At 39.1% G+C, this 46,572-nt stretch carries 40 protein-coding genes and 1 tRNA gene; 31 read left to right on the top strand and 10 right to left on the bottom strand.

Annotated features, from left to right (window positions below):
• On the top strand, positions 1–2,016 hold a 2,016-nt coding region (locus tag C4S54_RS15080; RefSeq protein ID WP_200821084.1), incomplete at its 5' end, for an InlB B-repeat-containing protein.
• A 92-nt stretch (positions 2,017–2,108) separates the two neighbouring features.
• Here C4S54_RS15080 and C4S54_RS16045 read toward each other — a convergent pair.
• Positions 2,109–2,309 (bottom strand): hypothetical protein, encoded by a 201-nt coding sequence (locus C4S54_RS16045; RefSeq protein WP_160110781.1) that lies wholly within the window; start codon positions 2,307–2,309, stop codon positions 2,109–2,111.
• 426 nt (positions 2,310–2,735) lie between these two features.
• Here C4S54_RS16045 and C4S54_RS15070 point away from each other — a divergent pair, with 426 nt between their 5' ends.
• The 4 genes from C4S54_RS15070 (at position 2,736) to C4S54_RS15055 (ending at position 6,307) form a co-directional block, all read left to right on the top strand.
• Entirely contained in the window at positions 2,736–3,770 is a 1,035-nt protein-coding gene (locus C4S54_RS15070) for an acyltransferase (protein ID WP_103870215.1), read from the top strand.
• Positions 3,771–3,951: 181 nt separating this feature from the next.
• On the top strand, positions 3,952–4,167 hold the full coding sequence (locus tag C4S54_RS15065; RefSeq protein ID WP_103870214.1) for a hypothetical protein: 216 nt from the start codon (positions 3,952–3,954) through the stop codon (positions 4,165–4,167).
• Positions 4,168–4,176: 9 nt separating this feature from the next.
• Complete coding sequence (locus C4S54_RS15060; RefSeq protein ID WP_103870213.1) at positions 4,177–5,412, top strand: bacterial transcriptional activator domain-containing protein; 1,236 nt, start codon at positions 4,177–4,179, stop codon at positions 5,410–5,412.
• 283 nt (positions 5,413–5,695) lie between these two features.
• On the top strand, positions 5,696–6,307 hold the full coding sequence (locus C4S54_RS15055; RefSeq protein WP_442861135.1) for a GTP pyrophosphokinase: 612 nt from the start codon (positions 5,696–5,698) through the stop codon (positions 6,305–6,307).
• Between the two features lie 61 nt (positions 6,308–6,368).
• On the opposite strand, the gene C4S54_RS15050 is transcribed toward C4S54_RS15055, so the two are convergent.
• Complete coding sequence (locus C4S54_RS15050) at positions 6,369–6,890, bottom strand: peptidylprolyl isomerase (RefSeq protein WP_103870211.1); 522 nt, start codon at positions 6,888–6,890, stop codon at positions 6,369–6,371.
• 146 nt (positions 6,891–7,036) lie between these two features.
• On the opposite strand from C4S54_RS15050, the gene C4S54_RS15045 reads away from it, so the two are divergent.
• Positions 7,037–8,644 carry an alpha-amylase family glycosyl hydrolase gene (locus C4S54_RS15045; protein WP_103870210.1) on the top strand — a complete coding sequence of 536 codons (1,608 nt, stop codon included), beginning with the start codon at positions 7,037–7,039 and terminating at the stop codon, positions 8,642–8,644.
• A 238-nt stretch (positions 8,645–8,882) separates the two neighbouring features.
• Here C4S54_RS15045 and C4S54_RS15040 read toward each other — a convergent pair whose 3' ends face one another.
• Genes C4S54_RS15040 through C4S54_RS15030 form a run of 3 tightly spaced genes read right to left on the bottom strand, consistent with a single transcriptional unit; the run spans position 8,883 to position 9,951 of the window.
• Entirely contained in the window at positions 8,883–9,263 is a 381-nt protein-coding gene (locus tag C4S54_RS15040; protein WP_103870209.1) for a type II toxin-antitoxin system VapC family toxin, read from the bottom strand.
• Positions 9,263–9,460: a DUF2281 domain-containing protein gene (locus tag C4S54_RS15035; RefSeq protein WP_103870208.1), complete on the bottom strand. Its 198-nt coding sequence runs from the start codon at positions 9,458–9,460 to the stop codon at positions 9,263–9,265. Before C4S54_RS15035 ends, C4S54_RS15040 begins: the two co-directional genes overlap by 1 nt.
• Positions 9,461–9,519: 59 nt before the next feature.
• Positions 9,520–9,951: a helix-turn-helix transcriptional regulator gene (locus tag C4S54_RS15030; protein ID WP_034443615.1), complete on the bottom strand. Its 432-nt coding sequence runs from the start codon at positions 9,949–9,951 to the stop codon at positions 9,520–9,522.
• A 154-nt stretch (positions 9,952–10,105) separates the two neighbouring features.
• On the opposite strand from C4S54_RS15030, the gene C4S54_RS16345 reads away from it, so the two are divergent.
• The 3 genes from C4S54_RS16345 (at position 10,106) to C4S54_RS15010 (ending at position 14,084) form a co-directional block, all read left to right on the top strand.
• Complete coding sequence (locus C4S54_RS16345; RefSeq protein WP_278308927.1) at positions 10,106–12,706, top strand: flagellin N-terminal helical domain-containing protein; 2,601 nt, start codon at positions 10,106–10,108, stop codon at positions 12,704–12,706.
• A gap of 138 nt (positions 12,707–12,844) precedes the next feature.
• On the top strand, positions 12,845–13,405 hold the full coding sequence (locus tag C4S54_RS15015) for a hypothetical protein (RefSeq protein WP_103870207.1): 561 nt from the start codon (positions 12,845–12,847) through the stop codon (positions 13,403–13,405).
• Positions 13,406–13,697: 292 nt separating this feature from the next.
• Positions 13,698–14,084 (top strand): nucleotidyltransferase domain-containing protein, encoded by a 387-nt coding sequence (locus C4S54_RS15010; protein WP_160110780.1) that lies wholly within the window; start codon positions 13,698–13,700, stop codon positions 14,082–14,084.
• A gap of 165 nt (positions 14,085–14,249) precedes the next feature.
• Here C4S54_RS15010 and C4S54_RS15005 read toward each other — a convergent pair.
• Positions 14,250–14,321 (bottom strand) — tRNA-Trp (locus tag C4S54_RS15005).
• Between the two features lie 126 nt (positions 14,322–14,447).
• Here C4S54_RS15005 and C4S54_RS15000 point away from each other — a divergent pair.
• The 12 genes from C4S54_RS15000 (at position 14,448) to C4S54_RS14945 (ending at position 25,462) form a co-directional block, all read left to right on the top strand.
• On the top strand, positions 14,448–15,113 hold the full coding sequence (locus tag C4S54_RS15000) for an HAD family hydrolase (RefSeq protein WP_103870205.1): 666 nt from the start codon (positions 14,448–14,450) through the stop codon (positions 15,111–15,113).
• Positions 15,114–15,126: 13 nt separating this feature from the next.
• On the top strand, positions 15,127–16,923 hold the full coding sequence (gene pepF / locus C4S54_RS14995) for an oligoendopeptidase F (RefSeq protein ID WP_103870204.1): 1,797 nt from the start codon (positions 15,127–15,129) through the stop codon (positions 16,921–16,923).
• Positions 16,924–16,950: 27 nt separating this feature from the next.
• Positions 16,951–17,544 (top strand): flavin reductase family protein, encoded by a 594-nt coding sequence (locus C4S54_RS14990; RefSeq protein ID WP_103870222.1) that lies wholly within the window; start codon positions 16,951–16,953, stop codon positions 17,542–17,544.
• Positions 17,541–18,086: a VanZ family protein gene (locus C4S54_RS14985; RefSeq protein WP_103870203.1), complete on the top strand. Its 546-nt coding sequence runs from the start codon at positions 17,541–17,543 to the stop codon at positions 18,084–18,086. The genes C4S54_RS14990 and C4S54_RS14985 overlap by 4 nt, the downstream gene beginning before the upstream one ends.
• Before the next feature lie 172 nt (positions 18,087–18,258).
• The gene (gene infC / locus C4S54_RS14980) at positions 18,259–18,783 is read left to right on the top strand and encodes a translation initiation factor IF-3 (RefSeq protein WP_022773738.1); all 525 of its coding nucleotides are present in this window, start codon (positions 18,259–18,261) and stop codon (positions 18,781–18,783) included.
• A 68-nt stretch (positions 18,784–18,851) separates the two neighbouring features.
• Complete coding sequence (rpmI, locus tag C4S54_RS14975) at positions 18,852–19,052, top strand: 50S ribosomal protein L35 (protein ID WP_013280183.1); 201 nt, start codon at positions 18,852–18,854, stop codon at positions 19,050–19,052.
• A 59-nt stretch (positions 19,053–19,111) separates the two neighbouring features.
• Positions 19,112–19,468 (top strand): 50S ribosomal protein L20, encoded by a 357-nt coding sequence (gene rplT, locus C4S54_RS14970; RefSeq protein WP_022773739.1) that lies wholly within the window; start codon positions 19,112–19,114, stop codon positions 19,466–19,468.
• A gap of 141 nt (positions 19,469–19,609) precedes the next feature.
• Entirely contained in the window at positions 19,610–21,049 is a 1,440-nt protein-coding gene (locus tag C4S54_RS14965; protein WP_103870221.1) for an aminoacyl-histidine dipeptidase, read from the top strand.
• Positions 21,050–21,074: 25 nt separating this feature from the next.
• Positions 21,075–21,653 (top strand): TetR/AcrR family transcriptional regulator, encoded by a 579-nt coding sequence (locus C4S54_RS14960; protein ID WP_103870202.1) that lies wholly within the window; start codon positions 21,075–21,077, stop codon positions 21,651–21,653.
• Positions 21,650–24,022 carry an alpha-galactosidase gene (locus C4S54_RS14955; RefSeq protein ID WP_103870201.1) on the top strand — a complete coding sequence of 791 codons (2,373 nt, stop codon included), beginning with the start codon at positions 21,650–21,652 and terminating at the stop codon, positions 24,020–24,022. The genes C4S54_RS14960 and C4S54_RS14955 overlap by 4 nt, the downstream gene beginning before the upstream one ends.
• An 89-nt stretch (positions 24,023–24,111) precedes the next feature.
• Complete coding sequence (locus C4S54_RS14950) at positions 24,112–25,146, top strand: aldo/keto reductase (RefSeq protein ID WP_103870200.1); 1,035 nt, start codon at positions 24,112–24,114, stop codon at positions 25,144–25,146.
• A gap of 46 nt (positions 25,147–25,192) precedes the next feature.
• A complete protein-coding gene (locus tag C4S54_RS14945) occupies positions 25,193–25,462 on the top strand; it encodes a DUF1858 domain-containing protein (RefSeq protein ID WP_022773746.1) in 270 nt (89 codons plus the stop codon).
• A 466-nt stretch (positions 25,463–25,928) separates the two neighbouring features.
• Here C4S54_RS14945 and C4S54_RS14940 read toward each other — a convergent pair whose 3' ends face one another.
• From C4S54_RS14940 to C4S54_RS14925, 4 genes are all read right to left on the bottom strand, one after another.
• The gene (locus C4S54_RS14940) at positions 25,929–26,798 is read right to left on the bottom strand and encodes a carbohydrate ABC transporter permease (RefSeq protein ID WP_022773748.1); all 870 of its coding nucleotides are present in this window, start codon (positions 26,796–26,798) and stop codon (positions 25,929–25,931) included.
• Positions 26,798–27,847, bottom strand: coding sequence for a carbohydrate ABC transporter permease (locus C4S54_RS14935; protein ID WP_103870199.1), 1,050 nt, complete (start codon positions 27,845–27,847; stop codon positions 26,798–26,800). Before C4S54_RS14935 ends, C4S54_RS14940 begins: the two co-directional genes overlap by 1 nt.
• Positions 27,848–27,931: 84 nt before the next feature.
• Positions 27,932–29,269, bottom strand: coding sequence for an ABC transporter substrate-binding protein (locus tag C4S54_RS14930; RefSeq protein ID WP_103870198.1), 1,338 nt, complete (start codon positions 29,267–29,269; stop codon positions 27,932–27,934).
• Positions 29,270–29,702: 433 nt separating this feature from the next.
• Positions 29,703–30,713, bottom strand: coding sequence for a LacI family DNA-binding transcriptional regulator (locus C4S54_RS14925; protein WP_103870197.1), 1,011 nt, complete (start codon positions 30,711–30,713; stop codon positions 29,703–29,705).
• A gap of 204 nt (positions 30,714–30,917) precedes the next feature.
• Here C4S54_RS14925 and C4S54_RS14920 point away from each other — a divergent pair, with 204 nt between their 5' ends.
• The 10 genes from C4S54_RS14920 to C4S54_RS16035 all read left to right on the top strand — a co-directional run.
• The gene (locus C4S54_RS14920) at positions 30,918–31,892 is read left to right on the top strand and encodes an adenylyl-sulfate kinase (RefSeq protein ID WP_242973838.1); all 975 of its coding nucleotides are present in this window, start codon (positions 30,918–30,920) and stop codon (positions 31,890–31,892) included.
• Positions 31,893–31,936: 44 nt separating this feature from the next.
• On the top strand, positions 31,937–33,592 hold the full coding sequence (locus C4S54_RS14915; RefSeq protein ID WP_103870196.1) for an alpha-amylase family glycosyl hydrolase: 1,656 nt from the start codon (positions 31,937–31,939) through the stop codon (positions 33,590–33,592).
• 142 nt (positions 33,593–33,734) lie between these two features.
• Positions 33,735–35,354: a LuxR family transcriptional regulator gene (locus tag C4S54_RS14910; protein WP_242973837.1), complete on the top strand. Its 1,620-nt coding sequence runs from the start codon at positions 33,735–33,737 to the stop codon at positions 35,352–35,354.
• Positions 35,355–35,638: 284 nt separating this feature from the next.
• Positions 35,639–37,090 (top strand): hypothetical protein, encoded by a 1,452-nt coding sequence (locus tag C4S54_RS14905; RefSeq protein ID WP_103870195.1) that lies wholly within the window; start codon positions 35,639–35,641, stop codon positions 37,088–37,090.
• 1,392 nt (positions 37,091–38,482) lie between these two features.
• Positions 38,483–42,130: a DEAD/DEAH box helicase gene (locus C4S54_RS14900; RefSeq protein WP_103870194.1), complete on the top strand. Its 3,648-nt coding sequence runs from the start codon at positions 38,483–38,485 to the stop codon at positions 42,128–42,130.
• Positions 42,131–42,784: 654 nt separating this feature from the next.
• Complete coding sequence (locus tag C4S54_RS16410; RefSeq protein ID WP_330405706.1) at positions 42,785–42,967, top strand: aldo/keto reductase; 183 nt, start codon at positions 42,785–42,787, stop codon at positions 42,965–42,967.
• Positions 42,946–43,800, top strand: a complete 855-nt coding sequence (locus C4S54_RS14895; RefSeq protein ID WP_330405705.1) for an aldo/keto reductase — start codon at positions 42,946–42,948, stop codon at positions 43,798–43,800. The genes C4S54_RS16410 and C4S54_RS14895 overlap by 22 nt, the downstream gene beginning before the upstream one ends.
• Before the next feature lie 67 nt (positions 43,801–43,867).
• Complete coding sequence (locus C4S54_RS14890; protein ID WP_022776448.1) at positions 43,868–44,776, top strand: S1 RNA-binding domain-containing protein; 909 nt, start codon at positions 43,868–43,870, stop codon at positions 44,774–44,776.
• Between the two features lie 4 nt (positions 44,777–44,780).
• Complete coding sequence (locus tag C4S54_RS14885) at positions 44,781–46,124, top strand: MATE family efflux transporter (protein ID WP_103870193.1); 1,344 nt, start codon at positions 44,781–44,783, stop codon at positions 46,122–46,124.
• Positions 46,125–46,244: 120 nt separating this feature from the next.
• On the top strand, positions 46,245–46,572 hold a 328-nt coding region (locus tag C4S54_RS16035), incomplete at its 3' end, for a hypothetical protein (protein WP_330405704.1).

Genomic DNA, 46,572 nt, shown 5'->3' with positions numbered 1-46,572 from the left:
CTTGAGACGGATGAAGATGACCTTTATGTAGACATAACCTTCACAGCAAAGTTCAAGGCAGATCCTGAAGCAAAGTACACAGTAACTTATAAGTCAGAAAGTGCAGCAAAGGGAAGCGTAAATCCTACAGAGAATGCAGATATCCAGAAGCTTGGAACTACAGGAATCACAGGCTCAACAGCCCAGCCGGCAACAGGATATAAGTTTGCAGGATGGTATAAGGATAATGAACTCGTAAGTTCAGAAGCAGCACTTGCTGCAACAACAGTAATAGGGAAACTTAATACTGATGAAGATGACCTTTATGCAGACACAGAGTTTGAGGCAAGATTTGAAATTGATGAAACCAAGACTTATAAGGCAAAATACGTATCAGAAAATGAAACATATGGTACCGTAAGCCCAACAGAGGATGCAGAAGAAAGCCAGGTACTTGGAACAGCGAATGTAAAGGGCTCAACAGCAACAGCAAAGACAGGCTATAAGTTCACAGGCTGGTATAACGGAACAGAGCTTGCAAGTGAGGACGCAGAGCTTACAGCAGCAGAAGCTATCGCAAAACTTAATAAGGAAGGTGCAGTTTATAAGAATACAACCTTCACAGCACACTTTGATGTTGATAATGGCCAAACTAAGACGCTTTCTTATAAAGTACAGCACTCTGTTGCAGGAACTGTTCAGACAGCAGATACACAGGAATACAAAGCAACTGTATGGGTGAATGATCCTGATACAATTGAAGTTAAGACTGGAAGCCTTGCTAAGAAAGAGTACACAGGCTATAAGTATGACAGCCAGGACCCGGCAGAGGTAACAGAAGGATCACTTGTAAACAAAGGTCAGGTAATCACGCTCAATTACATAAAAGATGATTCTGTAACTAAGACTGTTGGATATGTTGTACAGTATGAGATCGATGGCGTTGTAGATGCTAATAACAGCAAGGCATACAGTAAGAAAGTATGGGTAAATGATCCTGATACTATTACAGTTGAAGCTGGTTCACTTGAACAAAAGACATTTGAGGGTTACAAGTTTATAGGTCAGAATCCTGCAAATATCAAAGAGGGAGATGAAGTTAAGAATGAGACGGTAATCACTCTGAGATATCAGAAGGATGAGGATCAGACAAAAGATGTAGCTTATACAGTTAATCATGTTGTTGATGGAACTGTAAGAGATACAGCAAATTACCCGACTAAGGTTTGGGTGAATGATCCTAGTGAGATTGAAGTAACCAAGGATAGTCTTGCAGCAAAGGATTATGTTGGATATGAAGTGCAGGACATTGAAGTTGTAGGTTCAGACGTTGTCATTTCCGAGGATGTTGTAAGTAAAGTTACAGATGGAACAGTGATCAACCTGATCTATGGACCAAGGACATACACTATCCGCTATGAATACAGGTTTGCAACTGATGATAGACCTGATACTTTACCAGCACTTCCTGCAAGCTTTGAAGTTAAGTATGGTCAGGAATTTGATGTCATTGATGTTCCTACTATTGAAGGATATACATTGACATTCTGGAGCATGGAAGAGGACAAAGAGAATACATCTGTAATTAGCAAGATGATAGATGCATTCCAGAAGTTCCTGGATATAATTACTGGTAAGATTAAAGCAAGTGCAGCAGGTACAACCATGAAGGCTCCTGCATACAATGCAGTAATTTACACAGTAATATCCGCAAATCCAGCACCTACACCAACACCTACACCTACACCTACTCCAACTCCTGATCCTACACCAGCAGGCGGAGATGATCCTACACCTGCAGCACCTACACCGGTTACACCTGCACCTGTAGCAGCAGGACCGGCACCAGCACCAGCCGCAGCAGTACTTGGAGCTACAAGAGAAGGAACAGCCGCAAATGGCGCAGCAGTTCTTGGATCAAGAAGAGCGAAAACTGATGACCAGACAGATGACACATCAAGAGCATTTTCAATTGTCATCGCAGCTGCAGTAGCAATTTCACTTTTCGTTACAAGAAAGAAAAAAGAAGAAGAGTAATTAAACTCTAAGAAATCCCAAAAAGAGCTATCGGTCGCAAGGCCGGTAGCTCTTTTATAGTATATGTCGAACCAGCGAGAAAAATGCATAGTTTAATTGACAATCTCTTTTATGATCTTTTTTACTTCATCAACAGACCAGTCGCATAAATTCGCAATTTCTTCGGGAGACATACCTTTAGAAGACATTGATTCTATGATTCGGGTTCGCTCTATATCACGCCCTTCCTCAAGAGCTTCCTCTCGAACGACGCGCATATGTCCCTTTTTATTGTATTCAAATAAACTATACATATAAACTGCCTTCCTTTGTCATAATGCGAGTGATTGATAGCATTGTACAGCTCCAGGAGAGCAACCTTATCATTTCCAAACAATAACCTGAAAACTGTATCCTTGAATTTTCTGTTTGTCCAAGGCCACTTAAATTTCCTGAAAAAATATTTGTTCTTTTTAATTCCCATTAATTCCTTTCCGTATCAATGCAGAAAGGCATAAGAATGCGCTGTAACTACATTAATACTAACACACTTTTTTGATTATAGTTGGGAAATGTGAAAACGATAGTATTCACATTTATGCGGCAGAAAGCCGACTCGAGTAATCTACTACAAATGCGAAGATATTACAAGCGCTTAGAGCCAATCTTAAGAAAGTCTTAAGAAATTAACTGTTTTATGATATGCTGTAAAAAGCAAACGGGGAGGAAGTTGTGTTGTTATGGGGAAAAAGAAAATTGATTACATTGTATTTGTTAGCGTGATAGCGGCATTTTCTGTGCTGGTGCTTCATACTAACAAATGCTTTTGGGACTTTAGTGCGACTGAGAAATACTGGATTTCGGCAAACATTATTGAGTGCATTTTTTATCCGGGAGTACCCCTATTTTTTATGATAAGCGGGATAACTCTTATGGATTTCTATGAGAGATATTCGTTAAAAGAGTTCTTTATAAAAAGATGGAATAAGGCAGTTGTGCCGTTCCTTGCCTGGAGTCTTATCATTATGTTTGGTAAGGTTATGAGCCACAAGATACCTAGGGAGCAGGTGAATCCACACTTCATTTATCAGAGCGTCACCGGAACGACCATTGTTGATTATTACTGGTTCTTTTCTTCACTTTTTGTTCTGTATCTTAGCATGCCCTTGTATGCAGCAGTGGAAAAAGAAAAGAGAAGACTTGTTTTTTCTTACCTTGTCGCAGCGGGCTTTGCCCTGAATATCCTGGCGCCATTTATTACCGGCGTTTTTCAACTGGATATGAATACACCTTATGCGGTTACAAGTGTAATGGGCGTACTTATCTGGGTACCGATCGGGTGGCTGCTTCATGATACGGAGTTCAGTAAACCTCAGAAGTTTACCATATATGGACTTGCTATTGCAGGTCTTTTGCTCCATATAATTGGTACCTATTCGCTGTCGATGCGCATCGGAATGATCGATGGGACCTTTAAGGGATATGAGAACGTTCCAAGCGTCCTTTATTCTGTCGGAGTTTTTGTCCTGTTAAAAGACATTGGAAGAAAGGTTATGGAGAGTAAGGCCAGGGGATTTATTTCTTTTCTTGGTGGATACACTTATCCCATTTACCTTATGCAATTTATTTTCATAAAGACGATTCCGCTTCTTCCATTTGTTGATACCAGGTCGTTATTATATCGACTTGGGGCGCCATTTGTTATCATTCCTATGATAATTGTGGTGGCGGCAGTCATGAGGAAGATTCCTGTTGTAAGGCGCATAGTTCCTTAAATATACGGCATTTTCAAGAGCTTCTGATCTGGTAAAAAAATCAGGAGCTCTTTTCTATATCATAATATGAACATTAGACGACAAAAAAAATACAAGTTGCGACAATCTTTGTTAGTGCAATTTTATTTCATGTTAATCTAAAATCAGAGAAATAAAAGTGTAGTTGTATAGGAGATGGAATATGAGTAATCCTATTTACAATGATGAGGGGTTAAGAGTTGTCCGGGAAGACTACTGCTGCGAGCATTGGGAGCCAGATAAAGGGGTCTTGGTTCCTTTGAGGGAGTGCTGGTGTTGCAAGTGGTCTAACTTCAGGATTGAAGGGACAGGTACCGAAGTCGAGAGTTTAAGTGTCTGCAATTATGAGGGAAATGTAGAAACGGCAATCAATAGTTGAGGTGAAACTATGAACGAGGGGTTAGGAATCAGATTAGATGTTCAAATGTTCGGTGGGCTTGCGATTTCTTATGAGGGAAGAAACGTATCCGTTGGAAAGAACAAAGGAGCTAAGTACATTCAGCTCCTTGAACTTGTGTGGCTTGCTGGTGAAAACGGCATCACCAAAGAGCAGCTTATAAACACGCTTTACGAGCGAGAAGAGCAGTCTAATCTTAATAACAGTTTTAATAATCTGATCTATCAGATGCACAAACAGCTTAAGAGTTCAACACTTCCTGACTATGAGTACATAGTGAACAAGGATGGTATTTTCCATGTTGATGAAAATGTGGAAGTAGTCACTGATGCAGGAAGCTTTGAGGCTGCAGTGCGTAATGCCAGATTGTGCGGTGATACTACAGAGGGTATTCTTTTTTACAAGCAGGCTGTAGAGCTCTATAAAGCGGAGCTTCTTCCGGAGCTTTCAACACAGGAATGGGTTATCATCAAGAGTGTTCAGCTTCAGAAGATGTATGCAGAGTGCGTAGTTGCCCTTGGCAATTACTATGAAAAGAAAAAAGATTACAATGCAATGTACCGCGTATACAAAAAAGCGGCTCAGTTATATCCGGATGATGAGTGGCAGGTTGGTGAGATCAATGCCCTTATAGGCATGGAATCCTACGATGAAGCATATGCTATTTACGATGAGACTGTCAGATATTATACTGATGAATTAGGAATCACTCCAAGTAGCGACCTTATGGAGTGCTATGAGAAAATGAGCAGACAGATTACTAATACACCAGGAAAAATACTTAAGATAAGAGACGACATCATCGAGAGAAGAGACAGTGCCAAGGCAGATGAGGGAAGAGCTTACGATTGCTCATACCCGAGCTTTATTGATGCTTACCATATTTTAAGCCGCAACATGGAGAGAAGCGGACAGTCAGTTTATATGATGCTTCTCACTTTGGTTGATTATGAAGGTAAGCAGATCACCAATCAGACCAAGCTTGAAACAAAGGCTAAGCTTTTGCAGAAGGCAATTGCTCTGACATTGAGACAGGGTGACACATATTGCAAGTACTCAGCATCTCAGTTTTTACTTCTTCTTGTTGGAACCAATAAGGAGAGTTGCAAAATAGTTTATAGAAGAGTATTGAACAAGTATAAAGTTTTAGCCGGACCAAGAGCGGAGCTTGAATACAGCGTAGTTTCACTTGCTGAGCTTCCACAGTCTTTGTCAGAGGCGAAATAATCTTTATAAATTATTGGTGGGATACAGGTTTTTTATGAGGATTCCGCGAGAGTGTTTATCACTTTCGCGGAATTTTGGGTTTATTGAAAATTTAATATTTAGTTCACAGAACGTTTAAGGTATACTGATATACTGTACATGAGATATTAAGCGAAAGGAAGTGAAGTCTATGGCAGTTAAGAGATTAGACTATTCGAAGATAGATTTTGCTAAGCTTACGGGAAGATCTGAAAAAAGTCATACTGAAGAGGGCAGTCAGATAGATATTGAGAATTTGCTTAAGATGAAGGATCAGGTTAAGGATTTTCAGATCCTGATGATGAAATATGATTGCGCGTTATCAGAAGTCAGGACTAAGCTGGATGTTCTTAATAAAGAGCTTTCATTGATAAATAATAGAAATCCTTTTGAATCGATCAAAATGAGAATAAAGACACCTATCAGCATTTATAACAAGCTGAGCAGTAAGGGTGTGGATTTTACCGTTGAGAATATAAGCAAAAATCTTTCAGATATAGCCGGAATAAGGGTTATATGTTCTTTTATAGATGACATTTATATGCTTGCGGATTGCCTGGCCAAGCAGGATGATATCACTGTTATCCAGAGAAAGGACTACATTGAGAATCCCAAGGCCAGCGGCTACAGAAGCCTTCACCTCATTATCGAGGTGCCTATTTTCCTTACTACGGAAAAAGAGTATATGAAGGTAGAGGTTCAGTTCAGAACAATAGCAATGGATTTCTGGGCAAGCCTTGAGCACAAGATGAAGTATAAAAAGAATATTCAAAATCAGGATGTTATTTCAGACGATCTTAAGTTTAGTGCAGATCTTATCAATCAGCTGGATCTGAGAATGCAGCAGATAAGAGAAAAAATTGACGAAGAAGAATAGTAAAAAAGACCTGGAAGCCAAGTGCTTTCAGGTCTTTTTTTTCTTTTACCCAAGTTGTGGTTCAGGCCTTCTCAGGTTCTGGATAAGATACGCCAAAGGTCTCAACTGTAACTGTCTTCATAACCTGGTCATTAACAGGTCTGTCGTTCCAGTCTGTGTCTGTCTCAGCAATCTTGTTTACAACGTCCATTCCCTCTGTAACTTTACCGAATGCAGCGTAGTCTCCGTCAAGGTGTGGAGAAGTCTTGTGCATGATAAAGAACTGTGAGCCTGCTGAGTTAGGCATCATTGATCTTGCCATTGAAAGAACGCCTTCAGTGTGCTTAAGGTCATTCTTGAATCCGTTGGATGAGAACTCACCCTTGATTCCATATCCTGGGCCGCCCATTCCTGTTCCTTCGGGATCTCCACCCTGGAGCATGAAACCGCGGATAACTCTGTGGAAAATAAGTCCGTCGTAGAATTTTTTGTTGATAAGTGAAATGAAGTTATTGACTGTGTTAGGTGCAATCTCAGGATAGAGCTCAGCCTTGATAACGTCACCGTTTTCCATTGTGATTGTAACAATAGGATTCTGTGCCATAGATTCGTCCTCTTTTCTATATGATAATATCTCTGCCTATTATAGCAGATTTATCGATGTTATGAATGGCGTATACGATAGAATTTGCAATTGGTAAAGATGCTCAAAGATGTGCTATCATATGCTTTGTTAGGAGATGAAGAATTATGAAAAAGAATTGTTGGTATAAAGTTACTGCTTCTGTTCTTGCTGCGGCGCTTCTTTTACCCGGATGTGGAAAAGCAGTTAACGAAAAAATGGCTTCAGAGCTGAATGTTATTGATGACAAGTATAGAACGACCTATGAGATTTTTGTTTATTCTTTTTACGACAGTGATGGGGATGGAATAGGGGATCTCAAGGGAGTGACAAAGAAGCTCGACTACATAAATGATGGTGATGATTCTACAGATACTGATCTTGGCTGCAATGAAATATGGCTGATGCCTGTTTCACCGTCTCCGACATATCACAAATATGATGTAACTGATTATAAGGATATCGACCCGCAGTACGGAACAATTGAGGATTTCGATGAGCTTGTGGATGAATGTCATAAAAGAGGTATAAATGTCATTCTTGACCTGGTGCTCAATCATACATCTGTAGAACATCCGTGGTTTAAGGCTTCATCAGAAGCTCCTTACGATGAGTACTACAATTTTTCTACTGAACCTCAGGATGGCTACGAGGCGCTTGCCGGATCAGATCTGTATTATGAGGCAAGATTCTGGTCAGGAATGCCGGATCTTAATCTTGATAATGAGGCTGTCAGGGATGAGATAAAAGATATTACGCAGTTCTGGATAGATCATGGAGTTGACGGATTCAGGCTGGATGCGGTGTCTTACTATTATACAGGTGATGATTCCAGGAATATTGAGTTTTTGACATGGCTTAATGACACGGTTAAATCACAAAAAGAAGATGCTTACATTGTCGGTGAGTGCTGGACCAATTCGAGCACTTACTTAAAGTATTATAAGAGCGGTGTTGACAGCTTTTTTGACTTTGACTTTGCGGGAAGTGAGGGCACTATTGCAGGCGTGGCAAGAGGAACGAGCGCTGCAGCTAATTACGGTAAAGCTCTTGAAAAGATAGAAAGTCAGCTGGCTGAAATTAGCGACACTGCTATCGATGCGCCTTTTTATACCAATCATGATATGGCCAGATCTGCCGGGTATTTTACCGGAAAAGGCAGTCAGGACAAGGTGAAGCTTGCCGGAGCACTTAACCTTCTTATGACCGGAAATGCGTTTATTTACTACGGTGAGGAGCTTGGCATGAAGGGCTCAGGCAAGGATGAGAATAAAAGAGCTCCGATGCAGTGGAGTTCTACTGACCTGACAGGCATGTGCAATGGCCCTGCCGACATGGATAAGTTTGACATGAAGTATCCGGCTCTTGATGAGCAGGCGGCAGATGAGTACTCAATTTTTAACTATTACAAGGCAGCTATAAAACTCAGAAATATGTTCCCTGTGATCGCAAGAGGGAAAACTGTAGTTGTGGACTCTCTTTCAGACGGTGATATTTCAGCCTTTGTCAGGGAGAAAAAAGAGGAAAGCACCTATGAGACAGATGTGGAGAGACTTCTTATATTGATAAATACTTCAGATGAGTCAAAAGAAGTGGATATTTCCACAGATGATATGTCGAAAGATTATGGGAATATTGTGTATAGCCTTTGCACTTCAGAAGAAAAATGCGAATATAATGGTGGGAAAGTGGTAATACCTGCCTATGGAATAGCAGTTTTAGCAGCCGGGAACTAAAGTTCCTGGCTGTTTTTTACAGTTATATAAATGCGATTTTCAGACATGAAAACAACAAAAAAGCCTGAAAACAAGTAGTTTTCAAGCTTTCATTGATGAGCAGGGGAAGCAGGATTCGAACCCGAAGACCTGATCCCTTCAAATACTGAAAGAAAGGAGAATCGAGCATCTTCCTTGGTTTGAATTTAACCACTTCTTAACCAATGCTATTTTATGGTAATACCTTAAGCGGATTTAATTACCATATCACATTAACACCATCATATTTGGCAATCTTTTCATCTTTGGTTACAATGGACAAACCTTCTGTAATTGCCTGTGAAATAATAAGTCTATCAAACGGATCATTATGAATGCTTGGCAGCTTAGATATATAATCTAATTGCTTGGGAGTAATTGATAAGATATCTATTCCGGCTTCAGAGCATTTATCAGCAAGTTCAACAGAAGTAACTTCAATATCCAGTTTGCCAATGGATTGCTTAATAGCTATCTCCCATAAAGAAGCAATACTTACGTAAACCTTATCTTCTGTTTTGATGGTGCTTAATGCCTTGTCTGACAATTGTGTATCATCAAACATGAACCAGATAAGGGTATGTGTGTCTATTAGTGTCATTACATGTACTCCTTAAAGCAATCTGGTGTCTCATCAAAATCATCTGCCATATATTTTAATTTTCCACTAAGCAGATTAGATTGACGCTCTTTTTTATTATCCTGTTTAGAATTAAGAAATCTTATAAAATCAATCACTTCAGGAATATTATCTTCAGAAAGCTTTTTGGCTTCTTCTATCAGTTCTGCGTATGCCATAACAAAAACCTCCTTCTTGATTAAAATATACCATAAAGGTCGTGTTGCTTCAATCAATGTTAGTCTCTCAATTTCTTCGCCTTGATCTTTGTAAATTCTATAATTTCCTTTTTATCTAAATCAGATAGTTTCTGGAAATAGTACAAAATCTCTTTTTCAAGATTAGTGTGATAATGGTACTTCTTCTGATTCTTAGGATCATTAAAGTATTCAAGGTACGCAGAAAGATCTTCGCTTTCCTGAGATGGTCTGGGTGCATCAAAATAAACATTCTCATCTAGTTCAATAGATAGTTTTAAAAGATCTTCTACAGAAATTTCGTATAATCCTGCAAGTTTATATAGAGATTCTGTAGATGGCTTTCGCAAACCTGTTTCATAGTGAGAATATGTCTGTCTTGAAGTCTGAAGAACTTCTGCTACATCGTCTTGGGTATAATTGTAAACCTTTCGTAACTCTCTTAGTCGTTTTGATAATAATGAATCCCTCATATCTATACCGTCCTTTTAGACTCAGTATAGGAAGACTTTGAAATTAAATTTCTACAATACGTAGCAGAATGAGAATATAAATGTTATTAAAATGTATCGTTGTGCCGATATTACTAGTACAAAGTGTAGCATTATATTGCAATTAGGTGTCTAAATGGTAATTAGTCATTATTTGTCGGCAATGAACGCCCAGAGACAATTTAATATAACAACAAACTCCAAAGCTAAATCATCAGAAAAACTATCATCTGGCTATAGGATAAACAGAGCTGCTGATGATGCAGCTGGTCTTGCAATTTCTGAAAAGATGAGAAGGCAGATCAGAGGACTTAATCAAGGTGCACTAAATACACAAGATGGAATATCCCTCCTAAAGGTAGCTGACGGTGCCTTAAACGAAGTCCATGACATGCTTCATAGAGTGACAGAACTATCTATACAGGCGGCTAATGGAACAAATTCGACAGAGGATCGGGAGGCTATCCAACAGGAAGTGAACCAAATAATGTCTGAAATCAATAGAATTTCAGATACAACTACATTTAATGAAAGAAAGCTATTTAGAGGCAACTTGGATATAAAAAGTATAGAAAATTCAGGACAAGCCTCCACTGGGACAGGTACTGCGCCTAGTCCATCAATAGAGCCTCAATACAGAATAGAATATGAGACAGTAGAAAAAGATATATATACACCGAAGCAGTTGAATATAACCATTACTGGAATTCCTGAAGTTAAAGAGAATCGTACATACACTGTTTCAGCCAATGAATCCGGTATAAGGATAGGATCAGATAGCATTGGTTGGGATTCGGTTAAAGATATATATGGAAATTCAATCGATCTATCAGATGTTAAAACTGGAAGCTATTCTTTTAGCTTTGGAGGAATGAATATTAATTTTGACATAGATCAAAAATTAGAAGCTTCCGAAGTAGCAAGTGCTATTGATGGTTTACGTTGGTCTACAAAAATAGTGCCTCTTAATTCAGGATTGTACTATTCGATGTCGGCATTCATGCAGGAAAAGGAAGGAGCAACCAGTAGGCAAATACGAATTAGTGCACAAGACAACGGACTTGTAATAGATGGACAAATTATTACCTGGGACAATTTTCGCGATAAAAATGGTAATTCTTTGGATAAAAATAACCTACAAAATGAATCATATTCTCTTACTTATGATGATGTTACTTACAATCTGACAATTGGCTCAAAAAATACCGCTGATTTTTCAGAAATAATAAACACGATTCCAACGCAGATAATTACCAGTACAAGCCGTAATGTGAATTATGGTACACCAATTAATAAGGTGGCATTTAAAAGTACATTTACACCTTATGATGTGAACAAGATGGGAAATGTTGGGAATAAAATGTTCGTAAGAGCAGATGAAGATGGAGTATGGTTACAGTTTGGAGATGGTAACACGCCGGCTTACAAAACAGAAAAAAAATCCTGGGAAGATATGGGATTGGATTCCGCATCCAAAAAACTTACATATGCTTCTAACGGTATAGAATTTGAGCTTAACATAACACAAGGTTTTACCAAGGCTGAATATGCAGAGACCATAGATAACGAGCAAATTATTTTTGATTTAACCGGTAATTTCTCTCAGATTAGTTTTAAAAGCGGGAGCTCTAATTCTGAATTAAGTAGAGTGTTGTATTTTGAAAACCCTACCGATGCATCTTTGGATAATCCTCCTATAGTCTTTGCGCCAGAAGATTCGGACGCAAGGTGGTTACCATTTGCTCAATTTGTTAATGTTCCAGCGTCAACTCATGATATGAATTTTAGAGCCAATATACTCAATTCAAATAATAAAATGGGTTATTTATACAATGCTAGTAATGGATTTACTATAACTGATGAATCAATGAATGCATTGCATGAATACTTTGATACCATCAGAAAAGATCCAAATTTCAACGGAGAAGGTATAGAATTAGAGTTTAAAACTCAGGGAGGGTCCTATTTAAGACTGCAATTACATGATACAAGAGAGGATGTTAAAGCGGGAACACCTTATAGCTTCCAGGAATTTGTTGATTCATTGAGTGGCTCGAAGGTTGGAATTGTTGGTGATACAGCAGTATTCACATACACGTTTTATGATAAAGATATAGTGAAACCAGTGTACAAAACATGTCAGTCGATAAACAAGACTATAGCTGCACAGTCAAGTGCAAATAATAGTTGCGTTATAGACAAAATAGAGAATATACCAATCTTCATGAAACATGATGTAATAACAGAAACAATTGAGGTAAAGATACCTATAGTTCCCGATCCAGAAGATCCACCTGAAGATCCATCAGATCCAGAAAATAAGCAAGAAATCGAGTCTGAAAACCTGAATCTTTGGATCCAATCGGGAGCTGAGGTAGGTGATGGTATGTTTATTACCATAGGAACTATGGATGCAGATACACTGGGTATGACTGGGTTGGATGTAACAACTGAAGAAGGAGCTGGCGAAGCAATAGAAGCGGCTTCAAGGGCGACAGAAATAGTATCATCACTCAGATCCAATATAGGTGCTCAGCAGAATCGTCTTGAACATACATATAAGAACGTGACTAATACGGCAGAAAATACACAGGCATCTGAATCAATAATCAGAGATACTGATATGGCTAAAGAAATGGTCCAGCTTTCTTTGAAGAATATACTTGAACAAGCGGGTGTATCTATGATGGCTCAGGCAAACCAAACTAACCAGGGAGTGCTTAGCTTGCTACAGTAATAATTGATATTGCCTGATAATTCTGCATGTTAATAATACTATTATAAATTAATCATTATAATATTATAGATAGTTTACATACTGTATACTTTTCGGTGGTAATCTATACAAACAGTAGCAATTGCAGGAGGGATCAATATGAGTAATGTGGATACAGCTAAAACGGCATACAATATCATTGAAATGAAAGCAAATTCTAATTTGTTCATTCAAGGTTTAAGTGGCTTGTTTGGATTTCCATTTACACTTATTGCAGATGGTACAACTATTTTTACCCATTATGGTGATATGCTTAATAAATTACGTGATCTATATCATAGAACTGCTGTAAATGAAGAGGTTATATCAGGAATAATAGCAGGAATGAATAGTGAATTATTATTTGATATTGTTGCTGATAAAGTGTTAGGAAACGTTCCTGTAATTGGAATTTATTTTAATGCCATATGTGCAAAGACGCTTACTTGGAGGTTAGGAATAGCATTTGCAATGCTATCAGCTAGAGGTGACAGTATTAATCCATCAAGCGTAAAAAGTGTTGTGAAATTAATCCGAAATGTATTTCCACAGAATGATGCATTTACTTTTAAACAGCCATCTTATGAATCTTTTGAAAAGCTCATTTTATCGGTAGAGGGAAACAGCCAAGATGTTTTTGATCAAAAAATAATTAAAGCTTTAGATGTCTTTGACACATGATGATATTATTTATTCCCTAAAAGTATCCTTATAGGGATTGTAACTCAGTTGGTAGAGTTTGGAGTGTCCTCTGAAACAGTGAGGTATTATGGTAACACATGTGAATCGCGGTCGTGGGTTCGAGTCCCTTAGTTGAAAATAGATAGTTGTGACAATGATGGGATGGTGGAAATGCCATCCTATTTTTGTTATTATAATTATACCAAGACATCATCAAGAACTGCCGATATCATAGCAATAAGATGACTGGGTTACCCTTTTTAGACTATTGTTTGCGATGAAAGGAGTTATCATGTGCAATATTGTAACAATGAAGAATAATGTTGGTGACTCTTTTGGAGTTGCGGACATAAAAAAGGATATTATCGAGGAAATAATCAAGATTGCAGCAGAATGTAAGCTAATTGATACTATTTACCTGTTTGGTTCATCTTTAGAAAAGAGGTGTACCAAACGATCTGATATTGATCTTGCTATTGTGAGTAATGTAACAAGGTCAAGATTGTTTAGATCAAAGTCATATGATGACTTCAAGACTAAACTCTATAAGATAAATGAAGATCAGGATTATGATATTCTGACTTTTAATTCTCAAGCTGCACTAGACAAGAGCAAAGAGTTTGTAGCCAGAGATATATTAACGAAAGGAAAGATTATTTTTAAGAATAAGTTCAAATAAGTTTTTGCGATTGACAAGCGATTTACCACCATAAAATCACCCTAAATTTACTGTTCCAAAACGTACCTTTTTGAACCAAAACAGACATTTACAACAAAAGATTTTTAACAACGAAAAAGACTGAAATCACAGAGAATATCTGGATTCCAGTCTTTTTACATTTAACAGGGGAAGCAGGATTCGAACCCGCATGAGCGGTTTTGGAGACCGGCATACTAGCCATTGTATGATTCCCCTTTATTTATGGCTTTTGCACCAACGAATGTTATTCTAGCATAGACAATAGATGTTGTAAAGAAGATTTTTTAATTTGCACTGGCAAAAAATGTTATAATCTTCCTAATTGTAAAAGGAGTGCGGAATATGGCTTACAAATATAAGAATTACATTTTTGATCTATATGGAACTTTAGTGGATATCCACACAGATGAGGAACAGCCTGAGCTTTGGGCGAAAATGGCCCAAAAGCTGTCTGAAGAATATGGCGCAGATTACACAGGAGCAGACCTTCGTGAGAAATATCTTTTGGCATGTAAAGAGGAAACAGAGGCCCTTACAGAGAAGACTCACGCGGAGTATCCGGAGATAAAAATAGAGAATGTATGGGCTAAACTTATTGGAAAAGAAAATGCAGTGGATCCCGGCAGCTTAGAGCCACTTTGCATCTTCTTCAGGGAGGCGTCAAGGGATAAACTCTGCAAGTACCCGGATACAGACAGGCTCTTACAAGAGCTGAAAAGTGCCGGAAAAAAGATATTTCTTTTGTCTAATGCACAGCTCTTTTTCACCAGGAAAGAGCTGGAGGATGTGGGAATCGCAAGGTGTTTTGACGACATCTTCATATCATCGGATAAAGGCATAAAAAAGCCTCAAAAAGAATTCATGGAAAAACTGTTAAAAAAGCATGGATTAAACCCTACTGAATGCGTTATGATAGGGAATGAGGTTTTTAGCGATGGTGGAGTAGCCAAGGCAAATGGCGTAGATTACATCTTCGTACAGGATGGAGATTTCTCTAAAATAATATAGAAGGAGAAAAGAAATGCAGGAAAGATTACCAAAAAGAGATGAAGTCGCAAAGGAACTTACATGGCGACTTGAGGATATTTTCGAAAATGAGGATAAGTGGGAAGAAGAGCTTAAAAAGATAGGTGAAGTAGCTGATAAAATAGCAGCTCTTCAGGGGAAGCTTTCCGATGGAAAGTGTCTTCTTGAGGCGTTTAAGCTTTCAGAGGAACTTGAACTTTTAGTTGACAGAGTTCATGGATATGCCCATAAGAGATTTGATCAGGATACATCTAATTCCAAGTACCAGGGAATGAGCGGAAGGTCAATGTCAGCTTACGTTGCTGCAGGAGAAAAAACAGCCTTCATGAACCCTGAGATCGTTGATATTTCTGATGAGGACCTTGAAAAGCTCTATGCACAGGTTCCTGAGCTTGACAGATACAAGAGAGCAATAAAGGATATCAGAAGATTAAAGGCTCACATGCTTGACAGCAACATGGAAGCTCTTTTGGCATCAGCAAGTGAGCTTGAGGGCGCTTCTCAGAAGGCCTTCGGAATGCTTGCAAACGCTGATCTTAAGTTCCCTTCAGTAAAAGATTCAAAGGGAGAAGAGGTTCAGCTTTCACAGGGAAGATTTGTTCCAACACAGATGTCTCATGACAGAGATTTAAGAAAGGCAAGTTTTGAGGCTTTCTATACAAGATTTGCAGAGTTCAAAAATACATGGACTGCTATGTATGACGGCGAAGTTAAGGCAAGAATCTTCGAGTCAAAGGCAAGAAAATATGATTCATGCTTTGAGGCGGCAGTTGATGGTAACAACGTATCACCTTTAGTTTGCGATTCACTGTTCGAGTCCATTCATGGTAACATGGACAAAATGCACAGATACGTTTCTCTCAGGAAAAAGCTCCTTGGAGTAGACGAACTTCACATGTATGATGTCTATGTTTCAATGATCCCTGATTTTGACATGAATGTGACATATGATGAGGCAAAAGAGATCTCTCTTAAGGCCCTTGCTCCTCTTGGCGAAGATTATCTGGCAGTCGTAAAAGAGGCATATGAGAACAGATGGATTGATGTGGTCGAGAATGAAGGAAAGAGAAGCGGTGCGTATTCATCAAATGTATACGGAACACATCCATACATGCTTCTTAACTACAATGATACTTTGAATGATGTCTTTACACTTGTTCATGAGATGGGACATTCAATGCATTCATGGTATTCAAGCAAAGCTCAGAACATCATTGATGCAGGTTACAAAATCTTCGTTGCAGAAGTAGCGTCTACTACTAATGAAGTTCTTTTGTACCATTATCTTAAAGATCATGCTAAGAGCAAGGAAGAAAAGGCCTTTATCGTAAATCACTTCCTTGAGAGCTTTAAGAGCACAATGTTCCGTCAGACAATGTTTGAGGAATTTGAGAGAAAGACCTGCAAGATGGCTGAAGATGGTGAGCCTCTTACAGCAGATTCTCTTTATAATGTATACTATAACCTCAATAAGGAATACTTTGGCGAGGATATGATCTCTGATGAACTTATTGGCTGGGAGTGGTGCAGAATTCCACACTTCTATTACAACTTCTATGTTTATCAGTATGCTACAAGCTTTGCTGCTGCTGTTGCGATTGCTGACAGAATTCTTAAAGAGGGCGCTCCTGCAGTTGAGCAGTACAAGAAGTTCCTCTCAAGCGGATGCACACAGGATCCTGTAAGCCTCTTAAAGATCGCTGGAGTTGATCTTACAACAAAGGCTCCTATCGATGCGGCACTTAAGGTATTTGGTGAAGCTCTAGATGAGATGGAAGAAATCATGAAGTAAGTTATGGCGGAAAGGCGTGGTGCTTATATGGCAAAAGAAATATGGCGACCGGGCAATATGCTTTATCCCACACCTGCAGTTATGGTTAGCTGCATGCGTGAGGGCGAAAAGCCTAATATAATAACAGTTGCATGGGCTGGGACTATCTGTAGTGACCCGGCCATGCTATCAATATCTGTACGTAAAGAGAGATATTCCTATGATATTCTCAAGGAGACAGGGGAATTTGTAGTTAATCTCACAAGTAAAAAACTTGCGAGGGCAGCAGACTGGTGCGGTGTACGTTCCGGACGGGAATATGATAAGTTTAAAGAGATGAACTTAACACCTCTTGAATCCCAGAAAATATCAGCTCCGGGAATAGCAGAGAGCCCTGTTAATATCGAGTGCAAGGTAAAACAGTCAATTGATCTGGGAAGCCATACTATCTTTATCGCAGAGGTAATGTGTGTTACAGTAGATGACAAATTACTGGATGACAAGGGAAGGCTTGACCTTGGAAAGGCTAAGCTTGTGGCTTATTCCCATGGCGAGTATTTTATGCTTGGGGAAAAAGTCGGAAAGTTTGGCTATAGTGTTGCAAAAAAGGGCACTGCTAAAAAGGCAAAGAAGAAAAAATGAAGTATTTTTTAATGTATATCAAACAAACATTGCGGTTTGTGCTTAAGCCACTTTCTTTTGTACCCGCGATCATAATGATGTGTGTGATATTCATGTTTTCAGGACAGGAAGGCGACGTGAGCAGCCAGCTCAGCTATCAGGTTGGTATAAAGGTTTTCAGCTATGCCAATGAGAAGCTTGACAGGGGCTGGTCCAAGGCTCAGATTGAAGATCTGTCCGAAGCATCGCAGTTCTATGTCAGAAAGACCGCCCATGTCACAGAGTATTTTTTACTGGCAGTGTCTGTTGCGTTTCCTCTATATGTATATGGACTCAGAGGGCCACTCCTGGTGCTTTTTGCCGGAGCTTTCTGTGCAGGATTTGCCTGCCTTGATGAGTACCACCAGTCCTTTGTATCAGGGCGAAGCCCTTCAAAAAGAGATGTCTTGATTGATTGCATGGGAATTTTGCCTGGTATAATCATCACCAGAATTGTTGGCTGGACAGGGCGAATGACGATATTTAGACCACTTGCTAACAAGAAAAAACAAAAAGGGTATTGACAGTATATTTGGACTGTGATATCGTATATGAGTATTTGAAAACAAAGCAGAGTATCCACTCTCACCCTGCGGCAAGGGCTTCAGGTGTTAATATCTTTCAAAACAAACTGATTATGTTTGGATGAATTGAGATTATAGGTGGATACAATGTGTATTCACCTTTTTTCATAGTATGGAGGATAAAACCATTAGCGAGTTATTTATTAATGAACAGATCAGAGCTAAGGAAGTTCGTGTAATTGGTATTGATGGTGAGCAGCTTGGGGTTATGGCTATTGCAGATGCCAGAAAGATTGCTGACGATGAGGGTGTTGATCTTGTTATGATCGCGCCAACAGCTAAACCACCTGTTTGCAGAGTTGTTGATTATGGTAAGTTTAAGTACGAACAGCTTCGCAAAGAGAAAGAAGCTAAGAAGAAACAGAAAACTGTCGAGATTAAAGAAATCAGACTTTCACCTAATATTGATACAAACGATCTTAATACTAAGGTGAATGCAGCTAAGAAGTTCCTTGAGAAAGGAAACAGAGTTAAGATCACTCTTCGTTTCCGTGGTCGTGAGATGGCTCACATGGGAGCAAGCGTACATATTCTTACAGATTTTGCTCAGGCACTTAGCGATGTTGCTGTTGTTGAGAAACAGCCTAAGGTTGAGGGACGTAGTATGACAATGTTCCTTGCCGAAAAGAAGAATTGATTTTTGCCAAGTATTGGTTAAAAATAAAGTTCCACAAAATTACTGAGATTCACAGGAGGATTTAAGTTATGCAGCAAAAGATGAAAACAAAGAGAGCTGCTGCCAAGAGATTCAAAGTTACTGGCACAGGAAAGCTCATGAGAAACAAAGCGTATAAGCGCCACATCTTAACAAAGAAGTCTACAAAGAGAAAGAGAAATCTTAGACATGCTGGACTTGTTGACGCTACAAATGTTAAGGCAATGAAGAGCATTCTTCCTTACGCATAAATTTAACGCTTAGTGAAGAATTGACAAGTTTGGTTATTAGAAATTAGGAGGATATTAAGATGGCAAGAGTTAAAGGCGCATTGAATGCCAAGAAGAAGCACAATAGAGTATTAAAGCTTGCAAAAGGTTACAGAGGAGCAAGATCAAAACAGTATAGAGTAGCAAAGCAGTCAGTTATGAGAGCACTTACTTCTGCATTTGCTGGACGTAAGCAGAAGAAGAGAGATATGAGATCTCTTTGGATCACACGTATCAACGCAGCTGCTAGAATCAACGGTCTTTCATACAGCAACCTTATGCATGGTCTTAAGCTTGCAGGTGTTGACATCAACAGAAAGATGCTCGCTGAGCTTGCAGTAAATGATCCAGAAGGATTCAAGACACTTGCTGAGCTTGCAAAAACAAAGATTGCATAATTCAATCGGAAACTTTCATTGAAAATATAGTTTTTTTGATATAGAATTAAGGAGTATCACATTGTGATATTCCTTTTTTTATGCAGTAAAAATGTAGCATTGAAGGAAACTAAAGATAGTATTAAAGCGGAGGCTATAGATATGGCATACGAGAATTTACAACCAAAAGCAGTATTTCATTTTTTTGAGGAGCTGTGTAATATTCCACATGGTTCCGGAAATTTACAGAAAATAAGTGATTATCTTGTTTCTTTTGCCAAGGAAAGAAACCTTGAAGTTATTCAGGACAGTGAACTTAATGTAATTATCAAAGCTCCAGGCAGCAAGGGATATGAGGATAAAGAGCCAGTAATCCTGCAGGGACATATGGATATGGTTGCAGTTAAGGAGGATTCATGTGACATAGACATGCTCACAGAGGGACTTCGCTGCAAGACAGATGGAGAGTATGTTTGGGCTGAGGGAACAAGCCTTGGCGGAGATGACGGAATTGCAGTTGCTTACTGCCTTGCACTTCTTGACTCTGATGAGATTCCTCATCCACCACTTGAGGTTGTTATCACAACCAATGAAGAGACAGGAATGTTTGGTGCTACAGCAATAGATCTTTCTTCCTTAAAGGGTAAGAAGATGATCAATATCGATAATGAAGAGGAAGGCGCTTTCATTACAAGCTGCGCAGGCGGTGCTAGAATTTACTCGGATTTTTCTTTTGAAAAAGAGAATAAGAACGGCGTTTTATACGAAGTAAAAGTAGACGGTTTGCTCGGTGGACATTCAGGCGAAATGATCAAGTGCGGAAGAGGTAACGCTAATCACATTTTAGCAAGAACTCTTTTGAATGCGATGGATGCGGCTGAAATCTCCCTTGTATCTATAGAAGGTGGAGTAGCTGATAACGCCATCCCTTCAGGCGCCGTAGCTAAGGTTGTTGTTCCTGCTGGAAATGTAGTCGATTTTAAGGAGAGCGTAGAGCAGACTCTTGAGGAAGTTAAGGGTGAGCTTGAAGTTAAGGATCCTAATGTAAATATCACATGCACTGAGGCAGGAGTTGAGGATAACTACTCATGCGCTAAATTTGAAGACGGAAGAATGATTATCAGCGCAATCATTTCTTTACCTGACGGAGTACAGGCTATGAGCGCAGCAGTTGAAGGACTTGTTGAGACTTCATTGAACCTTGGAATCATTAAGACAGAAGACTCAGCTATCACACTTGAGCACTCAGTCAGAAGCAGCGTTGAGTCTGCCAAGAACCAGCTTATCAAAAAGGTTGCAACAATCGTTACTACTTTTGGCGGCACATATTCAGTATCAGGCCAGTATCCGGGCTGGAAATACAGACAGCATTCAGAACTTCGTGACCACATGGTTAAAGTTTATGAGGAAATGTATGGAAAGAGCCCTAGACTTATGGCTATTCATGCAGGTCTTGAGTGCGGCATCTTAAGTGAAAAGATAAAAGGCCTTGATTGCATTTCAATCGGCCCTGATATGCAGGATATTCACTCAACCAAGGAGAGACTTTCTGTTAAGTCAGCAGGAAATGTTTGGGAATATCTAAAGGCAGTTTTAAAGTGATATTTGAAATAGGAGGGGATTGCAATTGAACGAAATTAAAAAGAAAATCATGGACGCGGTTATCAGCCAGTTCAACAGTAAGGGAATGAAGTTCACTATGGATGATATTTCCAAGGAGCTTCATATCAGTAAAAAGACCATATATAAGGAATTTAATGACAAGGACGAGCTATTCTTTGCAACTGTAGATTACGGCTTTTCTGCTATTAAGGAAAAAGAGGCAGAGATAGTTGCAGATGATTCCTTAGAGCTTCTTGAAAAGATAGAAAGGCTTATTGTTTGTCTTCCTGATAATTACAAAAATATTGATTTCAGAAGGGTTTATCAGTTAAGAGAAAAGTTCCCTGATGTATATAAAAAGATAGCTGAAAGAGTAGAGAGTGACTGGGGGGAGACAGAAAGACTTCTTGAGCAGGCCATGAATGAAGGACTTATCAGGAAGATGCCTATCTCTTTTATCAAGCTTATTATAGAAGGGGCTATTGAGAAGTTCTTAAGTTCTAAAGAGCTCTCAAGCACTGGATACAGCTATGAGGAGTCTCTTAATGAGATGATCAATATAGTAATGAACGGACTTAAACTTCCACAAGGAGAAGATAAATGATCTTAACAAACGAGAAGGTATTTTTATTACAGACAAAAAACACATCATATATGTTTAGAAAGCTTGCTAGTGGCCACTTGGAGCACCTGCATTATGGGGACAGGATTTTTTCAAACAAAGAGACCGGGGTAAGTATGCTTGACAGTATTGCAGAAACTATCGCACCCAAGCACTTCAACGGAGCAGGAAATACAATTGTGTATTCAGAAGAGCATAATAAGATTCTCCTTGAGCAGCTCTGCCTTGAAATGAGCAGCTTTGGAAAGGGCGATATCAGAGATCCTTTTGTAGAACTAACTTATGCCGATGGATCCAATACTGTGGATTTTCTTTTTGAAAAATATGAGATAAAAGAAGGCAAGGCTCCGCTTACGTCTCTTCCTTCATCTTATGCGGAGTCTGTTGAAACTTCTGATGGTAAGGTTGAGCAGCTTATAGTTACCTTGAAGGACAAAGGGTATGGCTCGAGACTTGATCTTATCTATTCAGTATTTCCTGAGTGTGACGTTATCACCAGAAGTGCAGTTCTTTACAATGATTCCGACAAGGAAATTAAAGTGGATAGAATCCTTAGTACTGCAGTAGACTTCAACTCTTCATCCTATAAGATGACATCTTTCCATGGAAGATGGGCAGATGAGATGGGCAAATATGAGAGCGTCTGCAATGGCGGAAAGGTAGTATGTGAGGAGCTTGCAGCCGGAGAATCAGGATCAAGATCCAATCCTTTCGTGATCGTAAGCAGCGTAGACGCCAACGATGACCATGGCGATTGCTATGGATTTAACCTTATTTACAGTGGCAACCACTATGAAGCTCTTTCTTCTAATGGCTACAGCATGAGCAGATTTGTAAGCGGTATTCAGCCAACAGGATTTACTTGGCTTTTGGCACCAGGAGAGAGCTTTGAGACTCCTGAAGCAGTCATGACATTTTCTTCAAAGGGCATGAATGCCATGAGCATTAACATGCATGATTTTGTAAGAGAGCATGTTGTGAGAGGAACCTGGAAAAAGAAAGAGCGCCCAATCCTTATCAACAGCTGGGAGGCAGCATATTTTAACTTTACTCAGGGTTCACTTCTTTCTCTTGCAAAAGAGGCTAAGAAGTGCGGAATAGAGCTCTTTGTAATGGATGATGGCTGGTTTGGTGTAAGAAACGATGACAACTGCTCGCTTGGTGACTGGTATGAAAACAAAAAGAAGCTTCCGGGAGGCTTAAAAGAGTTTTCTGAAAAGCTCGATGCTCTTGGAATGATGTTTGGAATCTGGGTTGAACCCGAGATGGTAAATGAGAACAGCGACCTTTACAGAGCACATCCTGACTGGGCTGTTACTGTTCCCGGACATCATCATTCAACCTGCAGAAATCAGATGAACCTGGACCTTACAAGAAGTGAAGTTCAGGACTACATAATTGAATCCATGAAAAAGGTCTTTTCATCCGGAAAAATCTCATATGTAAAGTGGGATATGAACAGAACATTCTCTGACAGATATTCAAAGAGTCTTCCTGCTGAGAGACAGGGCGAGTTCCAGCACAGGTATTATCTTGGATTGTACAGGATCATGAAAGAACTCACCGAGTCTTTCCCTGAAATACTATTTGAGGGCTGCTCTGCTGGTGGCAACAGGTTTGATCTTGGAATCCTTAGCTACTTCCCACAGATCTGGGGAAGTGATGATACTGATGCAATGTGCAGGATTGATATTCAGAGAGGATACAGCTATGGCTATCCTGCAAGTACAGTAGGTGCCCATGTTTCTGCATGTCCTAACCATCAGACACTCAATACTGTGCCTCTTGAGACAAGATTTGAAGTTGCAGCGGCAGGTTGTTTTGGATACGAGCTCAATCTTTGTGACATGTCTGATGCAGACAAAAAAGCTATCACAAATCAGGTAGAATTCTATAAGAAGAACAGAGAATTGTTCCAGTTCGGAGATTATTATAGACTTCCTGAGGACGGTTATATTATAGTAAGTAAGGATAAAACTAAAGCAGTTGCTTTTGTTGTCCAGAAGGATGCAAGACCAAACAATGACTATAAGTGCCTTAAGACAATCGGCCTTGATGATGACAAAATCTATAACATGGTCGGCAGGGTTGTGCCACACAGCATTAAGGAATTCGGAAGCCTTATAAATATGTTCACACCTGTTCATGTTAAGCAGGATGGAATTGTGCATGGCATAATCGATAAGTTTATGGACATTAATGGTGAGGAGCAGAAGGCTACTGCTCTTGGAGCTGCATTTAATGGACATGGCGTAGCACTTAACTCTGCATTTTGCGGCACTGGCAACAATGATGGAACACGTATAATGCGCACCGGCGACACAAGGCTTTACGTGTTCACACAGGCTTAAAGCAGGCGACCGGACATATAGTTTTATGTGTGGTTGATCTGTGACGCATTGGCATGTGAAGAGGCTGTTTTCTGGTAGGAGGATTTAATATGAAGAATATTACTTTGGGCAGTACCGGCATTACTGCACCTCAAAATGGTTTTGGAGCACTTCCTATTCAGCGAGATGATATGGAAACTACAATCCATATTTTAAGAAAGGCTTACGATGGTGGCATGAGGTTTTTTGACACTGCCAGAGCTTATAGCGATTCTGAGGAAAAGCTTGGCAAAGGTCTTATGGAATATGGAGTAAGGGATAACATCTATATTGCAACCAAAACTGCGGCCAAAGATCCTGAGAATTTTTGGAAGGATTTAGAGACTTCTCTTAAACTTCTTCAGACTGATCATGTAGATATTTATCAGTTCCATATGGTCTCACAGTGCTACAGACCCGGAGATGGCACGGGTATGTATGAGTGCATGGTGGAGGCCAAAGAAAAAGGACTTATAAAGCATATTGGAATCACAACTCACAAGCTCATGGTTGCTGAAGAGATTATTGAAAGCGGGCTTTATGAGACTTTACAGTATCCATTCAGCTATCTTTCTACTGAAAAAGAAATAGAGCTTGTTCACAAGTGCAAAGAGCACAACATGGGCTTCATAGCTATGAAAGGCCTTGCCGGCGGACTTATAAATAAATCAGATGCTGCATTTGCCTTCATGAGCCAGTTTGATAATGTTATGCCTATTTGGGGCATTCAGAGAGAAAAAGAGCTTGATGAATGGCTTTCATATATGGATGAATCACCGTCATTAACGGATTCTATCAAGGAGTTCATTGACAGGGAAAAAGAGGAATTGTCCGGAGATTTCTGCAGAGGCTGCGGTTATTGCATGCCTTGCCCTAAGGGTATTTTAATAAATAACTGCGCCAGAATGTCACTTATGATCAGAAGAGCTCCATCAGACAGTTGGCTTGACGAGCATTGGCAGAAGGAAATGGCTAAGATTGATGACTGCATAAACTGCAGAGCCTGTACAAAGAAATGCCCATATGAGCTTAATACACCTGAACTTCTTAAAAAGAATTATGAAGATTACAAAAATGTACTTGCAGGTAAAGTGAGTGTGCGGTAAAATCATTTTACACAATTTAATTTAAAAATCATAAGGAGGTCATAATATGGGATTGAAGGACCTACTTTTCGGAAATGAAGAAGGAGAGAGAACAGAAATGGAAAACGAGAACTTAGTCACAACAGAAATGCTTGTTGGTGATATCATCACAAAGCATCCTCTTGCTGCACAGTTCCTTATGGAATGTGGAATGGGATGTATTCACTGCCCTGCATCACAGATGGAGTCGCTTGCCGAGGCTTGCGCAGTGCACGGAATCGACGGTGAAGAAATCGTCGATGCCCTCAACGATTACCTCGCAGAGCATAACGCGTAAGAGTCCACTTCTTTGAGGTTAGAACGCTAAGATAAAAGTGAGAGTATTTTTTAACTCGGATCTTTCGGCGTGATTCGTGACGAATAAAAACTAAAGGGATTTGCTTGTTTCATGTTTATTCAGAGCACAAGCAAATCCCTTATTTTTTATTCTACTCATCATTGCCTCAAGATAAATCGTTAAAAAATACTCTCACATTTTATCTTTGCTGTCTTACGTACATAATAGTAACCGAACTTTTACATCTTCGTGTACAGGAAGATGTAACATCCGAAGCTTTGATTAGCGCGATTTAGTATGAGCAATAGAAACAGTTGATGCATAATAAAAGCCTCGTTTTCTGTTCTGAATAAGCATGAAAGAAAACGAGGCGAATTATTATGTATTTACTGTTTCTTTGCGAATACTCCGAGCGATAAGCGAAGCTTCGGATGTTGCGGCTTCCGTACAGTGATATAAAAAGAGGTCAGCCTTTTACGGCGCCTTCGATCATGCCTTCCATGATCTGCTTCTGGGCGATGAGGAAGATGATGATCATTGGAATGATTGCAAGGAGCGCTGCGGGAAGGATTCTATCCCAGCTCTTTACGTATGATCCAACAAATTTCTGAATGGCGATAGGAATCGTCATTACTTTACCATTTTGTCCAAGCATCATTGATGGAAGAAGATAGTCGTTCCAGATCCACATGCCGTTAAGGATTGTTACTGTTGTAATAACAGGAGTTAGAAGAGGGAAGATGATCTGGAAGAATGTCTGCTCTGGAGAACATCCATCGATTGAAGCGGCTTCTTCAAGATCAAAAGGCACACCCTTGATAAATCCAGTTAAGATGAATACTGTCATGGCACCGCCAAATCCAAGGTAAGCAAATACGATACCGGGAACTGACTGAAGCATTGGGATTCCAATGAACTTTCCGACATCTCTGAAGGTAGAAATAAGTGGAAGCATTACTACCTGGAAAGGAATGATCATTGATGCGATGAAAGTAAAGTAAATAACTGTTGACCAAACTGTTTTGTTACGGCAGATTACCCATGCTGCCATAGCTCCAAAGAGTGATAAAAGAACAAGTGAGATAACAGTTATAAGGGCTGATGATCCAAATGAACTCCAGAAGAGGAAGTTAGGATCATTTATTACAGCTTTAATGTTTTCAAGGAGCTGTGAAAAACTTGCTCCTGCAAAGCTTACAGGGTTAGCAGTAATGTCTGCTGTAACTTTTCCTGAGTTGATAAGAAGCAGGAAGAATGGGAATAATACATAAATTGCAACGATAACTGCTATAACAAGCCTGATAACAACGCTGGATGTTTTTTCTTTTGTATGCATTATAATTCAACCTCCTTCTTATTAGATATACGAACCTGAATGATTGATACTGCAGCCAAAATGATAAAGAAGAGAACGGCTTTTGCCTGTCCAAGTGCATAATCATTATTGATAACTGCTGTAGTGTAGATGTTAAGTGCCAACATCTCTGTTCCGTTAGCAATATAGTTGCCAAGGAACTGTACTGATCCCTTACCATTTGTAAGAGCAAGGTTAACATCGAACTGCTTGAACGCAGATGTAAGCGTAAGGAAAGTACAAATTGTAATAGTTGGTGCGATCATGGGAAGCTTGATGTTGAAAAGGGTCTGAACTTTATTGGCACCATCTATGGCAGATGCTTCAAGAACATCTCCTGGGATTGTATTAAGTCCTGTGATGTAGATGAGCATTATGTAACCGGCATACTGCCAGATATATACGATGATTATAGCGATAAACGCTGTATTTGTATCCGAAAGCATTGAGTAAGTTCCTGAGAACTTAGTTACTACATTACTGAAAATGAACTGCCAGATATAACCAAGTACGATTCCTCCGATTAGGTTTGGAAGGAAGTAAGCTGCTCTGAAGAATCCAAGTCCCTTGATCTTTGATGTGCAAAGAAGTGCTAAAAGAAAAGCAACAAGGTTAACAAGGATCATGTTAAATACTACAAACAAAAAGGTTAAAAGTGTGGACCACAAGAATGCAGGCTGTTTAAACATTCTTGCATAGTTGGAAAAACCAACGAAGTTTTTAAGCCTGATGCCATCCCAATCGGTAAAAGAATAACCGATACCAAGGAACAGAGGAATGATAACTGTTACAAGGAAGGCAAACAAAAGTGGAAATAAAAATATGAAATTGATAATTGAACGGTGGTGCTTAAGAGTTGGAAACAAGTACAATCCTATGAAGAATAGTAGGATTCCGCACACGAACATGGCTCCCCTAAACACATTTCCGGTGCCGGCAATCGACAGACCCAAACCAACTATTGTAAGCACAATTCCTGCTATAAGGCATATAAAAGATGATGCCTTTCTCCCTATAGAAAATGTACTCATAAGTGATCCCCCTTTCCGTGAGGCAAAAGTTCTTTTTATTGATAAAAGGGCAGGACACGTGTGCCCTGCCCAAATTACTTCTTATTACTGAGCGTAGTAAGCAGAAATTACCTGAGCCATTGTTGATACAAATCCATCAGCATCAAGTTTGCCCTTTGCATAATCTGCAAATACGTTACATGTCTCGTTCTGGAGACCGTCTTTCTTAAGCATTGTGTGCCATCCAGAGTAGTTACCAGCTGTGATGTAGCTGTTCATGCTCTTGTAGAATGGGTTAACAGCTTCATACTGGCAATCATCGAAAGGAGATACAAGACCAGCATCATTTACAAGGATGTTCTGAGCTGAATCGCCAGCGCACCAGTTAAAGAATGCCTTTGCACCTTCTACGTTACCATTTGAATATGCTACCCAATATGAAGGTGGTCCAGCAATGATTGTGTTGATTCCATCTTCAAATGCATATGGAGCAAATCCACACTCGAAGTTTACATCTGCAGGAGATGTTACACACCAGTTACCCTGTGTGATGAATACATACTTGCCTTCCTTGAAGCCGGCAACCTGATTGTCGTATGTTCCGTCTACAAGAAGAGCTGGATCTGAATACTGGTTCATCATGCCGATGAACTCAGCAAAATTCTTCATTCTTGCTTCATCAATTTTTCCACCATCGTTAAGAAGATCGATGTATGTTGTATCGTCAGCCTTAAGACCAGCATCGAGGTACTGAGCAAATACGTGAGTACCTGAAGACCATCCAAGGTTTGTAGGTTCTGCACACCAACCAAATACAGCTGTGATGCCAAGCTCATCCTTCTTGGAATCAAGTGTTTCACAAGCAGCCTTCCAAGCGTCAGGGCTTGTAAGTGTAGAAGGATCAATTCCTGCCTTTGCAAGGATATCAGCGTTGTAACCAAGAGCTGTAGCCTCTACAGTGTAAGGGAATCCGATTGTACCCATTGTAGAATCAACGAGTTCGAATCCAGTCTTATTTGTCCATTCCTCACCTGAAAGGTCAGCGAGCATTCCGTCCCAGTTAGCAGCCTGGTTAGCTTCGATAACGAAGATATCTGGCATGTTGTCAGCCTGGTACATTTTCTTAAGTTCATCAGAAGCGTTTGTATCGCCACCGATTGTCTCAACTGTAAGTACGTTGCCTGTCTCTTCAAGATACTTAGCAGCAAGAGCCTGCATCTGATCGTTGATCTCTGGCTTACCATTGAGAAGACGAACAGCTTCCTGAGTTCCTGCTACTTCGCTTGTAGCTGCTGTAGTCTCAGTAGTATCAGCTGACTGGGTCTCTGTCTGAGCTTCAGTGTTGTCAGATGATGTTGTTGTGTCAGCTGCTGTTTCTCCACAAGCTGCAAGTGAAAGAACCATTGAGCCTGCAAGAAGAACTGACATGAGTTTCTTTTTCATTTTGTTTCCTCCTTTTTGTTGCTTTGTGCAAATTGCCATAACTTATTTACTTTTTGGCGGTTACTTTTGCGCATAAGTTGTACGCTATAATCAAATTATCACAAAAAGCCTAGAAATTCAAGGCAGTTTACTAAAATTAATATTGACCAATTGACTAATAACCGCGAAAAATCGCATGGTTGAGACATTGGTGCAAATTAAGAAAAATGTAAAAATATAATAAAACGTATTAAAAAATTATAAATAAACGTAAAAATAGCATGCTTATGCGCGTAAGTTTTGTGGTGAATATTGACAAGAAAAATTAATGGATTTGAGATTTAATTGTAAAAAATACAAAGAAACAAAATGCGAAGGTAGTCTTTTTCTTAGGATTATTTGACAAGAAATAGAAAAGAGCCCGCTGTAGAAGCGGGCTCCGGAATAATATGACTTAAATCTTTTTAACAGTATCACGAATTACCAGTCGCGTTGGAAGAACTATCTGATTTGGAGTCTTTATCTTTTTAAGTTGTTTTAGCAAAGTATCTGCAGCAACTACACCTTTTTGTTTTACATTCTGATGAACAGTCGTAAGAGCAGGTCTGTGAAGCTGCCCCAGCATATTGTCATCAAAGCCGGCTACAGAAATGTCGTCAGGAACGGATATGCCTCTGTCGGCAAATGCAGCCATGAGCGTTACAGCATACAGGTCAGAGACGCACATTATGGCAGTGAACTCTTTTGACTTCTCACATATCTCTTCCAAACTTTCAGGCAGGTCTTTTGTGTGAGGTCTTATCTTCAGGAAATTAGCAGGGCTGTATTTTATCTTTGCATCTTTTAGAGCTTTTTTGTATCCGTTTAATCTGGCAAGGTCTACACCGTTAGTGTTATCTGAAAGGAATGCGATTTTTCTGTGCCCTTGCGATATCAGGTAATTTACCATTTCGTAGGTACCCTGTTCATCATCGAGGCCGACATTTGTGAAGTGTTTAAGACCCTCAATACTGTAGGTATCGATGCAGACAATAGGCTTTTTGTATTTTTCGCTGACACGTATTCCGTCATCGTTTAGCATTCCGAAAAGGATAAGTCCGTCAACATTCCAGGTGGAAACGTGGCGCATTATTTCAGCTGTATCACTTGAAATGTAGAGCATCATGAAATAGCCGGCGTTTCGTATAGTCTCTTCCACACCACCTATCAGCTCTGATACAAAGGGATCCATGATCAGGTTCTCATACTTATCTGCACGGGCTTTAAGCGCCAGACCTATGATCTTTGACTCATTTTGTGCAAGATTTCTTGCGCTGATGTTTGGGACATAATCAACTTTATCCAAAAAATCCTGAACAATCTTTTTTGTATCGTCAGACACTTCACCGGTTTTTCCATGAATAACATTTGAAACCGTTGTAGTGCTCATATTTAGTTGTTTTGCGATCTCTTTAATAGTTATCATTTTTTATTTTTGGTCTTTACAAAGAAAAAAAGTTATTGTATCTTGTGTTCAAAATAACATGGCTCAGTATGTATTGTCAAAAAGAAAAGTGTATACAATTTATTTTTTGACTTTGCAAGCCATGTGAAACCCGCATAAATACGTGATTCTGGCGGTGTTATGTATTTGTGTGTTTATTTCGATTTGAGGAGTAGAAGGAGAATTATGAATACACAATATAACAGAGTGTCATCTTCAAAAGATGTTCTTGAAAAACTTGATAATGCAAATAACATTTTGACTGATTTAAATATACCTGATGATATACCTCACGGAGATATGCCAGGGGATAAAATTGAGATTGGTGAAAGCCATATAGAAAAAGCAAAAACTATTTTTCCAATTCTTATTAAAGAATTAAAAGAGAAGATGAGTGCTAATCCATATAATCGCGCAGTTGTAGCAGTATGTGGAGGATCAGGCGTTGGTAAATCTGAGATCGCATCACTTCTTTCATATTTACTTGAGCAGGCTGGAATCGGTAGCTACACAATGTCCGGCGATAATTACCCACACAGAATTCCTATGTACAATGATGCTGAAAGACTTCATGTATTTAGAGAGAGCGGAATCAGAGGAATGGTTGACAGCGGAGTTATGAATCCTGAACACTTCGCTAAAGTTAAGGAATGGCAGATTGCAGAAGATGATGCTAACAAGGCGCATGTTGAGACCGACAGCTGGTTCAAATCATATATAGAAGCTGGCGAAAAAGGACTTGATAACTACCTTGGAACACCAAATGAAACTGATTTTGAAGAAGTTGATCAGATAATGAAAGCATTTAAGGATGGAGCTGACAAGCTCTGGCTTAAGAGAATGGGAAGAGATGAGGCATCTCTTTGGTATGATGAAGTAGATATGTCTGCTAAGCAGGTTCTTATCGTTGAGTGGACACATGGTAACAGCGATTATATGACTCAGGTTGATATTCCGGTTCTTTTGAACAGTACTCCGCAGGAGACACTTGAGCACAGAAGATCCAGAAACAGAGATGGAAAGCTTGACAGTCCATTTACTATGATGGTACTTGAACTCGAACAGAATAAGCTTGTTAACCAGGCACACAAAGCTAAAATAATCATCACAAAAGCTGGTGAGATCATTAGCTATGATGAGTTCAAAAAGCTTATGAAATAATTTGATTGATCAAACATTTTGACATATTTTTGAAAGGAAATGATATGAGTAAATTTGTGGACAATGGACCTATGTTAAATGCCTACCCTGATAGCATGGGTGGAACTTTGGGTGATATTGTATCAGTACTGTCAAAAGATGCATTCAAGGATGTTTTTCAGTCATTTTACATTCTTCCAAGTATCTTTAACACAGATTTGGACAGAGGTTTTTCTGTAATAGATTATGGTATCAATGAGCAGCTTGGCAGCAAAGAGGATATCGAAGCTCTTAAGGCTCTTGATATCAATCTGAAGCTTGATTTCATTCTTAATCATGCTTCAGTTCTTTCTCCACAGTTCCAGGATCTTGTTAAAAATGGTGAAAAGTCAAAATATGCTGATTTTTTCATTAACTGGAACAAATTCTGGGATGGATACGGCGAAATGACTCCTGAGGGATATATTCAGCCTGACCAGAAATATATAAAGGATATGTTTTTCAGAAAACCGGGACTTCCTATACTTATGGTACGTATGCCTGATGGCAAGGATGTTCCCTACTGGAATACATTCTATCAGGAAGTGCAGTACAAGAGACCTGATGCGCAGGACCTTATGGAAAAGATGGATATTCAGTATCTTTCTGCACAGAGATTAGCTAAAAAAGTCTGCGAGGGACTTGATGAGGGAAAGAAGCCTGCTGAAATTGATTACACAGGTTTTGAAAAATATAAAGATGCAGTTGTTGATTATTTAGAGTCTGGAAGACGATATCTCGGACAGATGGATCTTAATATTAAATCTGATCTTGTTTGGGAACATTACAGAAATACACTTAAGAGTCTTTCAGGTTATGGCGCAAGTATCGTTCGTCTTGATGCCTTTGCCTATGCTCCTAAGGAGCCGGGTAAAAAGAACTTTTTGAATGAGCCTGATACCTGGGATGTGCTTGAAAAAGTTAAGAAGCTTGCTGATGAGTTTAAGGTATCTCTTTTACCTGAAATTCATGCAAGTTACAGTGAAAAGATCTATGAAGTTGTGGCTGATAAGGGCTATATGACTTATGATTTCTTCCTTCCGGGACTTCTCATTTATGCGATCGAATCAAAATCCGGAGAGCTTTTGAAGAAGTGGGCAGATGAGATTCAGGAAAAGAAGATACGCGTAGTTAATATGCTTGGATGTCATGATGGTATTCCGCTTCTTGATCTTAAGGGAATCCTTCCTGAAGAGGATATCCAGAATATGATCGATACAATTGTTGGTCGCGGGGGATTTGTTAAGGATCTTCATGGTGCCAAGAATATGTATTATCAGGTAAATGCTACATATTACAGTGCTCTTGGTGATGATGACAAGAAGATGCTCTTTGCAAGAGCAATTCAGATGTTCATGCCCGGTAAGCCTCAGGTTTGGTATCTTGATCTCTTTGCAGGAAAGAACGACCATGAAGCTGTAAAACGTGCAGGTGCAGGCGGACACAAGGAGATAAACAGAACAAATCTCACACTTGACCAGATTGAAGCTGCGATGGAAAAAGATGTGGTTAAGAAACAACTCGAACTGTTGAGATTCCGCAACACATGCCCGGCATTTGGATTCGATGCCAATTTAAATGTAACTGTGGATGGAACAAAGATGAAGTTTGTTTGGGAAAACAACGGCCACAAAGCTGTGCTTGATGCTGATTTTGCTGATTACAGTTATAGTATTTCTTGATTTAATTACCTTAAAATTCCAAGAAGAAGTCCGAACATAATAAGATGTTTGGACTTCTTTTTTAAATAGCTGATTTTGGATGCATTTGGTGTTAAACTAAATAGAAAGATACTAAATAACGTAAAAACATAGAGGGGATTCCATGAGAGCTAAAAAGATATTTTTCACTGCAAGAGAAGTTATCATCATGGTGATTTTTACAGTATATCTTTTTTCATATATTACGTTCTCAACCATGACCAACAAGAATTCTACAGAATATCTTTTAGCAGATCAGCATCTGATGATGTACTATGTTGATCAGCTGTTTTTTCTTGTGGGCCTGATTATCTTTTTTGTTACATGGGAAAAGCTAAAAAACGATGGATTTATGAATATATTGCTTAGAGCATCGGCCATGCTGTTTTTGGCACTTGCAGCGATTATGATGTTTTACCCCAGTAGCTTTGCATTTTTGTATCTGGCTCCATTGGCAAATATTCAGATAGGTTTTATTGCAGGGGCTTTTAATTTCTATATTTCAATGGCACTTTTTGGGGTTAAAAATCTTGGAAAGCTTGTGGCATGTGGGGCTGCTATGTCATATCTTTTACAGTATATCACCCAGATACTTTCAGATAACAGGCTTTTGATCCTGCTATTTATTTTTGCCGGCGCAGGAATCATAGCTATTTTGGTAAAAAGATCCTGGGAGTGGGTGCTGGCGGATTGTATACCAATATATGAGAATGGCAGAAACGATAAAGCACTTAGAAAAATGAATATTGATAGCCTTAGGACTGCAATTATCATGGCAGTTCTGACTATTTTTCTGCTCACCTACTATGACAGCATGCTGATAAGGCTAATGGTTGAGTCTGATCTTGAATTCACAGCTTATTCCTGGCCAAGGCTCTTTGCTATTGTGGGATATCTGATCATTGGATTTGTGGCAGATTACAAGGAAGGGCGGTTTGTTAATATAACATTATTTGCTTTGATTTTATGGCTTGTTTTATCTCCGGTGATTTTTATGGATAATCCGATGAGCAATCTTAATATGTGCATATTTTATGTTGTTGTCGGCGCGACCATGAGCTATTTGTATGTGATGTTTTGGAGTATAGCGCCTTTATCATCTCATCCTGCGCTTGTTGCGGGAACAGGCAGGGTAATAGACTGTGCTGCAGGAGTAGTATTCTCATTTCTGCCATGGGCAAAAATGTCCACAATGCAGATACTGATATTGTCAGTGGTCGTAATTACCATTCTGTTTATCAATCTTGTATATAGCGGAGACTTTGTAATTGGGAAAAAGAGCGACTTTATAGAATATGAACAGATAAGCATTAAACAGCATGATTTGGATGATGCTGCAGGCGAAGATAATAAAGCTGAAAGCAACATAGCGAAACAGGAGCCCAAAGAAATTGAGCTGATCAATTTAAGTAGAGCATTTTCTGAATCTGGTGGTGACAGTAGTGACGGTGCACAAGATATAGCCTTAAGGCAACGTGATGATGAAAGTGACGTAAATGTAGTAAAAAGCAAAGGGGAAGATGACACACTTGTCAGAATTGTAAAAAAATATGGCCTGACGGCAAGAGAAACAGAAGTTCTTGAGCAATTGTTATTTACTGAGAAGTCTGGACAGGAAATAGCTGATACTTTATATATATCCAGAAGAGTTTTGCAAAGGCATGTATCTGCCATTTATGAGAAAACCGGTGTAAAGAGCCGAGTAGGGCTTTTTAGGGTTTATCATGATGAAAAAGATAATTAAAATGAGGATAATTTTATCGTTTTATATTTAAAAGCCTTAAACAGTGCAGAAGAACCTGCACTGTTTATTTTTGCTTAACATTCTTTAAAATCATTTAAGAATCTCCAAAAAGGGCATAAATACTAAGGATTTAGAAAGGGGTCGCAGATGAGTCCTTATTTTTTTATCTTGAATTGGTCAGAATTAACTTATGCGTGGTTAGTGCAGCGGCAAGCGGAGGTTTTAACAAGGATGTGGATATCCCTAGCGCCGCAAATACATTTTCTTAATAGGAGGACGTTTAAATGAACAGAAAAATTCTAATGAGAGTAACATCCCTGACAACAGCAGCCTTGTTTGGTTGTGCTTTTGCTGTAACATCAACATTTGGCGGGAATGTTATCACTGCCAGAGCAAATGGACTTACTCAGACAGCTGATGCCAGCAAGGTAAGTTATGGAACCACATCGGAATCTGACATAGCTCTTTTGAAGCAGATCTTTGATTTAAACTATTACAGGAAAAATAATCCTGAGCTTGAGGCCCTTTTTGGCGATAACTATAATGCCTGGTTTGAGCATTTTTACAGATATGGAATATATGAAGGAAGAACATGCAGTGAAAATTTTGATCCATCAGCTTATGCATCTGCCTATTCGGACCTGAAGGCTGCCTTTGGAAGTAATATTCTTGAATATTACAAGTTCTATTTGACAGAGGGCAAAGATGATCCTAACAGACAGATTACTACACTTAAGCAGTGCGCTGATAATGGTATCACAGTACAGGCGCTAACGGACAGTGAAGTTAGAATCACACCTCAGTTATATGCGGTAGCAGAAAAGTTTGGAACACAGGACTTTAAAGCAGTTTCTACAGTTGTTCAGAGAGCAATTGTTGAGGCAGCAGCTGTAGGTGGAACGGCAGTTATTTCTAATGGTGAAGAAAGCGTTGTGATTACTGATGATGGTAGCTCATCATCAAATACATCAGATCAGAAGGCAGAGACACCGGCTTCATCTGATTCTGCTGCATCCGGATCCTCAGAAGAGACTAAGCCATCATCTGATTCTGACGTATCCGGCTCATCAGAAGAGACAAGTGGCGGCTCTTCAGAATCATCAGGTGATTCTCAGCAATCATCTGATACTACAGGCGGTGGAAGTGCAGCCGTGAACGTCTTAGATGGGTATCAGATAACTAAAACACTAACTGTTGGAGATTATTCAACTAATTTCACCATAGAAATATACAGAGGATCAAAAGGCGGTTATGGAGCGTGGGGTGTAACAAGTATTTGTTCCGCAGAAAATCCAAGCACTACAACTGAGTTAATGGATAAAACTGAAAATTATACATATAGTGATACTACCGATGATGGATATGGTGATAAAGTAGCAAGCGTAAATTGCAGCGCTTACTCTATGGGAAGCAGTTCAAGTTCATCTGAAGGAGAAGCAGAGTCGGGAATTGGTATTGGAGTCTATGCAAGTGATGCTACTTATAATAAAATAGATGGGAACATCATTCAAAACACAGGTACATCGAGAACAGAAACAAGTGAATGGGAGGGCGGATCAGAAACTTATACTATGATTGTCGATCCTAATGGAACAACGGATACTGTTTATGGGGTAGGGGTTAACCTGGAAGAAACAGACACAGGTGTTGAAGCAACTGTAGCTGTTGGAGGCTCTGATGGATATGGCCTTGAAGAAAGCTTTGATGTTCAGGTTAATATTTCTGGAAATGAATAAACTAATATTCTGATTTTTGAAAAAATGGCTTAGCCGTGTTATATACGGACAAGATGACTAAAAAACAAAAATACATTTATTTTTGAAGCTCTTTTAAGTTTTGCGCTGTAGATTAGGGAGAGGATTCTGATGTTTGCAATTAGCATACATCAGAATCCTCTCTCTTTGTATATGCGTAAGTAAGTTAGGATATATAGGGACGATTCAAATAAATTAATCTATGTTACGAATACGTACGCCACCATTGACTGAGCCTGAGGAAAACGCCGTCTATACCTCGCCGACGGTGAGGATGATGGGAACAGTAGATTTTCTCGCACCGTCGGATTCAGCATTGTAGCGTTTCCATCAGAACCCGTCAAGGGCAAGCACCTGGCGGTGTGGCTGGGTGTCATTGCCTCAGGCTCTGACTCCGAGAACAGTAGGGGGGTGGCTACTTTCAAAGATGTATGTGACTATATGTCTGCGTCTTTCGATGTAAAGAGAGTGAAGATTCTGTTTTGGAAATATAGCCTGATTTTTGAGCTTACGACACCATGCGACTAGGTTTTTGACTTGCGATTTTGGGTATATACGGCATTTTTGAAGTTTACACATCCTTTTATAGATGATTGATTGTCTCGAATCACTCATCCAATGGATGTGGCAATCCATTTTTTCTCGTATATGCCCGTTTTCACTTCCTGAAAATTTTGTCTATGGATGTGTTAACTTAAAAAATATGACTATATACCCAATTCACTTTGACAATCCGAATTTTCTAAGTTCAATTTCATTCAGTCCATATGATCGTGAAGAATAATGGGTTGGGCATATAGCGCTTTGTAAAGCTTCCAGCCACCTCTGATTCTTACTATTTTGGGCATATAGCAGCTTTTTGTGAGGCCAGCCACCCCGATATTGTCTTTATAAAAGAGAAATTGGGCATATAGGCCGATTTCAAGACTCGAGCCACCCGTTAAAAGGTGGCTGCGGACGGATAATTACCGTATATGCCCAATTGCCTACGATAAAAGCCATAATGAGGGGTGGCTGAAAGCCTGAAATCAGGCTATGAGCCCAAAAGCAGCTTAATTGCAGGTGGCTGAGCTATTGAAAACGAGCTATATGCCCAACACAGAATTGCAGCTCTCCTACAGCGGGAACCACGGGCATATAGCCCTATATATTTTGGAAAGTACCCGTACCTGCAATTCTTAGTCCTACATATTCTAGGAAGTATCTGCATCTATTATTCTTAGCCATACTCAGCCTTAAAAGTAGCCATCCCTACTGTTCTCAGAGTCAGATACATATTGACTTTTGGATAGATATTATATACTGACAGTTAATGTGCAACATGATAGAATATCCTCTGTGTTACTAATAACATAAAATAGAGGATTTTTTAATATGAATAAGAATTGGGGAAGGCTTTTTTACTCTCATATTTTACAAAGGGGAAAAGAGTATTACAAAAGTGGGAAGGTAAAGGGATTTATTCAGAAGAAGGATAGCTGTATGGCCAGGGTCCTTGGGACTCACATTTATAATGTCGCTATAAAAGGAATTGATAAGGACTATCCGGAGATGCAGTGCAGTTGTGCATATGCGAAAGGTGGAGAGAATTGCAAGCATGAAGCAGCTGTTCTTTATTATCTGGAAAATCAGACAAAATCTGAGAATAATAGTGACTATAAATTTAAAACAGCAGCCGGCAACACATATTTTAATATTGAAAGAGTAATTGAAGACTACGACATTGATTCAGAGGATATTGAGGAAGCAAGAGACCTTATTTTGAGTGGGAACCTTGTATTGGATAAGGTTAACACAATGTACATTCGGTCCTACAAAGGTGAAGAGCTTGCTATAGAGTTTTTTGGGAAGCTTTCCGGGAATAGATCATATCCTGTTGATGTAAGAGCATTTTTTACAAAAGACAGAATGATGACAACTGATTGTTATGCTGAACATAAGAGTAATAGATATTATGGATATTACGCCTATGATTATTTGTGCGAGCACAAGCTGGCTCTTTTACTATTGGCTGATGACTATATAGCTAAATTTAATCCGGGAGATGCAACTGATTTTCGTGGTGATCAGATACTTAAATCATATAGGAAAATTGCTGCAATTCAGAAAATTGATGATGAAACCCCGAAGAGTAAAACTGTACACCTTGAACCACGACTTATTATAAATACCGGTAAAAATGCGGTGTATCCACTTTCTATTTCCTTTAAAGTTGGAATGGAAAAGCTCTATATTTTGAGAAATATACCTGAGCTAATTAACGCGAAAGAGACAAGCGGCGGATATAAACTCAGTAAATCTGCAATGATATCTTTTATGGATAACGACTTTGATGACGATTCGATTAATCTTTACAGAATAATTGAAAAAGCCAAGGCAAATGCAGACTATCTAAGCGATAAGATGAGCAATTCCAGGTATTATTACAGCAAATCTGATTTTCAGTTCAAGGAAAAAGTTGATCTTTCTCCGGATATTCTTGACTCTTTTTATGATGCGTCCTGCGGAAAAAAAATAGAGCTGGTGGGAGGAAGAAAAACCTCCGGCGTCAAACTTGTTGATGGTCGTATTAAAATTTATGTCCATATAAGGAAACTTAGTGAGGAAAATGGGGATTTTGCAGGACTATTTGTTTCTGCATCACTTCCTGTTGTCATGAAGGGCAAAAGCTATGATTATATTCTCGATGAAGACAGGTCTGTTTTTTCCAGGATTACTGACACTTCACCAATTGTAAAATCACTTATGAGTAATGCGGATGAGACAGGAGATTTATATTTTACAATCGGAAAAAAGAACCTTTCGGAATTCTACTACAGATTACTGCCGGAGTTAATGGATTGTCCGGAAATTGAGGTTGTGGAAAATCCCTCGGGTGGATATGAAAAGTTCCTGCCGCCGGAGTGTCAGATTACCTATTATCTTGATGCAAATGAGGATAATATAATCGGAAAAGCTACAGCAAAATACGATGATGAGGAGATTGAGCTTCATCAGTTAAGAGATGAAGACTTTCCACTGCCTGAATCCAGAGATATTGATTTTGAGCAGAATGCAGTAAAAACTGTTATGAAATACCTACCGGAACAGTTTTCAGGTGAAAATACTTTTTACTGCGAAAAGTCAGGAGATAATACTTTTGAACTTTTAAGTGAAGGTTTAAAAGAACTTATGGCTGTAGGAGAAGTTAAGACCAGCAAGGATTTTGAAAGGCTTAAGATCAGGAAGGCTCCTACTATACGCCTTGGAATTTCTGTTGAGAGCGGAATACTTAATCTGGATGTTTCAACTGATGATATGACTGAAGATGAACTTTTGGATCTTCTTGAAAGCTATCGTAAAAAGAAAAAGTTCTTTAGATTAAAAAATGGTGAGTTCATAAGACTTGAAACTGACGATACGCTGGAAGAGTTGACAGCTACAATGCAGGCTATGGGAATCTCTGCAAAGGAATTTACAAAAGGAAAGCTTCATCTTCCTGCCTACCGTGCTATTTATATTAATAAGCTGCTTGAGGAACATGATGAGATTGCTTCAGACAGGGATTCAAATTTCAAATCCCTAGTAAGGAATTTTAATTCTGTTAAAGAAAGCGACGTGGAAGTTCCGGAAAGCCTTGCAAAAGTGCTAAGAGGTTATCAAACTTACGGATTTAAGTGGCTTTCAATGCTATCGGACCTTGGATTTGGGGGTATACTTGCTGATGATATGGGACTTGGCAAGACGTTGCAGGTTATAACACTTTTACTAAGTAGAAGCCAAATGGCCAAAAAAGAAAAAAAGAAAATAAAGTCTCTTATAGTGTGTCCTGCTTCCCTTGTATATAACTGGGAGGAAGAGTTTAAACGTTTTGCACCCAAAATTGATGTGAAAACTGTAACAGGTACCCAGTCAGAAAGAAAAAAGCTTTTGTCATCCAAAAAACTTCCTGAGGTGCTTGTTACATCATATGATCTTTTAAAGAGAGATATTGGATTTTATGAAGGCTTAAGTTTTGACTTTGAGATCATTGATGAAGCACAGTTTATAAAAAATGCATCGGCAGCAGCTTCAAAGTCGGTTAAAGTAATAAACGCTGTTCATAGATTTGCGCTTACAGGTACACCTATTGAAAACAGATTAAGCGAGCTTTGGAGTATATTTGACTATTTGATGCCGGGATTTCTTTATACTTATGACAGATTTAAAAGTGATTTTGAAACTGCCATAACCAAGTATAAAGATGAAGAAGTGACAAAACAGCTTAAAAACATGGTGGGACCATTTATTTTAAGAAGACTTAAGGAAAATGTACTTAAGGATCTTCCTGAAAAAATGGAAGAAATCAGATTTTCAAGATTTGACCCGGTTCAGAGAAAACTTTATGATGCTCAGGTTACGCACATGAAGCGCGTGCTTGAAAGTGAAGATTATAAATCAGGAAAAGACAGGCTTAAAGTTCTAGCTGAACTCACCAAGATCAGGCAGATCTGCTGTGACCCAGAGCTTATTACAGCGGGATACAAGGGAGAGTCAGCTAAGAGAGTATCATGCCTTGAATTGGTTCAAAGTGCTATAGATGGTGGACATAAAATACTTCTTTTTTCACAGTTCACGTCTATGTTTGAACTATTGGAGAAGGACTTTAAGGCGGAAGGAATAGAGTTTTATAAGATTACCGGTCAGACTCCAAAAGAGGAGAGAATTAAGCTGGTTCATGCTTTTAATGAAAATGAAGTACCATTGTTTTTGATATCACTTAAAGCAGGTGGAACCGGGCTTAACTTGACGGGGGCAGATGTAGTAATACACTATGATCCGTGGTGGAATCTTGCAGCACAGAACCAGGCTACAGATAGGGCTCACAGAATTGGGCAAACTAAGAAAGTATCGGTATTTAAGCTTATTGCAAAAGATACAATTGAAGAAAAAATTATTGAAATGCAAAATGCAAAGAAAGACCTTGCAGATGCGATATTAAGTGGAGAGAGCGAATCACTTATGAATCTTTCCAAAGAACAGCTTATTGAACTGCTTGGCTAAACATAATAACTCACCGTTGAAAACAATGTTTCAAAGGTGAGTTGTTTTTTTGAAATTAATAATCTGAAGTGCAGTAACTATGCGCGATTTGGCATTTTGCCACACTTCACAAAATGTTCAAAAAATATTTTATGTAAAACTATTTACAGAACAAAAATATTATGATATTTTATCAAACGTTGTTTGAATCTGCTCAACTAGAGCAAGGATGATACAGGCAGTGTGTCTAATTCACTGTAAGTACTATTTAAAATCTGGTGTCATCCAATTCTCATAAACGCTAAATATATAAGGGGGTCTTTTTGGTTGTTTGTAATTTTCTGTGCTGGCGAACACGGAAATTTTACGCTCTTTCTTGCCTCTTTTCAAGGTGGCAATCCGTTTACAAGCTTACTGCGGAACCTGGCATGTCTTTTCTCTTATATATTTAGCGGATTATCAAAAATAATGATACAGTAATAAACAATGCTGTGGGCTTGGATTTTTTAAAGTATAATATATATGCAAGTTTACAACGATTTGAATAAATAATTTACACTTGGAGGATATGCCATGAAAAAACTAGGCTTTGGGACAATGTGACTGCCACTTTTTAATTCTGACGATCCGACATCGATTGACATTGAACAAACTAAGAAAATGGTAGATTTGTTTATGGATAGGGGCTTTACGTATTTTGATACAGCATATCCTTATCATGGTGAGAAATCGGAAGAAGCCGTAAAAGAAGCACTTGTTAAGCGTCACCCCAGAGACAGCTTCGTTCTGGCAGATAAAATGCCCATTCTTCGTGTTAAAAAAATGAAGATTATCAAATGTTTTTTGATGAACAGATAAGGCGCTGTGGGGTGGATTATTTTGACTATTATCTACTTCATAATTTGGGAAGAGACAGATATATCAACACTGAAAAATATGGTGGATTTCCATTTATTGAGAGGCTAAAGAGGGATGGATATGCTCGAAATATTGGCTTTTCCTACCACGATAATGCTGAGACTTTGGACAGAATCCTGACAGAACATCCGGAAGTTGATTTTGTTCAGTTACAGATAAATTACCTTGATTGGGAAAGCCAGGTGGCGCAATCAGGGGCTTGTTATGAAGTGGCAAAAAAACATGGCAAGAAAGTCATGGTAATGGAACCGGTAAAAGGCGGGACTCTTGCAAAACTTCCTGATAATGCCATGAAATCTTTTAACGAATATTATGAAAAAGGAAATCTGTATATTCCAACTCCGGCATCACTTGCGATAAGATACGCTGCATCATTAGAAGATGTGGCAATTGTTTTAAGTGGCATGAGCAATCTTGAACAGCTTGACGACAACACCTCTTATATGCAGGAATTTAAGCCACTTACGGATGGTGAAAAAAATCTGGTTGAGAATATAACGGATATCCTTAACAGTACAATTAAAGTTCCGTGTACAGCATGCAAATACTGCTTGGAAGAATGTCCGAAAAACATAAATATTCCTGATTACTTTGGATTACTGAATTTATATGCAGTTACAGGAAAGACAACAGGAATGTATTATGAGCGTTTTTCAATGAACCATGGAAAGGCTTCTGAGTGCTTGAAGTGCGGAAAATGTGAGAATATCTGCCCTCAGCACATAAGTATAAGAGCTTTTATTGATGAATTTGTGGATTTATACGAAAAATGATATATAAAATAGTGGATATCATTAGGGAAGCCGCAGAAAAAGAAAAAGTTTTTTGGAGGATAAAAAAATGGCAGAAGAAACAATGAATGATTTTAAGGATGAGATTGAAAGATCATTTAGAAAGGTAAAAGAAGGGGATATTCTTGAGGGAACAGTTATAGATATTTCAGAAACTGAAATTACTCTTGACCTTAAGTACTACACTCAGGGCGTTATAAAAGTAGCTGATATGAGTGATGATCCAAAGTTTTCAATTCACAGAGATGTAAAAATTGGCGACGAGATCTCAGCGACAGTTATCAGCACTGATGACGGAAATGGAAATATTCTTTTGTCTAAAAAAGAGGCAAATCAGGTTATTTCATGGGACAAAATAAAGGAAATAGCTGATTCGGATTCATATGTAGATGTAAAAGTATCAGAAGCAGTAAAGAGTGGATGCGTGGCATTCTTAGAGGGAATAAGAGGCTTTATTCCTGCATCTAAACTTGATCTTCAGTTTGTTGAAGAGGATAAGCTTTCAGAATACGTTGGCAAAACTCTTAAGGTTAAGGTAATAACAGCAGACAAGGATGCTAATAAACTGGTTCTTTCTGCAAGGGAGTATTTAAAGGAACAGGCTGACGCAAAAAGAGCAGAGATGATCTCCAATGTGGAAGTTGGACTTGTGACCGAAGGTGTTGTCGAAAGCCTTCAGAATTATGGAGCATTTGTAAATCTTGGAAATGGAATGACCGGACTTGTTCATATTTCTCAGATATGTAATCAGAGAATAGCACATCCGTCATCAGTTCTGAAGGTTGGACAGAAAGTAAAGGTTAAGGTTACAGCCATAAAAGATGGAAAACTCAGCCTTAGTATGAAGGCACTTGAAGAAATCGCTGCTACTGAGATAACAGAAGAAAAAATAGAGTTTGAAAGTGATGGTGATGCTACAACTTCACTCGGAGATCTCTTAAAGAAAGCAGGATTTTGATTTAATGGAAAATGAATTATTTGAGAGAGCGCCTATTCCGAAAGCTTATATGAAAATGGCGCTCCCTGTTGTGATGGGTATGATCGTGACACTTGTATATAACCTGGTGGATACATATTTCATCGCACTTACCGGTAATACTAACCTGATAGCGGGCATTTCAATCTGCGCACCACTTTTTACACTGCTGCTTGCAATTGGTGATATTTTTGGTATAGGTGGAAGTTCTGTAATATCACGAATCCTAGGCATGCACAACGCTGATGAGGCAAGGAAAAAAAGTACATTTTGCTTTTATGTTTCAATGATAACAGGACTTATTTTCACAGTTGTTATGCTGGTAATGAAAAAACAGGTGCTTATGCTGCTTGGAGCTACGGATAAGACTTATGAATATGCGAGTCAGTATTATTTTTGGTTAATACTTGGATCGACATTTGTTATCTTTTCCCTTGTTCCGTCAAATCTTCTAAGAGCAGAAGGCATGTCTTTGGAATCAATGATAGGTTCAGTTATAGGAACTGTAGTAAATATCATACTGGATCCTATTTTTATTTTTGCTCTGGGACTTGGAGCAGCAGGAGCGGCAATTGCTACGGTTATCGGTTATATAGTGACCTGCACTTTCTTTATTTATATTATCAGGAAAAAGAGTAAAGCGTTGTCGATGGACTTTAAACTCCTTAGCCTGGACGCCGCAACTTTTGCCAGTGTTTTTGCAATTGGTCTTCCATCCAGCATAACAAATCTGATGCAGACAATTGGAATTACGCTTACCAACAGATTTTTACAGCCATATGGTGATGATAGTATTGCCATAATGGGAATCGTGCTAAAAATAGTCAATATTGCTCTTCTTGTTATTGTTGGACTTGCCTTTGGTGGGCAACCACTTATTGGTTACAACTATGGCGCCAGGCTTAAAAAGAGACTTAGGAAGATCATTGGATTTGGAATGGCTGTGACTGGTGGTACAGGTCTGGTTTTCCTGATGGTATTGTCGGTCTTTGCTAATGGAATAATATCCAAATTCTTAAGTGATCCTGAAATGATAAGGATTGGTGTTTCGATGCTTAGATGGCAACTGCTTGGAGCACCACTTATGGGAATCTGCCTCATAGCAATAGTTTCTTTTCAGTCTACAGGTAAAGCCAGCGGAGCATTCATTCTGTCAGCATGCAGGCAGGGAATTGTTTTTTTGCCTGTGATATTCATATTATCAGCTCTAATGGGATTTGAAGGAGTTATCAGGGCACAGTTTGTATCTGATATTGTAACGACTGTTGTTGCCTTTATTCTGTTTAAGGCCTTCTTATGGAAAGACATTTTTGGTCAAGAACTTTCATGATTTGACAAAAACGAAGTTTATAGAAAATTTACTGTAAAATATTATAGAAATAAACGATAATATATATAGACTGTTTACACTGTCACGTTTTTGTCTGTGTTTCATGAAAGGAGATATGGCATGGAAGGCATGAATACTCAGGATATGCTTGGTGGTCAGGATTTATCTACAGCGAATGTTGATGATCTTATAGCGGCAATGAAGGCAGAAGAAGGGGCAGCTGTTCAAGAACAAGCTGCTGAAGCTCCAACTCCCAAAAAGCCACGAAAGAAAGTGGAAAAAGAACCAGTTCAGGATATTCCTGATCTGGAAGCTATGCTTGCTGCAAATGAACAAGAAGTAACTGCAGAAGCACCAGTAGAGGTGCCAGCAGCAGAAGTGCCAGTAGAAATGCCGGTAGCAGAAACAGCAGAGATGCCAGCAGAAATGCCAGCTGCAGAAGAGGCAG

The sequence above is a fragment of the Butyrivibrio sp. Su6 genome, from assembly GCF_900108105.1.
Classification (GTDB): domain Bacteria; phylum Bacillota; class Clostridia; order Lachnospirales; family Lachnospiraceae; genus Butyrivibrio.
This window is presented reverse-complemented; position numbering and strand designations above follow the sequence as displayed.

Excerpts from the sequence above, each read along its gene's own strand:
- C4S54_RS14950 (WP_103870200.1), top strand. The coding sequence starts at position 24,112 with ATGAAGAATATTACTTTGGGCAGTACCGGCATTACTGCACCTCAAAAT.
- C4S54_RS14915 (WP_103870196.1), top strand. The coding sequence starts at position 31,937 with ATGAGTAAATTTGTGGACAATGGACCTATGTTAAATGCCTACCCTGAT.
- C4S54_RS14990 (WP_103870222.1), top strand. The coding sequence starts at position 16,951 with ATGGCAAAAGAAATATGGCGACCGGGCAATATGCTTTATCCCACACCT.
- C4S54_RS14945 (WP_022773746.1), top strand. The coding sequence starts at position 25,193 with ATGGGATTGAAGGACCTACTTTTCGGAAATGAAGAAGGAGAGAGAACA.
- C4S54_RS14900 (WP_103870194.1), top strand. The coding sequence starts at position 38,483 with ATGAATAAGAATTGGGGAAGGCTTTTTTACTCTCATATTTTACAAAGG.
- C4S54_RS15010 (WP_160110780.1), top strand. The coding sequence starts at position 13,698 with ATGTGCAATATTGTAACAATGAAGAATAATGTTGGTGACTCTTTTGGA.
- C4S54_RS14890 (WP_022776448.1), top strand. The coding sequence starts at position 43,868 with ATGGCAGAAGAAACAATGAATGATTTTAAGGATGAGATTGAAAGATCA.
- C4S54_RS15030 (WP_034443615.1), bottom strand. The coding sequence starts at position 9,951 with ATGAGGGATTCATTATTATCAAAACGACTAAGAGAGTTACGAAAGGTT.
- C4S54_RS14895 (WP_330405705.1), top strand. The coding sequence starts at position 42,946 with ATGTTTTTTGATGAACAGATAAGGCGCTGTGGGGTGGATTATTTTGAC.
- C4S54_RS15040 (WP_103870209.1), bottom strand. The coding sequence starts at position 9,263 with ATGACACTAATAGACACACATACCCTTATCTGGTTCATGTTTGATGAT.
- C4S54_RS15055 (WP_442861135.1), top strand. The coding sequence starts at position 5,696 with ATGAAGGATCAGGTTAAGGATTTTCAGATCCTGATGATGAAATATGAT.
- C4S54_RS14885 (WP_103870193.1), top strand. The coding sequence starts at position 44,781 with ATGGAAAATGAATTATTTGAGAGAGCGCCTATTCCGAAAGCTTATATG.
- C4S54_RS15060 (WP_103870213.1), top strand. The coding sequence starts at position 4,177 with ATGAACGAGGGGTTAGGAATCAGATTAGATGTTCAAATGTTCGGTGGG.
- C4S54_RS14920 (WP_242973838.1), top strand. The coding sequence starts at position 30,918 with ATGAATACACAATATAACAGAGTGTCATCTTCAAAAGATGTTCTTGAA.
- C4S54_RS16045 (WP_160110781.1), bottom strand. The coding sequence starts at position 2,309 with ATGTATAGTTTATTTGAATACAATAAAAAGGGACATATGCGCGTCGTT.
- C4S54_RS14930 (WP_103870198.1), bottom strand. The coding sequence starts at position 29,269 with ATGAAAAAGAAACTCATGTCAGTTCTTCTTGCAGGCTCAATGGTTCTT.
- infC (WP_022773738.1), top strand. The coding sequence starts at position 18,259 with ATGGAGGATAAAACCATTAGCGAGTTATTTATTAATGAACAGATCAGA.
- rpmI (WP_013280183.1), top strand. The coding sequence starts at position 18,852 with ATGCAGCAAAAGATGAAAACAAAGAGAGCTGCTGCCAAGAGATTCAAA.
- C4S54_RS14940 (WP_022773748.1), bottom strand. The coding sequence starts at position 26,798 with ATGCATACAAAAGAAAAAACATCCAGCGTTGTTATCAGGCTTGTTATA.
- C4S54_RS14935 (WP_103870199.1), bottom strand. The coding sequence starts at position 27,847 with ATGAGTACATTTTCTATAGGGAGAAAGGCATCATCTTTTATATGCCTT.
- C4S54_RS15015 (WP_103870207.1), top strand. The coding sequence starts at position 12,845 with ATGAGTAATGTGGATACAGCTAAAACGGCATACAATATCATTGAAATG.
- C4S54_RS15050 (WP_103870211.1), bottom strand. The coding sequence starts at position 6,890 with ATGGCACAGAATCCTATTGTTACAATCACAATGGAAAACGGTGACGTT.
- C4S54_RS15070 (WP_103870215.1), top strand. The coding sequence starts at position 2,736 with ATGGGGAAAAAGAAAATTGATTACATTGTATTTGTTAGCGTGATAGCG.
- C4S54_RS16410 (WP_330405706.1), top strand. The coding sequence starts at position 42,785 with ATGGATAGGGGCTTTACGTATTTTGATACAGCATATCCTTATCATGGT.
- C4S54_RS15000 (WP_103870205.1), top strand. The coding sequence starts at position 14,448 with ATGGCTTACAAATATAAGAATTACATTTTTGATCTATATGGAACTTTA.
- C4S54_RS14910 (WP_242973837.1), top strand. The coding sequence starts at position 33,735 with ATGAGAGCTAAAAAGATATTTTTCACTGCAAGAGAAGTTATCATCATG.
- C4S54_RS15065 (WP_103870214.1), top strand. The coding sequence starts at position 3,952 with ATGAGTAATCCTATTTACAATGATGAGGGGTTAAGAGTTGTCCGGGAA.
- C4S54_RS14965 (WP_103870221.1), top strand. The coding sequence starts at position 19,610 with ATGGCATACGAGAATTTACAACCAAAAGCAGTATTTCATTTTTTTGAG.
- C4S54_RS14985 (WP_103870203.1), top strand. The coding sequence starts at position 17,541 with ATGAAGTATTTTTTAATGTATATCAAACAAACATTGCGGTTTGTGCTT.
- pepF (WP_103870204.1), top strand. The coding sequence starts at position 15,127 with ATGCAGGAAAGATTACCAAAAAGAGATGAAGTCGCAAAGGAACTTACA.
- C4S54_RS15045 (WP_103870210.1), top strand. The coding sequence starts at position 7,037 with ATGAAAAAGAATTGTTGGTATAAAGTTACTGCTTCTGTTCTTGCTGCG.
- rplT (WP_022773739.1), top strand. The coding sequence starts at position 19,112 with ATGGCAAGAGTTAAAGGCGCATTGAATGCCAAGAAGAAGCACAATAGA.
- C4S54_RS15035 (WP_103870208.1), bottom strand. The coding sequence starts at position 9,460 with ATGGCATACGCAGAACTGATAGAAGAAGCCAAAAAGCTTTCTGAAGAT.
- C4S54_RS16345 (WP_278308927.1), top strand. The coding sequence starts at position 10,106 with ATGGTAATTAGTCATTATTTGTCGGCAATGAACGCCCAGAGACAATTT.
- C4S54_RS14925 (WP_103870197.1), bottom strand. The coding sequence starts at position 30,713 with ATGATAACTATTAAAGAGATCGCAAAACAACTAAATATGAGCACTACA.
- C4S54_RS14955 (WP_103870201.1), top strand. The coding sequence starts at position 21,650 with ATGATCTTAACAAACGAGAAGGTATTTTTATTACAGACAAAAAACACA.
- C4S54_RS14905 (WP_103870195.1), top strand. The coding sequence starts at position 35,639 with ATGAACAGAAAAATTCTAATGAGAGTAACATCCCTGACAACAGCAGCC.